Annotated in this window: 54 protein-coding genes and 3 pseudogenes; 23 read left to right on the top strand and 34 right to left on the bottom strand. The window is 71.2% G+C overall.

Translation table 11 applies throughout. The features are described 5' to 3' along the window. Both ACWEVN_RS12270 and ACWEVN_RS12265 read left to right on the top strand, forming a co-directional pair. Positions 1–275: VanZ family protein (locus tag ACWEVN_RS12270; protein WP_452051258.1), on the top strand; the 275-nt coding region annotated here is incomplete at its 5' end. 176 nt (positions 276–451) lie between these two features. Beyond that, entirely contained in the window at positions 452–1192 is a 741-nt protein-coding gene (locus tag ACWEVN_RS12265; RefSeq protein WP_452051257.1) for a GNAT family N-acetyltransferase, read from the top strand. Here the strand turns inward: ACWEVN_RS12265 and arfB are convergent. The 6 genes from arfB to ACWEVN_RS12235 all read right to left on the bottom strand — a co-directional run bounded on the left by arfB (position 1189) and on the right by ACWEVN_RS12235 (position 6067). Continuing rightward, positions 1189–1605, bottom strand: a complete 417-nt coding sequence (arfB, locus tag ACWEVN_RS12260) for an alternative ribosome rescue aminoacyl-tRNA hydrolase ArfB (RefSeq protein WP_449681964.1) — start codon at positions 1603–1605, stop codon at positions 1189–1191. The genes ACWEVN_RS12265 and arfB overlap by 4 nt on opposite strands. A 48-nt stretch (positions 1606–1653) precedes the next feature. Beyond that, positions 1654–2724 (bottom strand): phosphoribosylformylglycinamidine cyclo-ligase, encoded by a 1071-nt coding sequence (gene purM, locus ACWEVN_RS12255; RefSeq protein WP_310969461.1) that lies wholly within the window; start codon positions 2722–2724, stop codon positions 1654–1656. Between the two features lie 28 nt (positions 2725–2752). Next, complete coding sequence (purF, locus tag ACWEVN_RS12250; protein WP_310969462.1) at positions 2753–4279, bottom strand: amidophosphoribosyltransferase; 1527 nt, start codon at positions 4277–4279, stop codon at positions 2753–2755. 118 nt (positions 4280–4397) lie between these two features. After that, on the bottom strand, positions 4398–4703 hold the full coding sequence (locus tag ACWEVN_RS12245; protein ID WP_310969463.1) for a hypothetical protein: 306 nt from the start codon (positions 4701–4703) through the stop codon (positions 4398–4400). After that, the gene (locus ACWEVN_RS12240; RefSeq protein WP_310969464.1) at positions 4690–4929 is read right to left on the bottom strand and encodes a DUF397 domain-containing protein; all 240 of its coding nucleotides are present in this window, start codon (positions 4927–4929) and stop codon (positions 4690–4692) included. The genes ACWEVN_RS12245 and ACWEVN_RS12240 overlap by 14 nt, the downstream gene beginning before the upstream one ends. Before the next feature lie 259 nt (positions 4930–5188). Next, complete coding sequence (locus tag ACWEVN_RS12235) at positions 5189–6067, bottom strand: helix-turn-helix domain-containing protein (RefSeq protein WP_449681841.1); 879 nt, start codon at positions 6065–6067, stop codon at positions 5189–5191. 200 nt (positions 6068–6267) lie between these two features. Between ACWEVN_RS12235 and ACWEVN_RS12230 the strand changes: the two genes are divergently transcribed. Further along, positions 6268–7065, top strand: coding sequence for an SAM-dependent methyltransferase (locus ACWEVN_RS12230; protein ID WP_452051256.1), 798 nt, complete (start codon positions 6268–6270; stop codon positions 7063–7065). A 25-nt stretch (positions 7066–7090) separates the two neighbouring features. On the opposite strand, the gene ACWEVN_RS12225 is transcribed toward ACWEVN_RS12230, so the two are convergent. After that, positions 7091–7471 carry a sterol carrier family protein gene (locus ACWEVN_RS12225; RefSeq protein ID WP_449681840.1) on the bottom strand — a complete coding sequence of 127 codons (381 nt, stop codon included), beginning with the start codon at positions 7469–7471 and terminating at the stop codon, positions 7091–7093. A 56-nt stretch (positions 7472–7527) separates the two neighbouring features. Here ACWEVN_RS12225 and ACWEVN_RS12220 point away from each other — a divergent pair, with 56 nt between their 5' ends. The 8 genes from ACWEVN_RS12220 (at position 7528) to ACWEVN_RS12185 (ending at position 14634) form a co-directional block, all read left to right on the top strand. Then, positions 7528–8232 carry a type VII secretion system-associated protein gene (locus ACWEVN_RS12220; protein WP_449678208.1) on the top strand — a complete coding sequence of 235 codons (705 nt, stop codon included), beginning with the start codon at positions 7528–7530 and terminating at the stop codon, positions 8230–8232. 104 nt (positions 8233–8336) lie between these two features. Then, positions 8337–9137, top strand: a complete 801-nt coding sequence (locus tag ACWEVN_RS12215) for a lysozyme (protein ID WP_449681839.1) — start codon at positions 8337–8339, stop codon at positions 9135–9137. A gap of 193 nt (positions 9138–9330) precedes the next feature. Continuing rightward, positions 9331–10200 carry a lysozyme gene (locus ACWEVN_RS12210; protein ID WP_449681838.1) on the top strand — a complete coding sequence of 290 codons (870 nt, stop codon included), beginning with the start codon at positions 9331–9333 and terminating at the stop codon, positions 10198–10200. Between the two features lie 177 nt (positions 10201–10377). After that, positions 10378–11289 (top strand): hypothetical protein, encoded by a 912-nt coding sequence (locus ACWEVN_RS12205; RefSeq protein ID WP_449681837.1) that lies wholly within the window; start codon positions 10378–10380, stop codon positions 11287–11289. A 3-nt stretch (positions 11290–11292) separates the two neighbouring features. After that, positions 11293–12360: a pentapeptide repeat-containing protein gene (locus tag ACWEVN_RS12200; RefSeq protein ID WP_452051255.1), complete on the top strand. Its 1068-nt coding sequence runs from the start codon at positions 11293–11295 to the stop codon at positions 12358–12360. 143 nt (positions 12361–12503) lie between these two features. Beyond that, on the top strand, positions 12504–12932 hold the full coding sequence (locus tag ACWEVN_RS12195) for a hypothetical protein (protein WP_449678188.1): 429 nt from the start codon (positions 12504–12506) through the stop codon (positions 12930–12932). A gap of 26 nt (positions 12933–12958) precedes the next feature. Continuing rightward, complete coding sequence (locus ACWEVN_RS12190) at positions 12959–14029, top strand: sensor histidine kinase (protein WP_452051254.1); 1071 nt, start codon at positions 12959–12961, stop codon at positions 14027–14029. Next, positions 14026–14634: a response regulator gene (locus ACWEVN_RS12185; protein WP_449681834.1), complete on the top strand. Its 609-nt coding sequence runs from the start codon at positions 14026–14028 to the stop codon at positions 14632–14634. The genes ACWEVN_RS12190 and ACWEVN_RS12185 overlap by 4 nt, the downstream gene beginning before the upstream one ends. A gap of 34 nt (positions 14635–14668) precedes the next feature. Here ACWEVN_RS12185 and purL read toward each other — a convergent pair whose 3' ends face one another. Next, the gene (gene purL / locus ACWEVN_RS12180) at positions 14669–16975 is read right to left on the bottom strand and encodes a phosphoribosylformylglycinamidine synthase subunit PurL (protein WP_396136884.1); all 2307 of its coding nucleotides are present in this window, start codon (positions 16973–16975) and stop codon (positions 14669–14671) included. Between the two features lie 303 nt (positions 16976–17278). Here purL and ACWEVN_RS12175 point away from each other — a divergent pair, with 303 nt between their 5' ends. Both ACWEVN_RS12175 and ACWEVN_RS12170 read left to right on the top strand, forming a co-directional pair. Further along, on the top strand, positions 17279–18913 hold the full coding sequence (locus ACWEVN_RS12175) for an ABC transporter ATP-binding protein (protein ID WP_452051253.1): 1635 nt from the start codon (positions 17279–17281) through the stop codon (positions 18911–18913). After that, a complete protein-coding gene (locus ACWEVN_RS12170) occupies positions 18910–20652 on the top strand; it encodes an ABC transporter ATP-binding protein (RefSeq protein WP_452051252.1) in 1743 nt (580 codons plus the stop codon). Before ACWEVN_RS12175 ends, ACWEVN_RS12170 begins: the two co-directional genes overlap by 4 nt. Before the next feature lie 151 nt (positions 20653–20803). Here the strand turns inward: ACWEVN_RS12170 and purQ are convergent, their stop codons facing one another. Beyond that, positions 20804–21481: a phosphoribosylformylglycinamidine synthase subunit PurQ gene (purQ, locus tag ACWEVN_RS12165; protein WP_449681830.1), complete on the bottom strand. Its 678-nt coding sequence runs from the start codon at positions 21479–21481 to the stop codon at positions 20804–20806. Next, positions 21478–21717, bottom strand: coding sequence for a phosphoribosylformylglycinamidine synthase subunit PurS (purS, locus tag ACWEVN_RS12160; RefSeq protein WP_013230759.1), 240 nt, complete (start codon positions 21715–21717; stop codon positions 21478–21480). The genes purQ and purS overlap by 4 nt, the downstream gene beginning before the upstream one ends. A gap of 155 nt (positions 21718–21872) precedes the next feature. On the opposite strand from purS, the gene ACWEVN_RS12155 reads away from it, so the two are divergent. Further along, complete coding sequence (locus ACWEVN_RS12155; protein WP_452051251.1) at positions 21873–23438, top strand: GMC family oxidoreductase; 1566 nt, start codon at positions 21873–21875, stop codon at positions 23436–23438. Positions 23439–23551: 113 nt separating this feature from the next. Here ACWEVN_RS12155 and ACWEVN_RS12150 read toward each other — a convergent pair whose 3' ends face one another. Together ACWEVN_RS12150 and ACWEVN_RS12145 are read right to left on the bottom strand one after the other, a co-directional pair. After that, positions 23552–25048 carry an aldehyde dehydrogenase family protein gene (locus ACWEVN_RS12150; RefSeq protein ID WP_449678193.1) on the bottom strand — a complete coding sequence of 499 codons (1497 nt, stop codon included), beginning with the start codon at positions 25046–25048 and terminating at the stop codon, positions 23552–23554. A 33-nt stretch (positions 25049–25081) separates the two neighbouring features. Then, the gene (locus ACWEVN_RS12145) at positions 25082–26227 is read right to left on the bottom strand and encodes an MFS transporter (protein ID WP_452051250.1); all 1146 of its coding nucleotides are present in this window, start codon (positions 26225–26227) and stop codon (positions 25082–25084) included. A 61-nt stretch (positions 26228–26288) separates the two neighbouring features. Here ACWEVN_RS12145 and ACWEVN_RS12140 point away from each other — a divergent pair, with 61 nt between their 5' ends. Next, positions 26289–27221: a DUF5937 family protein gene (locus ACWEVN_RS12140; protein WP_449681827.1), complete on the top strand. Its 933-nt coding sequence runs from the start codon at positions 26289–26291 to the stop codon at positions 27219–27221. 45 nt (positions 27222–27266) lie between these two features. Continuing rightward, positions 27267–27902: an MBL fold metallo-hydrolase gene (locus ACWEVN_RS12135; RefSeq protein ID WP_452051249.1), complete on the top strand. Its 636-nt coding sequence runs from the start codon at positions 27267–27269 to the stop codon at positions 27900–27902. 115 nt (positions 27903–28017) lie between these two features. Here ACWEVN_RS12135 and ACWEVN_RS12130 read toward each other — a convergent pair whose 3' ends face one another. The 3 genes from ACWEVN_RS12130 to ACWEVN_RS12120 all read right to left on the bottom strand — a co-directional run bounded on the left by ACWEVN_RS12130 (position 28018) and on the right by ACWEVN_RS12120 (position 30178). Further along, positions 28018–28722: a DUF2334 domain-containing protein gene (locus ACWEVN_RS12130; protein ID WP_452051248.1), complete on the bottom strand. Its 705-nt coding sequence runs from the start codon at positions 28720–28722 to the stop codon at positions 28018–28020. A gap of 66 nt (positions 28723–28788) precedes the next feature. Beyond that, the gene (locus ACWEVN_RS12125; protein WP_452051247.1) at positions 28789–29253 is read right to left on the bottom strand and encodes an NADPH-dependent FMN reductase; all 465 of its coding nucleotides are present in this window, start codon (positions 29251–29253) and stop codon (positions 28789–28791) included. Next, entirely contained in the window at positions 29174–30178 is a 1005-nt protein-coding gene (locus tag ACWEVN_RS12120; protein WP_452051246.1) for a phosphoribosylaminoimidazolesuccinocarboxamide synthase, read from the bottom strand. The genes ACWEVN_RS12125 and ACWEVN_RS12120 overlap by 80 nt, the downstream gene beginning before the upstream one ends. 47 nt (positions 30179–30225) lie before the next feature. On the opposite strand from ACWEVN_RS12120, the gene ACWEVN_RS12115 reads away from it, so the two are divergent. Beyond that, a complete protein-coding gene (locus tag ACWEVN_RS12115) occupies positions 30226–31032 on the top strand; it encodes an SAM hydrolase/SAM-dependent halogenase family protein (protein ID WP_449681822.1) in 807 nt (268 codons plus the stop codon). On the opposite strand, the gene ACWEVN_RS12110 is transcribed toward ACWEVN_RS12115, so the two are convergent. The 9 genes from ACWEVN_RS12110 to ACWEVN_RS12070 all read right to left on the bottom strand — a co-directional run bounded on the left by ACWEVN_RS12110 (position 30915) and on the right by ACWEVN_RS12070 (position 39185). Then, a complete protein-coding gene (locus ACWEVN_RS12110; protein WP_449681821.1) occupies positions 30915–31796 on the bottom strand; it encodes an MOSC domain-containing protein in 882 nt (293 codons plus the stop codon). The two genes, ACWEVN_RS12115 and ACWEVN_RS12110, sit on opposite strands and share 118 nt — an antisense overlap. Before the next feature lie 42 nt (positions 31797–31838). Further along, positions 31839–32579, bottom strand: coding sequence for an amino acid ABC transporter ATP-binding protein (locus tag ACWEVN_RS12105; protein ID WP_449681963.1), 741 nt, complete (start codon positions 32577–32579; stop codon positions 31839–31841). After that, positions 32576–33343, bottom strand: coding sequence for an amino acid ABC transporter permease (locus ACWEVN_RS12100; protein ID WP_449681820.1), 768 nt, complete (start codon positions 33341–33343; stop codon positions 32576–32578). The genes ACWEVN_RS12105 and ACWEVN_RS12100 overlap by 4 nt, the downstream gene beginning before the upstream one ends. 6 nt (positions 33344–33349) lie before the next feature. Beyond that, positions 33350–34129, bottom strand: coding sequence for an ABC transporter substrate-binding protein (locus ACWEVN_RS12095; RefSeq protein ID WP_449681819.1), 780 nt, complete (start codon positions 34127–34129; stop codon positions 33350–33352). Between the two features lie 7 nt (positions 34130–34136). Continuing rightward, entirely contained in the window at positions 34137–34901 is a 765-nt protein-coding gene (locus ACWEVN_RS12090; protein WP_449681818.1) for an ABC transporter substrate-binding protein, read from the bottom strand. A 1-nt stretch (position 34902) separates the two neighbouring features. Continuing rightward, positions 34903–35721 carry an ABC transporter substrate-binding protein gene (locus ACWEVN_RS12085; protein ID WP_452051245.1) on the bottom strand — a complete coding sequence of 273 codons (819 nt, stop codon included), beginning with the start codon at positions 35719–35721 and terminating at the stop codon, positions 34903–34905. Between the two features lie 151 nt (positions 35722–35872). Continuing rightward, the gene (gene purB / locus ACWEVN_RS12080) at positions 35873–37300 is read right to left on the bottom strand and encodes an adenylosuccinate lyase (protein WP_452051244.1); all 1428 of its coding nucleotides are present in this window, start codon (positions 37298–37300) and stop codon (positions 35873–35875) included. 46 nt (positions 37301–37346) lie between these two features. Beyond that, entirely contained in the window at positions 37347–38492 is a 1146-nt protein-coding gene (gene dgoD, locus ACWEVN_RS12075) for a galactonate dehydratase (protein ID WP_452051243.1), read from the bottom strand. A 15-nt stretch (positions 38493–38507) separates the two neighbouring features. Then, positions 38508–39185, bottom strand: a complete 678-nt coding sequence (locus ACWEVN_RS12070) for an SDR family NAD(P)-dependent oxidoreductase (protein WP_452051242.1) — start codon at positions 39183–39185, stop codon at positions 38508–38510. Positions 39186–39252: 67 nt separating this feature from the next. On the opposite strand from ACWEVN_RS12070, the gene ACWEVN_RS12065 reads away from it, so the two are divergent. Genes ACWEVN_RS12065 through ACWEVN_RS12055 form a run of 3 tightly spaced genes read left to right on the top strand, consistent with a single transcriptional unit; the run spans position 39253 to position 41621 of the window. After that, positions 39253–39870 (top strand): bifunctional 4-hydroxy-2-oxoglutarate aldolase/2-dehydro-3-deoxy-phosphogluconate aldolase, encoded by a 618-nt coding sequence (locus ACWEVN_RS12065; RefSeq protein WP_452051241.1) that lies wholly within the window; start codon positions 39253–39255, stop codon positions 39868–39870. Next, on the top strand, positions 39863–40867 hold the full coding sequence (locus ACWEVN_RS12060; protein WP_449681812.1) for a lactonase family protein: 1005 nt from the start codon (positions 39863–39865) through the stop codon (positions 40865–40867). Before ACWEVN_RS12065 ends, ACWEVN_RS12060 begins: the two co-directional genes overlap by 8 nt. Before the next feature lie 49 nt (positions 40868–40916). After that, complete coding sequence (locus ACWEVN_RS12055) at positions 40917–41621, top strand: FadR/GntR family transcriptional regulator (RefSeq protein WP_449681811.1); 705 nt, start codon at positions 40917–40919, stop codon at positions 41619–41621. Positions 41622–41678: 57 nt separating this feature from the next. Here the strand turns inward: ACWEVN_RS12055 and ACWEVN_RS12050 are convergent, their stop codons facing one another. From ACWEVN_RS12050 to ACWEVN_RS12040, 3 genes are read right to left on the bottom strand one after another with little or no spacing between them, the layout of a single operon-like run. Next, positions 41679–42272: a TetR/AcrR family transcriptional regulator gene (locus tag ACWEVN_RS12050; RefSeq protein WP_310969499.1), complete on the bottom strand. Its 594-nt coding sequence runs from the start codon at positions 42270–42272 to the stop codon at positions 41679–41681. Positions 42273–42306: 34 nt separating this feature from the next. Beyond that, positions 42307–43020: a hypothetical protein gene (locus tag ACWEVN_RS12045; protein WP_452051240.1), complete on the bottom strand. Its 714-nt coding sequence runs from the start codon at positions 43018–43020 to the stop codon at positions 42307–42309. Beyond that, positions 43013–43522 (bottom strand): SigE family RNA polymerase sigma factor, encoded by a 510-nt coding sequence (locus ACWEVN_RS12040; protein ID WP_452051239.1) that lies wholly within the window; start codon positions 43520–43522, stop codon positions 43013–43015. The genes ACWEVN_RS12045 and ACWEVN_RS12040 overlap by 8 nt, the downstream gene beginning before the upstream one ends. A 136-nt stretch (positions 43523–43658) precedes the next feature. Here ACWEVN_RS12040 and ACWEVN_RS12035 point away from each other — a divergent pair, with 136 nt between their 5' ends. The 3 genes from ACWEVN_RS12035 (at position 43659) to ACWEVN_RS12025 (ending at position 46181) form a co-directional block, all read left to right on the top strand. Next, a complete protein-coding gene (locus ACWEVN_RS12035; protein WP_452051238.1) occupies positions 43659–44681 on the top strand; it encodes a threonine aldolase family protein in 1023 nt (340 codons plus the stop codon). Between the two features lie 19 nt (positions 44682–44700). Then, positions 44701–45279: an HAD family hydrolase gene (locus ACWEVN_RS12030; RefSeq protein WP_452051237.1), complete on the top strand. Its 579-nt coding sequence runs from the start codon at positions 44701–44703 to the stop codon at positions 45277–45279. Positions 45280–45365: 86 nt separating this feature from the next. Next, positions 45366–46181: an SAM-dependent methyltransferase gene (locus ACWEVN_RS12025; protein ID WP_449681806.1), complete on the top strand. Its 816-nt coding sequence runs from the start codon at positions 45366–45368 to the stop codon at positions 46179–46181. Here the strand turns inward: ACWEVN_RS12025 and ACWEVN_RS12020 are convergent. The 7 genes and pseudogenes from ACWEVN_RS12020 to ACWEVN_RS11990 form a co-directional block, all read right to left on the bottom strand. Next, complete coding sequence (locus ACWEVN_RS12020) at positions 46178–46369, bottom strand: hypothetical protein (RefSeq protein ID WP_003096028.1); 192 nt, start codon at positions 46367–46369, stop codon at positions 46178–46180. The two genes, ACWEVN_RS12025 and ACWEVN_RS12020, sit on opposite strands and share 4 nt — an antisense overlap. A gap of 97 nt (positions 46370–46466) precedes the next feature. Next, positions 46467–47648: a pyridoxal phosphate-dependent aminotransferase gene (locus ACWEVN_RS12015; RefSeq protein ID WP_452051236.1), complete on the bottom strand. Its 1182-nt coding sequence runs from the start codon at positions 47646–47648 to the stop codon at positions 46467–46469. Positions 47649–47657: 9 nt separating this feature from the next. Next, positions 47658–47873: pseudogene (locus tag ACWEVN_RS12010) on the bottom strand (transglycosylase SLT domain-containing protein); the annotation flags it as partial. Between the two features lie 1095 nt (positions 47874–48968). Next, positions 48969–49889: pseudogene (locus ACWEVN_RS12005) on the bottom strand (WXG100 family type VII secretion target); the annotation flags it as partial. 16 nt (positions 49890–49905) lie between these two features. Continuing rightward, positions 49906–50217, bottom strand: coding sequence for a hypothetical protein (locus ACWEVN_RS12000; protein ID WP_449688171.1), 312 nt, complete (start codon positions 50215–50217; stop codon positions 49906–49908). Between the two features lie 134 nt (positions 50218–50351). Beyond that, positions 50352–51110, bottom strand: coding sequence for an ESX secretion-associated protein EspG (locus ACWEVN_RS11995; RefSeq protein WP_452051235.1), 759 nt, complete (start codon positions 51108–51110; stop codon positions 50352–50354). A 2-nt stretch (positions 51111–51112) separates the two neighbouring features. After that, positions 51113–51694 (bottom strand): annotated as a pseudogene (locus tag ACWEVN_RS11990) (hypothetical protein); the annotation flags it as partial.

The raw sequence follows: 51694 nt of genomic DNA, 5'->3' as shown, positions 1-51694 counted from the left end.
TGATCGCGTCCGTGCTGGTGGAAGGTACGCAATATCTGATCCACACCGGGCGGGTGACCTCGGCCGACGACGTCCTCCTCAACACGGCGGGCGCGACGCTCGGGGCGGCGCTGAGCCGCCGCGGCTGGCGGGCGCTGGACGCGGCCCCGCCGGCGCCGGTGGCGATCCCGCTGCCACGCCGCACGATCTGCCCGGCTCCGACGCTCACGCTGCGGGTGCCGAGATCGGTGTGGGACACCCGCTACGCCGCCATCGCGCACCCGGAACGTCAGTAAAACCGGTTGCCGGCCGTGCGATCATGGCCGGGAAGAGCCCCTTCGACTTCAAGGAATGACTGCCTATGCCTGGCGCCGTCTCCGGCGTCGGCCCCCGCTAGGCCCGACGCCCAGCGACCAGCCCGCAGGCCCGTGATGAGGGCTGCGGTTCCTTGACGTGCTTTCGAAAGGCTCCCATGATCGAGGCTTATGTCCGCGCGACCGCGCCCCGCGGCCGCGAAACCGAGCAGGTCGGCCCGTTCCTCGCCACCTACTCGCCGGGCACCCCGCACCCGATGCTCAACTACGCGATCCCGGACGACGGCGCGCAGCCGACGGCGGCCGAGATCGACGCGCTGACCGCGGCCTACCGGCGGCGGGACCTGCTCCCGCGGCTGGAGTACTTCACCGACGTCGCTCCCGACCTGGAGAAACTGCTGGTCGGAGCGGGGTACGAGCTCGAACGGCGGGTGCCGTTGATGACGTGCGCGCCGGCCGAGCGGGTCGACCAGCCGGCTCCGGCGGGGATCCGGCTGCGCGTGCCGGAGTCCGATGAGGACCTCCGGCGGATGCGGGCCGCGCAGAACACCGCGTTCGGCGAACCCGCGGAGATCGGTGACGAAGAGGTCGAACAGCTGAAGACCGGCCTCGGAGCCGGCGTGCGGCACCTGCTCGCGGAAGACGACGGCGTGGTCGTCGGCGGCGGGCTGGCGCTCGAAATCGTCGACGGCACCACCGAGATCGCCGGGATCGCCGTGCTCGAGCCGTACCGCGGCCGCGGGATCGCGGCGGCGCTCACCGCGCACCTCACCCGCGAGGTGCACGAGGCCGGCGCCCACACGGCGTTCCTCACCCCCGGTGACCTGGGGATCGGCAACGTCTACGCCCGCGTCGGCTACCAGCCGGCGGGCGAGTGCGTGCACCTGTCACTGAGTTAGTCGTCGAAGCGGCCGGAGCGGCCTTTCTTCACGTCGCTCCGGCGCTTCTTCGACGCCAGGCGGCGTTCCTTCGAACCGCGGGACGGCTTCGTGGGGCGCCGCTTGGCGGGCGGCGGGGCCGACGCGTCCATCAGCAGGTTCGCCAGCCGGCCCCGCGCGGCTTCGCGGTTCTGCAGCTGGGAGCGGTGTTCGCTGGCGGCGATCGTCAGGACGCCGTCGACCAGTCGCGAGCCGAGGCCGGTCAGGACCCGGTCACGCAGGTGCTCCGGGATCGACGGCGACGAAGCGACGTCGAAGGACAGCTCGACCCGTGAGTCCGTGGTGTTGACGCCCTGCCCGCCCGGGCCGGACGACCGCGAAAAGCGCTCGCTCAACTCGGCTCCCGGGATCGTGAACCGGGAGCCGACCACCACGTCTTCGGCTGCCACCCCTCAAGTGTGACAGCCGCGAGCAACAGCGTTTCAGAACCGCGGGTGGTCACCCGAGAGGACCGCGCGCGGGCCGTCGACGTCGTCGGCGGGCTGGACGTCGCCGAGCACCCACGCCGGGACATGCCGCGCGGTCAGCATGGCCAGCGCCCGGTCGACGTCCTCGGCGCCGACGATCGCGACCATGCCGACACCCATGTTGAACGTCTTCTCCAGTTCGGCCCGCTCGACCTTGCCGCGCTGGCCGATCAGCGCGAACACCGGCGCCGGATTCCAGGTGCCGCGGTCGAGCCGGGCGACCAGGCCGCGCGGCATGACGCGGGCGAGGTTGGCCTCCAGGCCGCCGCCGGTGATGTGCGCGAACGTCCGGACCTCGGTTTCGGCGGCGAGCGCCAGGCAGTCCTTCGCGTAGATCCGCGTCGGCTCGAGCATCTCCTCGCCGAGGGTGCGGCCGAACTCCTCGACGTGCCCGTCGAGCGGCATCCGGGCGATGTCCAGCAGGACGTGCCGGGCCAGCGAGTAGCCGTTGGAGTGCAGGCCCGACGAGCCGAGGGCCAGCACGACGTCACCGGGGCGGACCTTCTCCGGCGACAGCAGCTGGGACGCCTCGACCACGCCGACGCCGGTGGCCGACATGTCGTAGTCGTGCTCGCCCATCAGGCCCGGGTGCTCGGCCGTCTCGCCGCCGAGCAGCGCGCAGCCGGCCCGGACGCAGCCCTCGGCGATCCCGCCGACCAGCGCGGCGATCTTCTCCGGGTGCACCTTGCCGACGGCGATGTAGTCCTGCAGGAACAGCGGCTCGGCACCGGTCACGACCAGGTCGTCGACCACCATGGCGACCAGGTCGATGCCGACCGTGTCGTGCTTGTCGAGCGCCTGCGCGACCGCGATCTTCGTGCCGACGCCGTCGGTCGAGGACGCGAGCACCGGCTCCTTCCACTTGTCGAGCTTCAGGGAGAAGAGCCCGGCGAAGCCGCCGACGCCGCCCATGACCTCGGGCCGCGTCGCGCGCTCGGCGTGCGGCTTGAGCAGCTCGACGGCTTCGTCGCCGGCCTCGATGCTGACGCCGGCGGCGGCGTACGTGGCGCTCGTGGACTCGCTCACGGTGGACGGACTCCCTACTGGAAGGAACTCAGGGACGCCGGACGGCGTCTTCGGCACCGTACCCGGCGGGACTGACGGGGGTCGCCGCGCCATTGACCGCGTCCAGGCTTTCAAGCAGGTGCTTTCCGATCAGCGCGTCCTCCGGCAGCGGGATCGGGTACTCGCCCGAGAAGCACGCCGTGCACAGCCGCGACTTCGGCTGTTCCGCCGCCGCGACCAGGCCGTCCAGGGAAATGTAGCCCAGGGAGTCGGCCCCGATCGAGCGCCGGATGCCGTCGAGGTCGACGCCGTTCGCGACCAATTCGGCCCGCGACGCGAAGTCGATGCCGTAGAAGCACGGCCAGCGCACGGGCGGTGACGCGATCCGGACGTGCACCTCGAGCGCGCCGGCCTCCCGCAGCATGCGGACGAGCGCGCGCTGGGTGTTGCCGCGGACGATCGAGTCGTCCACCACGACCAGGCGCTTGCCGCGGATGACGTCCCGCAGCGGGTTCAGCTTGAGCCGGATGCCCAGCTGGCGGATGGTCTGCGACGGCTGGATGAACGTGCGCCCGACGTAGGCGTTCTTCACCAGGCCGGTGCCGTAGGGGATGCCCGAGCCCTGCGCGTAGCCGATCGCGGCCGGGGTGCCGGACTCCGGCACCGGCATCACGAGGTCGGCTTCGACCGGCTGCTCGCTGGCCAGCCGGCGGCCGATCTCGACGCGGGTGGCGTGCACGCCGCGGCCGGCGATCGTGGTGTCGGGGCGGGCGAGGTAGACGTACTCGAAGACGCAGCCCTTGGGGTCCGGGTTCGCGAACCGCGACGAGCGCAGGCCCGCGGCGTCGATCGCGATCAGCTCGCCGGGCTCGACCTCGCGGACGAAGGACGCGCCGACGATGTCGAGGCCCGCCGTCTCGCTCGAGACGACCCAGCCGCGTTCGAGCCGGCCGAGCACCAGCGGGTGCACGCCGTGCGGGTCACGCGCCGCGTAGAGCGTGTTCTCGTCGGAGAACACCAGGCAGAAGGCGCCCTTGAGGGTGGGCAGCAGCTCCATGGCCGCGGCCTCGATGCCCTTGTCGGCGGCGTTCGCGGCGAGCAGGCCGCAGATCAGGTCCGAGTCGCTCGACGAGCCGGTCAGGCCCGCGTGCGGCTTGAGACCCGCTTCGATGGTGCGTTCGCGCAGCTCGGCCGTGTTGACCAGGTTGCCGTTGTGCGCGAAGGAGAGGCCGCTGCCGGTCTCGGTGGTGCGGAAGATCGGCTGGGCGTTCTCCCAGATGGTCGCGCCGGTGGTCGAGTACCGGCAGTGCCCGACGGCGATGTGGCCCTGCAGCGACTGCAGGATCTGCTCGTCGAACACCTGGCTGACCAGGCCGAGGTCCTTGAAGACCACGATCTGCGAGCCGTCGGAGACGGAGATGCCGGCGGCCTCCTGGCCCCGGTGCTGCAGGGCGTAGAGGCCGTAGTAGGTCAGCTTCGCGACTTCTTCCCCGGGAGCCCAGACGCCGAAGACGCCACACTCCTCACGGGGTTCCGGTTCGGGCTGGTCGGACACGAGCTGCGGGTCGGAAACCACCGAGGAGCTCCTGGGAAGACGTGGTCAGGCCGGTTTCAGTGTAGACGGTGCCGACATGCGTCAGGCCCCGCCCGACGTGGTTCTGACCACTTCGGACGGGGCCCGCAAGCCTGCACCGCTAGCACGCATCCGGCAGCGAAAGGATCTCCGTCAGCACCTGCGCACCTTCTCCGCGGCGGCGCCACAGCCACCGCTCCGGCTCGAAGATGTTCTCTTCCGAGCCGGGCATCCTGGTCGCCACGACGTCGTCCTCGGCGTTGAGCCGGACCACGTCCACCACGTCGTCGTGCACCCGCACGCCGACGACGGCGAGGACCTCGCCGAGCTCGTCGGCGGGGTGGACGAACTGGTAGCCGCGGGCCACCAGCTCCTGCAGTCCGGTCTCGATGTCGAAGACGGTGGCGACGGCCTCAGCCGAGGACATCGTCGAATTCACCGTCCTTCGCACCCGCGAGGAACGCCGCCATCTCGGCCCGCGTGTAGACGAGCGCCGGGCCGGTGGGGAACCGCGAGTTGCGCATCGCGATCTCCCCGTTGGACAGCGGCGCGACCTCCACGCAGTTGCCGTAGGCACCGCTGTAGCTCGCCTTGCGCCACTGGGCACCGGACAGCCGATCGGCCGGGATGCCGTTCTCGAATCGCTCAGCCATGTTCCCACCTCTCGATGCGGAAAACTCTGGGGGCAATGCAGATGCATGTGCATTTGCCCGCGTATCGGAGGCTAGCACGTGTGCCTGCAACGGTAAATGCACGTGCAGAATTTCTTGCAAAGTTCTCGGACGGTAAAGAACGGCGCGACCCCGGTTAACCTATCGGGTGATAGATACCTTCCCGAACGGCCTAATAACTACCGGCAGTCACCGATCACTGGGACATGGCGGCGGCCCGGATCGAGGTCGGGCCAGGTTTCTAGATCTCCTGCCGGCGCTTGCCCAGCATCGACCGGCTCCGCTCCGGCGTCTCCGCGTCGACCGCCAGCATGTCCAGCGCGCGGCTGTACTTTTCGATCTCTTCGCGCTTCTCGATGTAGTGCGCGCCGGTCATGTACTCGACGTAGGCGATGTTCGGCAATTCCGGTTCACCGAAGCGCAGCAGCGAAAACGCGTGTTCCGCGGACAGGCCGCTGCGCGAGTACGGCAGGATCTGGATCGAAACGTGCGGCAGCGCGCTCATCTCGAGCAGGTATTCGAGCTGCTGCTTGAGGACCTTCATCCCGCCGATCGGGCGATGGAGCACGGACTCGTCGAGCACCATCCACACGCGCGGGGCGTCCGGCCTGCTGAACATCTTCTGCCGCCGCATCCGGAGCGCGACCAGCTGGTCGACCCGCTCGTCGGCCATCTCCGAACGGCCGTGGCTGAAGATCGCCCGCGCGTACGGCTCGATCTGGAGCAGGCCCGACACGTAGAGCGGCTCCCAGATCTGGATTCGCGCCGCGGCTTCTTCGAGGCCGACGAGGTCGGTGAACCAGTTCGGCATGGTGTCGCCGAAGCGCCGCCACCAGCCCGGCTCGTTCGACTGCTTGACCATGTCGAGGAACGCCCGGCGTTCGTTCGGGTCCTCGACGCCGTACATCGTCAGCAGGTCGGTGACGTCGCGTTCCTTGAACCCGACCCGGCCCAGCTCGAGCCGGCTGATCTTCGACTCGGACCCGCGGATGTTGTAACCGGCCTGCTGACGGGTGATGCCGGCCTCTTCACGGAGCCGGCGCAACTGCGACCCGAGGATCATGCGGCGTGCCGTCGGGCCGATGTTCTGTTCACCTGCGGACGCGTTCACCGCGTTCATTCCCGGCCCTTCCGCGCTCACGTCACCAGGGGGTCCTAGCCCGACTACCGAAAGTACACGTTGGGCCGTCCTGCGCAAAGAGGTGACCCGGTTTACCGCATGCGTGTGGAGTCCTACTCTACGTAGAGTACGAGACTTTCGACACAGAACTTGCGAGGTTCAACATGCCCGACGCCGCGACCCGGACCGAACGAGTTCCCGTGGGGGTCGACCCGACCCGAGCGAGCATCGCGCGCGTGTACGACGCCTTCCTGCTCGGGAAGGACAACTACGAGATCGACCGGGAGGTCCTGCACAAGGTGCAGAAGGCCGCTCCCGAGGCGCAGGACCTCGCGTTCGAAAACCGGGGCTTCCTGATCCGCGCCTGCCGCTTCCTCGCCAGCCAGACCGGCATCACCCAGTTCCTCGACTGCGGCTCCGGCCTGCCGACCGCCGAGAACACCCACCAGGTGGTCCAGCGGATCAACCCGGAGATCAAGGTCGTCTACGTCGACAACGACCCGGTCGTGCTGGCCCACGGCCGCGCCCTGCTCGAAGAGAACGAGAACACCCACTTCGTCGCCGAGGACATTTTCGAGCCGCAGCGGATCCTCGAGCACGAGGTCGTCCGGCAGCACATCGACTTCTCGCAGCCGGTCGCGTTCCTCCAGCTGGGCACGCTGCACCACTTCAACGGCCCCGCGGAACGGCCGGCGGAGATCATGAAGGAGTACGTCGACGCGCTGCCGTCGGGCTCGTTCGTCGCGCTCTCGCACTTCTTCGACCCCGAGGACGACGACTCCGCGACCGCCCGCCGGATGGAGGACTTCTTCCTGCACAGCCCGATGGGCTCGGGCACCTTCCGGAAGCAGAAGGAGATCGAGGACCTGTTCCCGGGCCTCGAAATGGTGCCCCCGGGCGTGGTCCGCTGCGCCGACTGGTGGCCGGACGGCCCGCGGCTCAAGGACCTCAACGTGGCCCAGCGGACCATCGCCGGCGGCGTCGGCCGCAAGCCGTAGGACAGCCTCCGGTCCCCACCGGTTGTCAGACGCGCAGCAGCGGGAGCCAGTGCGACAGATCGGCCCGGGTGCCCGACGCGGACACCCGGCCGCCGGCCACGGCCGTGGTCCAGTCCAGTCGCCCGGTGGCCAGCTCGAGCCACGTGCGCGGGTCCGTCTCGATCACGTTCGGCGGGGTGCCGCGGGTGTGCCGCGGTCCTTCCACGCACTGCACCGCGGCGAACGGCGGCACCCGCACCTCGACCGTCCGGCCCGGTGCGTCGGCCGCCAGCGCCCGCAGGGACAGGCGTACCGCCGCGGCCAGCTCCGGACGCGCCGGATCGGGCGCATCGCCCTGCAGCCACGGGGAAATCGCCAGCACCGCCGCACGTAACTGTCCGGGGTCGACCGAACGCGAAGAGGCCATGGGCAAACAGTAGAGTGGCGCACCAAGACTTGGCAGGCACACCCGAGAACGTGGGGATGACGATGGCGCAGCGGGACGAGGCGGATCGGATGGTTTCGCAGCAGCCCACCGGAAGCGGAGCCGATCGCCCCGGCAGGCACGGCAAGCACAACCGGGCCGCCCGGCGCGAGGGCCAGCAGGCGCGGCGCACCGGCAAGCACGGCACGCCCGAGATCACCGCGGAGATGCGCTCGAACGCCCGCGCCAATCCCAACAGCTGGCTCTACGTCATCGACGAGGCCTTCGACCCGAACGGCCCGGTGCCGTCGTGGGCGGTCGTCGGCGCGTACCCGGTGAACGGCGCCGGCGACGTCGTCGCCGACTTCCACCCCAACGACCGCTACCGGCCCTCGCCCAAGGCGCTCGGCTTCCCGGACCCGGCCAACGACCTCGAGCACCTGCTGCAGCTCGTCCGCACCGAGCACCGCCCGCCGTCGGACCTGCCGAAGGTCGTCCTCGACGCGACGTTGTTCGTCTACGCGATGTCGCCGGTGCAGCGGACCGTCATCGGCTTCCACAACGCCGACGGCCGGGTGATGGTGCCGGCCTACACCCGCAAGTCGCTGGTGCCGCGCGAGTGGCCGCACGCGCGGGCCGTGGTCGGCCGCGACATCGTCGACCTGCTCGGCGGGCACCCGGTCGCGATCAACCCGCACGACCTCATCACGGCCGTCGTGCCGGCCGAGCACCTGCTGAAGGCCATCGCGGACGAGCGGCGCTGACCTGCGGGTTTAACCCCATCGAGTGATCATCGACTCGCCGATCGGGCGGCGCCGGTGCATCGTGAGACTGAAGAAGTCTGACGAGATCGGTGGGGAGCAAGAGGGTGAAAAGACGTTCGCTGCCCTTCGCCGCCGCCCTCGCGTCCGTCCTGCTCGTGGCCGGGCAGGCGCCGGCGAAGGCGGCCGACCCGTACGCCGGCGCCGAGGAGCACTACGCGGGTTCGCAGATCGCCGCGGTCGAGGGCGTCGGTGAAGGGCCCGACGTGTTGTACGACGGGGAAGACCAGGTGCTCGGGCACGACGTCAGCGGGCACCAGGGGCCGGTCGACTGGCCCGGCGCGGCGGGGTCGGGCGCCAAGTTCGTCTACGTCAAGGCGACCGAGGGCACCGGGTTCGTGAACCCGCAGTTCGCGCAGCAGTACAACGGCTCCTACCAAGCGGGCCTGATCCGCGGGGCCTACCACTTCGCGCGGCCGGACATCTCCGACGGCGCGTCGCAAGCGCGGTACTTCCTGGCCCACGGCGGCGGCTGGTCGAAGGACGGCAAGACGCTGCCCGGCGCGCTCGACGCGGAGTACAACCCGTACGGCGAAACGTGTTACGGCAAGGACGCCGCGGGCATGGTCGCCTGGATCCGGGCCTTCTCGGACACCTACCTGGCGGCGACCGGCCGCCACCCGACGATCTACACGTCGACGAGCTGGTGGAAGCGGTGCACCGCGAACAACGGCGGGTTCGGCGCCAACCCGCTCTGGATCGCGCGCTACAACAGCTTCATCGGCGAACTGCCGTCCGGCTGGAGCATCCACACGATCTGGCAGTTCGCCGACCGCGGCACCCTGCCCGGCGACCAGAACTGGTTCAACGGCTCGGCGGACCGCCTGCTGGCCCTGGCGCTGGGCTGAACGGCGCAACTGTCCAATAATAGGTGTTAACTCGTCACCAATTAACGATCTTCTTCCCAGGAAAATCACCCACACGTATACCCAATTTCACGGAAGTGAGTGACAAACGCCACTTCGTCCCTAACAATCGTGCTCGGGCGGCTACCTGCAAGTAAGCCGCCCATCGCGAGGGTTTCCGTGAAGGGATTCAACGATGTCCACCTCCCGAAGAGGGCGGCTGTTCGCTGCCCTGGCCGTCCCGGCCGCGCTGCTCCTGCTCGGCAGCACGGCGCAGGCGACGACCTTTTCCCCCGAAGTCGACCCCGTGGCCGCGATCAACGCGGACATCGCGCAGAACAACCACGCTCTGGGGTCGCAGATCCGGCGCGTCGAAGGCGACTCCTCGACCCCGGACTCGCAGAAGGCGGCTCAGCAGCCGCAACCCGGTCAGGCCATCCCCGGCCAGGTGCTGGCCACCGTGGCCGGCATGGACGTCGCCAGCTACCAGGGCAACGTCGACTGGGCGAACTGGTGGAACCAGGGCAAGCGGTTCGTCTGGACCAAGGCCACGGAGAGCACCAGCTACACCAACCCGTACTTCGCCCAGCAGTACAACGGCTCCTACAACCAGGGCTTCATCCGCGGCGCCTACCACTTCGCCACGCCGAACACCTCGAGCGGCGCGGCACAGGCCCGGTACTTCGTCGCCCACGGCGGCGGCTGGTCCAAGGACGGCAAGACGCTCCCCGGCGCACTGGACATGGAGTACAACCCGTACGGCGCGACCTGCTACGGGCTGAGCAAGGCGGGGATGACGTCGTGGATCCTCGACTTCCACGACACCTACCACTCGCTGACCGGCCGGTACCCGGTGATCTACACGTCGCAGAGCTGGTGGAGCAGCTGCGTGAGCGGTGACTTCTCCAGCACGGCCCCGCTGTGGGTCGCGCGGTACGCGTCGTCGGTCGGCACCCTGCCCTACAACTGGGGCTTCTACACCGTCTGGCAGTACACCTCGAGCCCGCTCGACCAGGACACCTTCAACGGTGCCTACGACCGGCTCCAGGCACTGGCCAACGGCTGATCCACCCCCACCCGGCTCCCGGATCGTGACAGGTTCGCGCTGTCGTGATCCGGGAGCCGGTTCCATGCCGTACCGTCCGAGCTTGCAGAACGCCGCAGCCACGTCCCCGGGGGAACCGCACGCCTCCACCGGACGTCGGAAGCGCACGAACACCCAGCGCCCGGAAGGCATGGACAGATGACCTACCCGCCTCAGCCGGGCCAGCCCGGCCAGCCCGACCCGTACGGCCAGCCGAACCCCTACGGCCAGCAGCCCCCGTCCGGCGGCTTCCCGCAGCAGGGCGGGTGGGACCCCAACCAGCAGCAACAGCCGTACCCGACGCAGCAGTACCCGCAGGGCTGGGACCCGAACCAGCAGCAGGGCTACCCCTCGGGCGGCTTCCCGGCCAACCCGCAGCCGGCCTGGGGTGACCCGTACGCGCAGCAGCAGGGGCAGCAGTCGGCGTGGGCGGACCCGAACGCGCAGCAGTACGGCCAGCAGGCCTGGGACCCGAACGCGGCCGGCCAGGTGTCCGGCTGGGACCCGGCGACCGGCGGCTACACGCAGGGCTTCGGCGGGCCGCCCGCGCCGCCGAAGAAGAGCAAGACCGGGATGTGGATCGCCATCGGCTCCGCCGTGGTCGTCATCCTCGCCCTGGTCGGCATCACCGGCTTCGTCGCACCCGGCTTCTTCCTCTCGAAGGACGACACGAACACGGCCGCGGCCCCGTCGTCGAGCACGTCGGCCAAGCCGTCCACACCGAAGCCGACGTCCAAGAAGCCGACCACCTCGAAGACCCCGTCCGGCAGCGAAGGGGGCGGCGCGGACGCCAAGGTCGTGCTGCAGGGCTTCATCGACAAGCTGAACGCGGGCGACAACGCCGGCGCCGTCGCGCTGGGCTGCGCCGACTCGAAGCAGCTGCTCAGCTCGTGGCTCGAGACGTTCCTCAAGCCGCCGCTGCAGCTGCAGCTCGGCGACGTGCCCGCCGACAAGTACCTGGTCGAGGGCGAGGTCACCGGGACGTCCGCCGGCAAGCCGGTCAAGGGCACGCTGAGCGCGACGAACTTCGACAAAAAGGGCTTCTGCGTCAGCACGATGCTGGTGTCCTGAGGCGTGAAGCTGTGGCGATCGCCGCTGGCGTGGACGTTCCTCGCGTCGGTGGTGCTGCTGCTCGGGGTCGGCGGCTGGCTGCTGACCGACCCCGCCACCAGCCGCAGTGACGCGCTGAAGACCGGCGGCCTGGCGGGCGGCGCGATCGTGGCGCTGTACGCGCTGTGGCTCAACGACCGCCGCCGCCGGGTCGAGGAGCGGCGGCAGGACATCGAGCGGCAGCGGCACGAACTCGAGGCGCAGCGGGCGGAGCAGGACCGCGAACGCGTCGCGGACGAGCGGTTCGCGAAGGCGGTCGAGCTGCTCGGGCACGCGGCCGACCAGGTGCGGGTGGGGGCGCTGCACGCGCTGGCGGGGCTGGCGCGGAGCCGGCCGGGCTACACGCAGACGGTGCTGGACGTGCTGTGCTCGTACCTGCGGCGGCCGTTCACCTACACCCGTTCCGACCCAGCCGATCCGGAGGAAGAGCGCGAGCTGACGGTCCGGCTCACGGCCCAGCGGCTGGTCTCCGACCTGCTCCCGGCACGCGACGACGACGCCCCGGCGTACGACCTCGACCTGACCGGTGCCCGGCTGGAGTACCTGGACCTGTCGGGCAAGCTGATCGGTGGGCTGCTGCTGCGGTACGCGTCGCTGCACAACAGCACGAACTTCAGCGGCTGCCGCTTCAAGGGGCGGGTCTACCTCACCGCCGCGGGCACCGTGACCGGTCGCCAGGTGGGCTACTTCCGTTGCCGTGGCGCGGTTTTCGAACGCCACGCGTGGTTCAGCGGGACGGAGTTCGCCGAGGACGTGGACTTCACCGGCACGACCTTCGCCGGCCCGGCGAACTTCAAGGACGCGAAGTTCGCGAAGGACGCGGGGTTCTCCGGGGTCGTCGTCTCGGACTCGCTGGACCTGCGGCGGACTTCGTTCGACGGACAGACCGACCTGCGGTTCGCTTCGCTGCCTGATGCGGTTTCGCTGTACAACACGCTGGTGCGAGCCGAGAAGGACGTGCAGCTGCCCGACGCGTGGACGCAGGAGGAACTGCGCGACGGGGATGCGCGGATCGTCGCCAAGGTGGGCTGAGCAGCCCCCGGTTTCCACGCTAGCGGAGGGGGCCGACAGTTTTCGGGCCCGCGGGCCGGATGTCCGGCTTCTGACAGATGTCACGACGAGCCTGTGGACAACGTCGCTACCAGCGGAAACGCCGATCGGCCAGCATTTCGAGCATGACGAAGCAGACCAGCCCGACCGTGACCGTGACCGACTCCGACGCCCGCGAGAAGCTGCACATCGCCAAGGTGCTGCTCGGCGGCTACGCGGCCGTGAGCCTCCTGACCTTCCTGGCGATCGTGGTGTTCAGCGGCGACCCCGACGTCGTCACCGACGCCGTTTGGGTGCGTGGCTCGATCCTCGCCGTCGCCGCGCCGATCACCTTCGCGCTCGGCGTTTCCATGGCCAAAGGCTCCCGCGGCAACTACCGCCGGGTGCGGATCATCACCGTGGCCCAGGTGGTGGCCATCCTGGTGATCGAGGCCATCCCCGGCTCCTTCCCCGTCTGGTTCAAGATCGCCAACGGGGTGTGCCTCGCGCTGCTGATCATCGTCGCCCTGCTCACTGTCGCCCGGGCCGTGCGCGCCACGTTCGCCGCCGAGTGAACACCGGCGGCGGTACCGTCACCGGCGTGGACGACCTGCGGGGCCTGGACGAGCGGCGCCGGCTGCTGCTCTCCCTGGGCATGCTCTGCTACCCCTTCCTGGCGGCCGCGGGCCTCACCCAGTACACGCGCGGCGCCGGCCTGGTCGCCGGCTACCTGCTGCTGGCCGGCATCTCCGCCTGCTACCTGGCCATCGTGGTCGCCGCGATGCGCTCGGCGTGGCGGGTCTACTGGTGGCTGCTGGCGGCGATGACGGTGCTGGCCGTGCTGGTCGCGCCGCTGGCCCACGAATACACGCTGATCCTCGTCGCGGTGATCGTGCCGTCGGCCGCGACGCGCGTCGACGTCCGGAAGGCGTCGGCGCTGGTGGTCCTGGGGGCCGCGGCGTGCGTGGTGGTGCCGCTGGTCGTGCCCGGCTGGAACACCGGGCCGAGCTGGTACTACGCGGTGGCCGTCGTGTTCACCACGCTGCTGGTCCACGCCTTCAGCCGCACCGCCACGGCGAACCAGCAGCTGCGCGAGGCCCGGGCCGAGGTGGCCCGGCTGGCGTCCGAGGCCGAGCGCAACCGGATCGCCCGCGACCTGCACGACCTGCTCGGCCACTCGCTCACCGCCATCACCGTGAAGAGCACCCTGGCCCGGCGGCTGGCCGTCGGCGCCCCGCCCGCGGCCCTGGCCGAGATGGAATCGGTGGAGCAGCTGTCCCGGCAGGCGCTGGCCGACGTGCGAGCGGCGGTGTCCGGGTACCGGGACGTCACACTCGCGGGTGAACTCGCCCGGGGCCGGGAGCTGCTGCGGGCGGCGGGGGTGGTCGCCGACCTGCCCACCGCGCACGACGACGTGCCGCAGGAGCGGCAGGAACTGTTCGGCTGGGTCGTCCGGGAAGGGTTGACGAACGTGGTGCGACACGCACGGGCGGGCCGGTGCACGGTCGAGCTGACCGCGTCCTCGGTGGAGGTGCGCGACGACGGGACCGGCGGCCCGGCCGGCTCCGGCTCCGGGCTGGACGGCCTGCGCGCCCGGGTCGCCGCGGCCGGTGGCGTGCTGACCGCCGGGCCGGCGCAGCCGCACGGCTGGTCCCTGCGGGTGGAGGCATGACGATCCGGTTGCTGCTCGCCGACGACCAGGAGCTGATCCGGCAGGCCCTGCGCGCGCTGCTCGACCTGGAACCGGACTTCGAGGTGGTGGCCTCGGTCGGCCGCGGCGACGAGGTGACGGCCGCGGCGCTGGAGCACCGCCCGGACGTGGCGCTGCTGGACATCGACATGCCCGGGCTGGACGGTCTCGCGGCGGCCGCCGTGCTCACCGCGCAGGTGCCCGGGTGCCGCGTGGTCATCCTGACCACCTTCGGCCGCACCGGCTACCTGCGCCGGGCCATGGAGGCGGGCGCCGTCGGGTTCGTCGTGAAGGACGTCCCGGCCGACACGCTCGCCGACGCCGTCCGGCGGGTGGTGGCGGGCGAGCGGGTGGTGGACCCGGCGCTGGCCGCGGCCACGCTGGCGGCGGGCGAATCGCCGCTCACCGCCCGCGAACGCGACGTATTGATCGCAGCCCGCTCCGGCGCGACCGTGGCCGAGATCGCGGCCCGGCTCTACCTCGCCGAGGGCACCGTGCGGAACTACCTGTCCGGGGCCACGACGAAAACCGGTACCCGCAACCGGATGGAGGCGCTGCGGGTGGCCGACGAGCGCGGCTGGCTGTAGCCCCGGCCCGGCGTGACCGGGCCGGGGCCCGGCGTCAGTCGAACAGGGCCGGGAGCGTGCGCTCCCAGGCCTCACGCAGCTCGTCGAGCGTGAACTCCGTGATGCCCTGCAGCTCCAGCGTGCCCGACTCGGGGTCGACCACGCCGGTCTTGCGCCACGGGAGGCCGCGCGCGGTGCACATCTCGGTGAAGCGGAGCTCCTCCGTGCGCGGGACCGCCACCAGGACGCGGCCCGCCGACTCGGAGAACAGCTGCACGAACGGGTCCTGGCCGTCGTCGAGGAACACCCGGGCGCCGCACTGTCCGATGAGGACGGTCTCGACCAGGGTCTGGATCAGACCGCCGTCCGAGAGGTCGTGCGCCGCCGAGATCATGCCGTCGCGGGAGCCCGCGACCAGGATCTCGCCCAGCAGCTTCTCGCGGGCCAGGTCGACCTTCGGCGGGACACCGCCGAGGTGGCCGTGCAGCTCGCGGGCCCACGCCGAGCCGTCCAGCTCGTCGTGCGTTTCGCCCAGCAGCAGCAGGGTTTCGCCCGCCTCCGCGCCGATGCCGGTCGGGATGCGGCGGGTGACGTCGTCGATCACGCCGAGGACGCCGATCACCGGCGTCGGCAGGATCGCCGTCGACCCGGTCTGGTTGAAGAAGCTGACGTTGCCGCCGGTGACCGGGATGCCGAGCTCGACGCAGCCGTCCGCGAGACCGTGCACGGCCTGCTCGAACTGCCACATCACGCCCGGGTCGGTGGGGGCACCGAAGTTCAGGCAGTCCGACACCGCGACCGGCGTCGCGCCGCCGGTGGCGACGTTGCGGTACGCCTCCGCCAGCGCCAGCTGCGCGCCGCGGTACGGGTCGAGGTAGACGAACTTGCTGTTGCAGTCGGTCGCCACCGAGACACCGCGGCCGGTCGACTCGTCGATCCGGATCATGCCGGAGTCCGACGGCTGGGCCAGGACGCTGTTGCCGCGCACGTACCGGTCGTACTGCGACGTCACCCATTCCTTCGACGCCTGGTTCGGCGCGGAGATGAGCTTGAGGACGTCCGCACGCAGTTCGTCCGGAGTGGACGGACGCGGCAGCTTGGCGGAGGTGTCCGCGATCAGGGCGTCCTGAGTGGACGGTCGCTCGATCGGCCGGTCGTACACCGGGCCCTGGTGCGCCACCGTGTGCGCGGGGACGTCGACGACGACCTCGTCGTGCCAGGTGATGACCAGGTGCTCGCCGTCGGTGACCTCGCCGATGTCGGTGGCGATAACGTCCCACTTGCGGCAGACCGCCATGAACGCCTCGACGTTCTCCGGCGAGACGACCGCGCACATGCGCTCCTGCGACTCGCTGGAGAGCACCTCGGCGGGCGTCATCCCCTTGGCGCGCAACGGAACGCGGTCGAGGTAGATGTGCATGCCGCCGTCGCCGGCCGCGGCGAGCTCCGACGTCGCGCAGGACAGCCCGGCGCCGCCGAGGTCCTGGATGCCGACGACGAGCTTCTGGGCGAACAGCTCGAGGCAGCACTCGATGAGCACCTTCTCGGTGAACGGGTCACCGACCTGGACGCTCGGCAGCTTCTTGCGGCCCGACGCCGACTCGTCACCCGAAAAGGTGTCACTCGCCAGGACGGAAACGCCGCCGATGCCGTCGAGGCCGGTGCGCGCGCCGAACAGGATGATCTTGTTGCCGGTGCCGGACGCGAAGGCGAGGTGCAGGTCCTCGACGCGCATCGCGCCGACGCAGAGGGCGTTCACCAGCGGGTTGCCCGAGTAGGACGGGTCGAAGACCAGTTCGCCGCCGATGTTCGGCAGGCCGAGGCAGTTGCCGTAGCCGCCGACGCCGGCGACCACGCCGGGCAGCACGCGCTTGGTGTCCGGGGCGTCGGCCGGGCCGAAGCGCAGCGCGTCGGCGACCGCGAGGGGCCGCGCGCCCATGGCCATGATGTCCCGCACGATGCCGCCGACGCCGGTCGCGGCGCCCTGGTACGGCTCCACATAGGACGGGTGGTTGTGGCTCTCCACCTTGAAGGTGACGGCCCAGCCTTCGCCGATGTCGACGACGCCGGCGTTTTCGCCGATGCCGGCCAGCATCTTGGCCTTCATCTCGTCGGTGGCGGTCTCCCCGAAGTAGCGGAGGTGCTTCTTGGAGGACTTGTAGGAGCAGTGCTCGCTCCACATGACCGAGTACATCGCCAGCTCCGCATCGGTGGGCCGGCGGCCGAGGATCTCCCGGATCCGGGCGTACTCGTCATCGGCGAGGCCCAGTTCGCGGTAGGGCTGGGTGTGCTCCGGAGTCGCCCCGGCGCGCTCGGTGGTGTCAACGGTGCTGGTCACGGTGTCCGTGTCAGGGTTCGCCACGGCCGTCAGGATACGGGTCGCTCCCGGCCACCCCGGACGGTGGGCCGCCGAACCCGGCCACCCTCCGGCGGGTGTGACCGGGGCGACATCGGCGGCTCCGGGTGGGGTGGCGTGTGTTGTGGACAACTCGGCTGCGGCCGGGGTGCGCGGCCCGGAATTGTCGGTGGCCGCGAGTAACGTTGAAACCGGGGGTCCCCCGAGCGGCGCGGGTGCTCGGCTGCCCGAACGGGCACCCGGCAGTGGCAGCCGGAGCGCGCGAAAATCGGTCGCCTTTCCCCTGGGGGCGGCTTACCGTCGGAAATCGTGCTTTCCGCCACGTATCCCCTTCCGCCGCTGCGGCTGCCCGTGCGGCCGACCGCGAGCCGGTTCCTGCTCGCCGTCTTCCGGGCTCGGCTCGGGACGGTGGTGGGGGCCGCCGCGATCGGGGTTGTCTGGGCGCTTCCCGGTGCGCTGCTGCCGCTGGTCGTCGGCCAGGGCATCGGGGCCATCGGTGCGCACGACGGCGCCGCCGTTGCGCGGTGGGCGCTGGCCGCCGCCGCGCTCGGGGTCGTGCAGACGATCTTCGGGACCTGGATGCACTTCCTCAACTACGGCCTGTGGCTGCACGGCGCCGGCTCGACCCAGCGGCTCGTCTCGGCGCACACCACGCGCGTCGGCGCCGGGCTGCGCGAGCAGACCACCACCGGCAACCTCGTCGCCGTCTCCACCACGGACATCAACCACATCGGCAACACCGTCGAGATGACCGGCCGCGCGTTCGGCTCGCTGCTGGCCTTCGTCGTGGTCGCGGTGTGGCTGATCTCGACGTCGCCGCTGCTCGGCGTGGTCGCGCTGGTCGGGGTGCCCGTTGCCGTGCTCGGCATCGGGCCGCTGCTCGCCCCGTTGCAGAAGCGCAAGGCGAAGCAGCGCGAGCAGCGCGGGGACGTCAACGCGCTCGGCGCGGACATCGTGTCCGGCCTGCGGATCCTGCGCGGCATCGGCGGCGAGCGGCGGTTCTTCGCCCGCTTCCGCGAGACGAGCCAGCGGGTGCGGCGGGCCGGCGTCGAGGTCGGCAAGGCCGAGGCGTGGCTGGCCGCAGCCGAGATCGCGCTGCCCGGCCTGGTCACCGTGGTGATCACCTGGCTCGGCGCGCGGCTGGCCGTGGCCGGCTCGATCGACGTCGGGCAGCTGGTCGCGTTCTACGGCGTCTCGGCCTTCCTGATCTGGCCGGTCAACGCCGCGACGGAGGCCGTCGGCTCGATCACCTCGGGCCTGGTCGCGTCGCGGAAGGTGGTGGCGCTGCTGGCGATCCGCCCGAAGCTGGCGGACCCGGAAACGCCGGTGCCGCTGCCCGGCGGCCCGCTGGAGCTGGTGGACACCGAGTCCGGGGTCCGGGTCGCGCCCGGCCGCCTGACGGTCGTCGACTTCGGGGCCGGCGGCGAAGCGGTGGCCGACAGGCTGGCCCGGTTCGCCGATCCGGCCGAGGGCGAAGAGGTGCTGGTCGGCGGGGTCCGGGCGGACCACGTCGCGCTCGCGGAGCTGCGCCGCCGGATCGTCTACGCGCACAACCAGGACATCTGGTTCTCGGGCGTGCTGCGCGAGCAGCTGGCGCCGGCGCGATCGGGCGGCGTCAGCGTCACCGAAGCGCTGTACGCGGCCGATGCCGAGGACATCGTCGAGGCGCTGCCCGACGGCGTCGACGAGGTGATCGGCGAGCGCGGCCGCGAGGTGTCCGGCGGCCAGCGGCAGCGGCTGAACCTGGCCCGCGCGCTGGCCACCGACGCCGACGTCCTGGTGCTCGACGAGCCGACGTCGGCGGTGGACGCGCACACGGAGGCCCGCATCACCGAGCGCGTCGCCGAGCTGCGGCGCGGCCGGACGACGGTGGTGTTCAGTCAAAGTCCATTGTGGACACATGTGGCAGACGAAGTCTTCACCGCGAAGGGGGTGACGGTGTGAAGCGGCTTCCCACGGCGGCCCGGCGCGACGTCCGCCGCTGGGCCGTGCACACGGCGATGCTCCACAAACGCGAGTTCGGCCTGCTGCTGGGCTCGCTCGCCGTGGCCACGCTCATCGGCCTGGCCGGACCGCAGCTGCTCGGCTCGCTGGTCGACGACGTCGCGGCCGGCACCACGACCGGGCACGTCGACGTGCTGGCGGTGGCGTTCGTCGGCATCCTGCTGCTGCAGGCGGTGGCGCGGAAGATCGCCCGCATGCGCGGCGCGGTGTTCGGCGAGCTGGTGCTGGCCGAGACGCGCGAGGAGTTCGTCGGGACGGCGTTGCAGCTGCCGCTCGGCACCGTCGAGGCGGCCGGCACCGGCGACCTGCTCAGCCGGGCCACCACCGACCTCGGCCGGATCGACCACGCGGCGCGGTTCGCGGCGCCGGAGATCCTGGTCGCGGCGGTGACCGTGGTGTTCACCATCGTCGCGATGGTCGTGACGTCGCCGTTGCTGTCGCTGGGCCTGCTGGTCGCGCTGCCGCTGCTGGTGCCGGTGAACGTCTGGTACCAGCGGCGGATCCCGTCGGTCATGCAGTGGATGCTCGACCGGTGGGCCGACCTGACCACCAGCGTCCACGAGACCGCCGAAGGCGCGCGCACGACCGAAGCGCTCGGGCTGACCGAGCGGCGGATCGGCGCCGCGCACGACGCGCTGGACCAGAGCATCTACGGCGAGCGCCGGATGCGGGCGCTGCAGCTGCGGTGGCTGCCGTCGCTGGAGATCAGTTACGTGCTGCCGCTGGCGGTGATGCTGCTGCTCGGCCTGCTCGCGTACGCGCAGGGCTGGGCCGGGCTCGGCGAGATCACCACGATGCTGCTGTACGTGCAGGGCATGGCGGCGCCGCTGAACGAGGCCCTGTTCTGGCTGGAGGACCTGCAGGTCGCGGCGGCCGCGGCGCGCCGGATCCTCGGCGTCCGGTCGGTGGCCGTCGAGTCCGCGGGCGTGGACGAGGTGCCGCGCGGGCGCGACATCGACGTCCGCGACGTGCGGTTCAGCTACACCGCCGACCGCGAGGTGCTGCACGGCATCGACCTGCGGGTCCCGCGCGGCGAGCGGCTGGCGATCGTCGGGCCGTCGGGCGCGGGCAAGTCGACGCTCGGCCGGCTGCTGGCCGGCATCGCGGCGCCGTCGGCGGGCTCGGTGCGCATCGGCGGCCAGGACGTCTCGGCGCTGGCCGACGACGTGCTGCGCGGCGAGGTGCTGCTGCTGACCCAGGAGCACCACGTGTTCTCCGGGACGCTGCGGCAGAACCTGGCCCTGCCGGCCCGCCGCGCGGGTGGCGACTGGACGGACGAGGAGCTGACGGCGGCGCTGGCGTCGGCGGGAGCGTCTGACTGGGTCGCGACGCTGCCGTCCGGGCTGGCCACGAAGCTGGGCCCGGGCGAGCATCCGGTGCCGGCGGCGATCGCACAGCAGCTGGCGCTGGCCCGCGTGGTGCTGGCGGACCCGCACACGCTGGTGCTCGACGAGGCGACATCGCTGCTGGACACGGGCTCGGCCCGCGACCTGGAGAGGTCGCTGAACAGCGTGCTGGCGGGCCGGACGGTGATCGCAATCGCCCACCGCCTGCACACGGCCGCGGCGGCCGACCGCGTAGCAGTGGTCGAGGGCGGCCGGATCACAGAGCTGGGCCCCCACGAGGAACTGCTCTCAGCGGGCGGCTCGTACGCCCGCCTGGTGGCGGCGGCGAGTTAGCCCGAGCAACGGAGAGACGCTCCCCAGGTAGGAAATCTTCCACCTGGGGGGCGCTCGCCAAGCCGCACAGACCCGCCCTACACCTCCCCGCCCCTCGTCCCGGCCGCAGTCAGCACCGGGGAGCGGGGAACCACTCAGGCCGAACCTGACCTCAGGCCTTCACCAACGCATCCACCGCACTGAAGAACATCCCGAGCCCATCATCCGACGGCCCGGTCAGCGCGTCGATCGCGTGCTCCGGGTGCGGCATCAGCCCGACGACCCGGCCGTTCGCGCTGCGGATCCCGGCGATGTCGTTGCGCGACCCGTTCGGGTTGCCGCCGACGTACCGGAACACCACGCGGCCCTCGCCCTCCAGCTCGTCCAAAGTGGACTGCTCGGCCACGTAGCACCCGTCGATGTTCTTCATCGGGATGAGGATCTCGGCGCCTTCGTCGTAGCGCGTGGTCCACGCCGTGGACGTGTTCTCCACCCGCAGCCACTGGTCGCGGCAGATGAAGTGCAGGCCCTGGTTGCGGATCATCGCGCCGGGCAGCAGGCCGGCCTCGCAGAGGATCTGGAACCCGTTGCAGATGCCGAGCACCGGCATGCCCGCGCGCGCCGCCTCGATCACCGGCGTCATGACCGGCGCGAACCGGGCGATCACGCCCGCGCGCAGGTAGTCGCCGTAGGAGAAGCCGCCCGGGACGACGACGGCGTCGACGTCACGCAGGTCCTCGTCGGCGTGCCACAGCGGCACCGCCTCGCCGCCGGCGTAGCGGACCGCGCGGGCCGCGTCGCCGTCGTCCAGCGTGCCCGGGAAGGTGATGACGCCGATGCGCGCGCTCACGCGTCCACCCGCGTGATCGTCCACTGCTCGATGACCGGGTTCGCGAGGAAGCCTTCGGCGATCTTCTCCAGCGTCGCGTCGTCGACCGTGTCGTCGACCTCGATCTCGAAGTGCTTGCCCTGGCGGATCTCGGTGATCCCGGTGAACCCCAGGCGGCCGGCGGCGCCGAGCGCGGCCTGTCCCTGCGGGTCGAGGATTTCGGGCTTCGGCATGACGTCGACGACGACTCGGGCCACGGCAGGCTGCTCCTTATTTCTGCAGGTCGTGGGTACCTCGTCAGCATAGTTCACCCGCTCGCCCACCCTGCGGGGCCCGTCGGGAAACCTAGACTGGCCGACGGCGCGGCGCTGCGCCATGATGAGTCGTTGACATCTCGCCAACAGGAGGCACCGTGGCCGTCCAGGAGTCCTACGACTACGTCATCGTCGGTGCCGGCAGCGCGGGGTGCGTCCTCGCCAACCGCCTGACCGAGGACCCGTCCGCCCAGGTCCTGCTGCTCGAAGCGGGCGCGGAGGACACGGCGGACGAAATCCACATCCCGGCCGCGTTCCCGTCGCTGTTCAAGACCAAGTGGGACTGGAACTACGAGACCGTCGAGCAGAAGCACACGGGCAAGTCGGCGTACTGGCCGCGCGGCAAGATGCTCGGCGGCTGCTCGTCGATCAACGCGATGATCTACATCCGCGGCAACCGCGCCGACTACGATGGCTGGCGCGATTCCCACGGCGCTTCGGGGTGGGGCTGGGACGACGTCCTGCCGTACTTCAAGCGCGCCGAGGGCAACCAGCGGCTCGGCGGCCCGCTGCACGGAACGGACGGCCCGCTGCACGTCGAAGACCGCCGGTTCACCCACGAGCTGTCGAACGCGTGGATCGACTCGGCCGTCGCGTGGGGCCTCAAGCGCACCGACGACTTCAACGGCGAGAGCCAGGAGGGCGCCGGCGTCTACCAGGTGACGTGCAAGAAGGGCCGCCGCTGGTCCACGGCGGACGCCTACCTGCGCCCGGCGCTTTCGCGGCCGAACCTGACGGTGAAGACGTGCGCGCCGGCCACCCGTGTCGTCTTCGAGGGCACTCGCGCGGTCGGTGTGTCCTATTTGGACAACGGCGTGGAGCAGACCGCGCGCGCTTCGGCTGAGGTCATTCTTTCGGGTGGTGCGATCAATTCGCCGCAGCTACTCATGGTGTCGGGGGTGGGTCCGGCCGAGCACCTGCGCGAGCACGGCATCGACGTCGTCGCCGCGCTGCCGGGCGTCGGCGAGAACCTGCACGACCACCCGGCGTGCGGAATCATCTGGTCCACTCGCGACACCACCGATCTGGTCGAGGCCGCCACGGTTTTCGGCCTGGCCCGGTACCAGTTGACGCGGCGCGGCCCGTTGACGTCGAACATCGGTGAAGCGGGCGCGTTCTACCCGACCACGGACGGCTTGCCGGCACCGGACATGCAGATCCACGTGGCGCCAACGTTGTTCTACGACAACGGGATGCGCGAGCCGACGGTGTCGGGATTCACCTCGGCGGCGACCTTGGTGGACGTCGCGAGCCGGGGACGGCTGCGGTTGAAGTCGGCGAACCCGTTGTGGAAGCCGGAAATCGATCCGGCCTATTACGCTGATCCGCGCGATATGGAGACGATGATCGCGGGGCTGCGGTCGTTGATCGAGATCAGCCAGGTGGGGCCGCTGCGGCGGTTCCTGGACAAGCCGTTCCTGCCGGTGCGGCACGACTTGAGCGATTCCGAGCTGGCCGAGCACATCCGGGAGAACACGCAGACGCTTTATCACCCGGTCGGGACTTGCTCGATCGGGTCGGTGGTCGACCCGGAGTTGCGGGTTCAGGGGGTGGAGGGGCTGCGGGTGGTGGACGCGTCCGTGATGCCGGTGGTGCCGCGGGGGAACACGAATGCACCGACGATCATGGTGGCGGAGAAGGCCGCGGACCTGATCCGGGGGTGAGCGATTCAGCGTGTGCGGCCCTCGGCCCCCCGGTAACCAGTTTACCGGGGGGCGCCGACAGTTTCGGTGCTGCTTCGGGTTGTTGACCCGGTCGGTCCACAACCCCGGATCGGTCAGCGCTTGCCGTGGAGGATGGTCACCAGTTTGGCCACCAGTGCGTCCGTTGATTCCTTGCGGGTGAACGACGTCAGCGTCAGCGGGGCCGTGAACCGCTGGCGGGCGATCGCCTTCGTGCGGGCGAACTCGCGCAGCCCCTCCGGGCCGTGGATGCGGCCGAAGCCCGAATCGCCCACGCCGCCGAACGGCAACGACGCGATGCCCGCGAAGGACAGCGGCGCGTTGATCGCCGTCATGCCCGTGCGCAGCTTCTCCGCCAGCTCCACACCCCGGGACTTCGAGAACACCGTCGAACCCAAGCCGTACTTCGTGCTGTTCGCGCGCTCGACCGCTTCGTCCATGTCGCGGACCTTGGCGATCGTCACCGTCGGGCCGAACGTTTCCTCCGTCACCGCCTCGGAGTCCTCCGGGACGTCCACCAGGACCGTCGGCTGGGCGTAGCGGTCGCCCACCGCTTCTTCTCCCCCGAGCACCGCCTTGCCTCCGCGGGCCAGGGCGTCCTGGATGTGCCTCTTGATCACGCCCAGCTGGGAAGGCATCGTCACCGGGCCGTACTGGGCCGCCTCGTCCGAGCCCGCCCGCACGTCCTTCGACTTCTCGACCACCTTGGCCACGAACTCGTCGTGGACCTTCTCGTGGACGTAGACCCGCTCCACGCCGATGCACGTCTGGCCCGAGTTCGAGAACGCGCCCCACACCGTGGCGTCCGCCGCCGCGTCCAGGTCCGCGTCCGCGTCGACCAGGACCGGGTCCTTGCCGCCCGCCTCGATGACCACCGGGGTCAGGGTCTCGGCCGCCGCCGCCATGATGCGCTTGCCCGTGGCCGTCGAGCCGGTGAACGCGATCTTGTCGACGCCGGCGCCGACCAGGGCCGCGCCCGTCTCGCCGAAGCCCGTGATCAGCTGCAGGACCGGCTGCTCCGGGACGATCTCGGCGAACGCGTCGACCAGCCACTTGCCGACGCCCGGCGTGTACTCGCTCGGCTTGAACACCACCGCGTTGCCCGCCGCCAGCGCGTACGCGACCGAGCCGAGCGGGGTGAACACCGGGTAGTTCCACGGGCCGATCACGCCGACCACACCCAGCGGCTGGTACTCGACCGTCGCCGCCTGGTTGGACATCAGCAGCCCCGCGGACCGCTTCTGCTTCCCGAGCACCTTCTTCGCGTGCTTGCCCGCCCACGCGATGTGCTCGATGGCCAGGACGCTCTCCAACTGCGCGTCGGCGATCGGCTTGCCGGTCTCGTCGCGGACCACCTGGCACAGCTGCGGCAGCCGGCGCGTCAGCACGCCCTTCCAGGCCTTCAGCCGCTCGGCGCGCCCGGCGAAACCGAGGCCCGCCCACCACTCCGCCGCGACGCGCGCCCGCTCGACGGCCGCCTTGACGTCCTCCGCGGTGTGGATCGGGTAGGTTCCGACCACCTCGTCGGTCGCCGGGCTGAGCGAGTCGAAGGTCTCGCCGACCGTCGTCGGCTTCGGCTGGACGGCAGTCATCGGCGTCTCCCGTGGGTCGAGGGTCAGCCCAGGTTACGACGTTACTGACACCGTGCCAATAGCTCGTGCGGGCTTCCCCATCAGCATTCCACCGGCGATCGCCGCGGCAAAGACACCGAACAACGGCGGCAGCCACAGCGGCAGCACTCCGACGGCCAGCGAACCAAGCCCGAAGCCGCACGACTGCACGGTGAAGCTCAAGGAGAACCCGGCGGACCTGCGGTTTCTCGGCAACAGGCGCTGGAGGTTGACCGAGGTCGTGGCGACCAGCGGCCCACCGCAGGCGCCGATCACCGCCAGCGACGCGAGCAAGCCCGCCCAGCCGAGATCCGCGGCGAGCACGATCCCGCCGACGACGAACCCGCCGAGGAACAGCCGCGGGTCGCCGGTCTTGCCCCGCCACGCGTAGACCGCGCCGCCGACGAGGCTCGCCCCCGTCAGCACAGCGATCACCAGCGGCGCAGCCGCGTCGGGTGCGCCGACGCGTTGGACCAGCGGCAGGGGCGCGACCTCGATCGTCGACGTCAGCAGCCCGACGGTGAAGGCGCAGGAAAGCCACGGCAGGTAGGCGACCGGCGGCGCGGACGGAAGGTCCTCCACGGATTCCACCCGATCGTGGGAGGCAGCGCGACGCGGGACGAGCAGGGCCGCGGCCACGCAAGAGGCGGCCATCGCGGCCAACGGCACGAGCGGGCCGGCCAGGTCGAGCAGCGTGACCAGCGCCGGGCCGCCGACGAGCACACCTTCGAGGATCATCCCGTCGACGGAGATCGCCCGGGGAAGCAGCCCGTCGTCGACCGTCTCCGCGAGCAGTGTCCGGAACCCGCCCGACAACGCTCCGCCCGTGATGCCGGGCAGCACGACGAAGACCAGCAACACGGTACCCGGAGCGCCGTTCGCGGCGGCCACGGTCAGGACGACGAACCCCGCCGCGGTCAGGAGCAGCAACATCGGCAGCCCGCGCCCCGGGCCGACGCGGTCGAGCAGCCGCCCGACCGGGACCGCGCAGACCATTTCCGCGGCGACGTAGACCGCCATCAGGACGCCGCCCAGCCGGTACGACCCGGTCGTGGCGGTGGTCAGCACGGTGAACGCGAGCGGCGCCATGAACGCCGGGAGCCGGGCGAACTGGACGCCCGCCGACCAGCGCCAGTACGCGCGATGGGTGAACAACGACATGGCGTCACGCTCTCGTGGCGCGCTCGCGCGGCATACTGATTCGGGTGAGAGCGAATCAGCCGTGATCGAACTGGCCCTGACCGCGGCCGGAAGCCAGCGCGTCCGCTTCGCGATCTCGCCGTTGGAGGAGGTGCTGGGCGCGGTCCAGACGCTGCTCGGCATCCGGCGGCACCCCGCGCCCCTGCCGTGGCTGTCCGACCTCCCCGACGTGCCCGAATTGACCGCGGTGCTGAGCGCGCGGCACTACATCACCGAGTTCCTGAGCCCGCCGCCCGACGGCCCCGAGACGACCGCCGAAGCCCAGCTCGAGGTGGTCCGCGCGACGCCACCGGAGCAGGTGGCGCTGGAGCTGGGCATGGTCGACGCGGACCTGTCCGGGCTGCCGGCCGGCCCGGCGGCCGCGCGCGACCTGCTCGCCGGCCAACTGGAGACGGTCTGGCAGGCGGTGCTGGCACCGCAGTGGCCACGTCTGCGCGAGCTGCTCGCGGCGGACATCGCGCACCGGACGCGCCGGCTGGGCTCCGGCGGCGTCGCGGCGATGCTGGCGGAGCTGCACCCGCGCGTCCGCATGTCCGGCACGTCGGTATTGGTCGACGTCCGCGCCCGGGAACGGCTGTCGATCGACTCGCGCGGGCTGTTGCTGATCCCGGCGGTGTTCGCGTGGCCGAACGTCGGGGTGGTGACGGTGCCGCCGTGGCAGATTTCGCTGCTGTACCCGGCTCGGGGCGTGGCTTCGCTGTGGAGTTCGTCCGTCACCCCGCCGGAACCGCTGGCGGAGGTGCTCGGCCGGACCCGCGCGGTGTTGCTGACGACGCTCGACCGCCCGGCGGCGACGACCGAACTGGCCCGGCGCCACGGCCTGGCGCCCGCGACGGTGTCGGCGCACTTGACGGCGTTGCGCGGAGCGGGGTTGCTGGCCTCGGAGCGGCGCGGGCACCGGGTGCTGTACCGGCGGACCGAGCTGGGTGACGCGTTGCTCACCGGGAAGCTCTGAACGGGACTAGGCTGGAAAACGACCACCCGTGAAGGAGAACCAACGATGCGTATCGTCCATTTCGGACACGCCTGTCTGTTGCTGGAGACCGGTTCCGAGCGGATCCTGCTCGATCCCGGCGTCTTCTCCACCGGCTTCGAGGGTGAGCGGGAGCTGTCCGCCGTGCTGGTCACCCACCAGCACTTCGACCACCTCGACGTCGACCGGCTGCCGAAGGTCCTCGAAGCCAACCCGGGCGCGAAGCTGATCGTCGACCCGGGGTCCGCTCCCGAAGTCGAGAAGCTCGGCCTGGAGTTCGACGTCGCCAACGTCGGGGACGCTTTCGCCGTCGGGGACACCTCGATCAAGGCCGTCGGCGGGGAGCACGCCGTCATCCACTCCGACATCCCCGTCATCCCGAACATCGGCTACGTCTTCGACGACGGCGCGTTCTTCCACCCCGGCGACTCGTTCTTCGTGCCGGAGCAGAAGATCGACGTCCTGGGGCTGCCCACCGGCGCTCCGTGGCTGAAGGCCGGGGAAGCCGTCGACTACCTGCGAGCCGTCGCGCCGCGGGTGGCCGTGCCGATCCACGAAGCCGTGCTCGCCAACCCGGCCATGCACTACGGCCTGTTCGGCAACCTCGCGCCCGAAGGCACCGAGGTCAAGGTGCTGGAACGGGCCGAGCCGGCGAAGTTCTAGCCACCCACGCCTCGACGCCGAGTTCCGCCGGCCGCCCGTCCGGTTCGCAGGCCGGGCGCCGGTGGGTGTCAGGCACCTTTGCGCTTGGCGCGGCCGGTATCGGCCTCTGGCTCGGTCAGGCCGCGACCGCGCGCAGCGAACCGTAGGTTGCGCCGAAGGCGCGGTTCTCGAGGGCGACGTCGACCGCGTCGAGCAGGGCCTGGCGGAGGCCGGGGCGGGTCAGCTCCGAGGCTTCGGCCCCCAGCCGGACCAGCCCGCCCCGGCGGGCCGAACGGGCCGCCGCCAGCACCAGTGCGAAGCAGCGCACCGTCTCGGTGCGGTGCGACTGGCTCGTGAATTCACTCACTCGCGCGCGGCGCACCTCGCCGGTGACGAGGTCGCGCACCGCGCCGAGGTCGGCGCACAGCCGGAAACCGTGCTCGGCCAGGGCCTGCAGCGTGCCCTGGGACGCGATCCAGCGCGGCGGCGCAAAGCCGTCCACCGCCAGCCCCGCGTTGTCCAGCGCGGCCTTCGCGGCGATCAGCCGCAGGCGGGCTTCGTGCGCCGGCAGCGTCGCGAACTCCGCCCGCTTGCCCAGGTACACCGTGCGGTGCGTGGGTGTGACGGTGTGGTCGTAACCGTGCAGCAGCACGGAATCACCGCCGCAGGCGCGGGTGCGCACCCACTCCGTCACCGGGCCGTCGCCGGTGCGGGCGGCGTACAGCAGCGAGAGCGGCACCTTGCGGCGGTCGAGCTCGGCCGCGAGATCGGCGCACCGGTGCAGCGTGCGCGGGGTGATTCCCGACAGCGAAACCAGCAAGCGAGCGTCCACGACCACCATTGGCGCGCACGCGTCTGAAACTCCCGTGAACTGCGCAGAACGGGCGGGCGACCGTTGCCGGAAGGGTCAGACACCCTCGCGCAGGCGCTTCACGGCCACCGCGATCCGGCCGCGCAGATCGGGGTCGGCGACCTGGCCGTCGGCGACGTCCGCCCGCGAGACCGGGATCCGCGCACACGCGTCTTCGACGATCTTCACGCCCGCGTACGTCAGGACTTTGCGCAGCGAGTCGTGCGCGTCCCGGCCGCCGGTGGGTGCCGCGATCGAGGACGCGTTGATCCACGCCACCGGCTTGCCGTACATCTCGCCGCCGCCGACCGTCCAGTCGAGGAGGTTCTTGAACGAGCCCGGTAGCCCGCCCGCGTACTCCGGCGTGCAGATCAGGACCGCGTCGGCTTCCTTGAGCGCGGCGCGCAGCGAGGCGACCTCGGGGTGCAGGGGATCGCGGTCGTCATCGGGGTTGAAGTGCGGCAGATCGGCGAGGCCGGTGTACGTCTTGGTCGCGGTGAGGGTCGCGACGGTCCCCAGCACCGCCGCATTGCCCGAGCCGGCTCGCAGGCTGCCGCAGATCAGCAGGATCACGAGGCCAGTCTGCCAGCGAAAGCCCGGTGATGCGCCGGTACGCCTCGAGGTACCGGTCGCGCGTGGCCGTCACCACTTCGGGGGGCAACGGCGGCAGCGGGGACACGCAGTCCCAGCCGGACGCCGGGTCGACCAGCCAGTCGCGCACGTGCTGCTTGTCGAACGACGGCTGCGGGACGCCGGGCTGGTGACCGTCGGCGAGCCAGTAGCGCGCGGAATCCGGCGTCAGCAGCTCGTCCGCGAGCACCAGACCGCCGTCACGCCCGATGCCGAATTCGAACTTCGTGTCGGCCAGCAGCAGGCCCTGTTCCGCCGCACGCGCGGCGCCCCGGCGGTACAGCTCGAGCGAGGCCTCCCGGACCTCCTCGGCGAGCGCGCGGCCGAGCACCGACACGCACGTGTCGAAGTCGATGTTCTCGTCCTTCTCCCCGCGCCGCGCCTTGGTGGACGGCGTGAAGATCGGCTCGGGCAGCCGCGCCGACTCGGCCAGGCCCGGCGGCAGCGCCAGCCCGCACACCTCCCCGGACCGGCGGTAGTCGGCGTACCCGCGGCCGGTGAGGTAGCCGCGGACGACCGCCTCCACGGGCAGCATCTCGAGCCGCTCGACCAGCAGCGCGCGGCCGCGGACGGACTCGGGGATGAGCGGCCCGTCGCAGGTCACGAGGTGGTTCGGGAGGACGTCGGCGAGCTCGCGGAACCAGAACACGCTCATCGCGGTGAGCACGCGGCCCTTGCCGGGGACCGAGGTGGGGAAGACTTGCTCGAAGGCGGAAATGCGGTCGGAGGCGACGATCAGCAGGTGGTCGTCGCCCGCTTCGTACAGGTCGCGGACCTTGCCGGAGGCGAGCCTCCGGCGTGTGGGGAGGGGTGTCACGCACCGAACCCTAACGGGCACCCTCTGCCACCATGGATGATGCTGGCATGGCGTACGACTGGATCTCGGTGACCACCGACTACGGCCTGCGCGACGGCTTCGTGGCGGCCTGCCACGGCGTGATCGCGCGGCTGGCGCCCGCCGTGCGGGTGATCGACGTGACCCACGAAGTGCCACCCCAAGACATCCGGCACGGCGCGATGGCGCTGGCCCAGACCGTCCCCTACCTGCCGGAGTCGGTGCACGTCGCAGTGGTCGACCCGGGTGTCGGCACCGACCGGCTCGGCGTGGTCGTCGTCGCGGAGGACGGGCTGCTGGTCGGGCCGGACAACGGCCTGCTGCTGCCGGCCGCGCAGGCCCTGGGCGGCGTCCGGGTGGCGTACGAGCTCGCCGAGCCGTCGCTGCGGCTGCCCGCGACGTCGGCGACCTTCCACGGCCGGGACGTCTTCGCGCCCGCAGCCGCACACCTCGCGCTGGGCGTGTCGCCGGCCGACTTCGGCGACCCGGTGGACGGCCTGGTCGCGATGGCGGAGCCGTTCGTGGCGGCGTTCCCGGGGAAGCTCGTGTCGGAGGTGCTGACGGTCGACCACTTCGGCAACGTCCAGCTCGCCGCGACCCCGGCGGACCTGGAGCTTTCGGGCCTGTCCGGCGCGGTTTCCGTGCACAGCGAGCGCGTGGCGGTGACCACCGTGCTCGGGCGGACGTTCGCCGACGTCCCCGCCGGCGCGTCGGTGCTCTACACGGACTCGGCGGGCCGGCTCGCGGTCGCCGTCAACGGCGGCTCGGCGGCGGCGGTGCTCGGGCTCGGGCCGGCCCAGGAGTGCACGATCACCTCGTCGCCGACCGCGACCTGACCCGGCCGCAGCACGGCGGCTTTCGCGCCGAAGACGACACCGCCCTGCGGGTCACGCCGGTAGCTCGCGAGGGTGCGAATCGGCTCGGGACCGGCCTTCGCGCCGGTTTCCTGGTCGACCATCGGGACCGCGCACCGGACGCACCTCTCGGCGTACCCGATCCGCGCGGTGCCGACGGTCAGTTCGCGAGCCTCGTCTTCGCGGTGGGGTTCGACCCAGCCGGCGAGCACGATGTTGGGCCGGAAGCGGTCCATCGGCACCGGTTCGCCCTGTCCGGCGGCGATCCGCTCGTTGAGGTTGTCCAAAGAGGACTCGGAAGCGAGCAGCAGGGCGTGCGCGTCACCGAAGGCGGCGAGGCCGGGGAACACCCCGCCGCTGACGCGGTGGTGGTCCGGCGTGACGCCGATCAGCGCGGCCGGGCGGCCGAGCAGGTCCGAGAACCACTCGTCGGCCCGGGGATCCTGCCGGACGCCCTCGCCGTGCCAGCTGAGCATCGACACCGGGCGCCGCGGGCCGTCGCGCCGGATGTCCACGACGACGTCCTCGCGGCCGGGTGCCGACAGCGCGAGCCTGTCGCCGAGCACCCGCGGCCGGACGACCGCCATGACCGGGTGCGGCCGCTGGGTGAGGACGTCGCCGTCCGGCGAGATGACCTGGAAGACCCGGTCGCCCGCGAGCCCGGTGCTGGTCACCTCGGCGGACGGCACGTCGATGCCCGCGCAGGACTTGACCGGGTAGTACGTCAGCCGAGCGATTCTCGCCATCTTCGCAGGCTACCCGGGCGGCCGCCGCCGAAGCGTCTCCTTTCAGAGGACCTGGGAGAGGAACCGCTGCAGGCGCGGGCTTCGGGGCTCGTCGAACATCTCCGCCGGCGGCCCCTGCTCGACGATGCGGCCCGCGTCCATGAAGGCCACCTCGTCCGCGACGCTGCGGGCGAAGCCCATCTCGTGCGTCACCACGATCAGCGTCAGGCCGCGCGAGGCCAGGCCCGCCATCAGGTTCAGCACACCTTTGACCAGCTCCGGGTCCAGCGCGCTGGTCGCCTCGTCGAAGAGCATCACCTCGGGGTCCATCGCCAGCGCCCGGGCGATCGCCACCCGCTGCTGCTGGCCACCGGACAGCGCGCTCGGGCGGTACGGTGCCTTGTCCGCCAGGCCGACGTCCGCCAGGCGGGCGCGGGCGATCGCCGCCGCCTCCTCCTTGCTCAGCTTCTTCACGCTGCGCAGCGGGAGCACGATGTTGTCCAGCACGCTCCGGTGGCCGAAGAGGTTGAAGTGCTGGAACACCATGCCGACGCGCTGGCGCAACGCGTCCGGATCGGCCTTGATCACCGACTCGCCGTCGAGCAGCAAATCGCCGGAATCGGGCTCCTGCAGGCGGTTCACGCAGCGCAGGAGCGTCGACTTGCCGGAGCCGGACGGGCCGATGACGCACGTCGTCTTGCCGCTCTCCACGCGGAGGTCGACCCCGCGCAGGACTTCGAGCGTGCCGAAGCTGACGTGGATGTCCTTCAGCTCCACACTGGACGAACGGACCGCCGTCGTCACCACGTGCTCACCCTCCCCCCGGGACCGATCTCGACCGGTTCGCCGTCGTCCGGCTCGTCGGCGCGCACCTTGCGGCCGGTCCGGAGCTTCTTGTCGATGTAGTTGACCAGGTGCGTCAGCGGCACGGTGATCACCAGGAAGAACACACCGGCGGCGACCAGCGGGGACAGGTTGCCGGTGTTCGCCGCCAGGTCCTGGCCGATCCGGAACAGCTCGCGCTGGCCGGACAACAGGCCGAGCACGTAGACCAGGCTGGAGTCCTTGACCAGCGCGATGAACTGGTTCACCAGCGCCGGCAGCACCCGCCGGACGCCCTGCGGGATGATCACCAGCAGCATCGACTTGGTGTAGCTCATCCCGAGCGCCCGGCTGGCCTCCATCTGGCCCTTGTCCACGCTCTGGATGCCGGACCGGAAGATCTCGCCGATGTAGGCGGCGGCGATCAGCGACAGCGCCAGGATGCCCATCGGGTACGGGTTCGTGCCGACGACGTCCCGCGCGAGCGTGCCGAGGCCCTGGCCGATCAGCAGGATCGTCAGGATGGCCGGCAGCCCGCGGAAGATGTCGGTGTACACCCGCGCGGGCCAGCGCAGCCACCACTTGGTGGACAGGCCCATCACCGCCAGGACCATGCCGAGCACGGTGCCGATCAGCGCCGAGGACACCGACAGGATCAGCGTGTTCAGCAGCCCGGTCTTCAACAGGTCGGGCAAGACCTGGGAAATGTAGTCCCAGTTCAGGAACGTGTTGACAAAATCGTCCATTGTGGACTACTGCCCCGCCTTGAACTCGGCGGGCACCGGAGCGGTGGGCTCGAACTGGTCGTGCACCTTGACCCAGGTGCCGTCCGCGATGACCTTCTTCAGACCGTCGTTGATCTTGTCGATCAGCTCGGTGTTGCCCTTCTTGAAAGCGAACCCGTGCGGGATGGTCGTGGTGATCGCCTTGGTCACCTTGAGCTTCGCGTCCGGGTTGTTCTTCGCGTAGTCCTCGGCGGTCGCCTGGTCGAACACCGCGCCGTCGATCGCGCCGGTCTTGAGGGCGTTGAGGGCCGCGGCGTCGTTCGGGAACCGGACGGCCTGCGCGGTCGGCGCGTTCGTGCCGAGCCAGGTGTCCGACACCGTGCCCTGGACGACGCCGACCCGCTTGCCCGCCAACGAGTTCTCGTCGGTGATGCCCGCGGTTTCCTTGGCTTCGATGCCGAGCGCCTGGTAGTTGTACGGCGCCGAGAAGTCGACGGTCTTCTTGCGGGCGTCGGTCTGCGAGATCGCCGAGCTGCCGATGTCGAAGGTGCCGTTCGCGACCTGGCCGAGCAGCGCCGAGAACTCGGTCGCCGCGAACTCCAGTTTCAGGCCTTCCTTGGCCGCGATGGCCTTCAGCAGCTCGTTGTCGAAGCCGGTGTAGTTGCCGTTCTCCTGGTAGGCGTTCGGCTTCGAGTCGCTCAGCGTGCCGACGCGCAGGGTCTTCTCGCCGCCGCTGTCCGAGCCGCCGCAGGCCGTGAGGGCGGCCAGCAGGGTCGCGGTCAGCGCTGTGACCAGTGTCTTCCTCATGCTTCTCCTAACCCTGGAACCCGGCCGGCACCGGAGCGGTCGGCAGGAACTGCTGGTGCAGCTTAAGCCAGGTGCCGTCGGAGATCACCTGCTTGAGCCCGTCGTCGATCTTGCGCAGCAGTTCGGCGTTGCCCTTCTTCACCGCGAAGCCGTGCGGCACGTCCGTGACGAAGCTCTTCACGACGACCAGCTTGGCGTCCGGGTTGTCGGTGACGTTCTTCTCGGCAATGGACTGGTCCAGGATGTACGCGTCGACCGCGCCGCTCTTCAACGCGGTCAGCGCGGCGGCGTAGTCCGGGAAGCGCACGGCCTGGGCGCTCGGCACGGTGCTGGTCAGCCAGTGGTCGCCGACGGTCGCTTGGATCACGGCGACGCGCTTGCCGGCCAGGCCCTTCTCGTCGGTGACCGGCGTGCCCTGCTTGGCCTGGATGCTCATCGTCTCGAAGTCGTACGCCGCGGAGAAGTCGACCGTCTTCTTGCGCTCGTCGGTCTGCGCGATCGCCGAGCTGGCGATGTCGTACCGCCCCGAGGCGACCTGCCCGAGCAGCGCGGAGAAGTCGGTCGCGGCGAACTCCAGCTTCAGGTTCTGCTTGGCCGCGATGGCCTTGAGCAGCTCGTTGTCGAAGCCGGTGTAGTTGCCGTCCTTCAGGTAGATGTTCGGCGGCGCGTCGCTCAGCGTGCCCACGCGCAGCGTCGAGGAAGCGCTGTCGGAGCCGCCGCAGGCGGTCAGCGTGAGGACGGCGGCCAGCACGGTGACGATCAGCTTCTTCATGTCACGCCCCCAGGTTCTTCACGGGCAGGCCGGGACCGCCCTGCTGGAGTTCCTTCGACAGCGGGGTGTTCTTGTAGAACTGCCCGTAGATCCGGGCCACCGTGCCGTCCGCAACGGCCTTCGCCAGGCCGTCGTTCAGCTTGTTCAGCAGGTCGGAGTTCTTCTTGGCCACCGCGAACGCCGACGGCGTGTCCTTGTCTTCGACCGTGTACCCGAGTTCCAGCGGGACATTCGGGTTCTGGTCCAGGTACTTCTGCCCGATGTCCTGCGGGACGACCCAGCCGTCGAGCGTGCCGTTCTTCAGCTGCGCGAAGCCCGCGTTGTAGTCCGGGAAGCGGACGACCTGGGCGCCGGCGACCTTGCCCGCGAACTCGTCCTGCACCGAGCCCTGGACCACGCCGAGCCGCTTGCCGCCCAGCGCGCCGACCTCCTTCAGGTTCGCGCCCTTGGCGGTGACGATCGTGGTGAAGCCGGTGTTGTAGCCGTTGGAGAAGGCGACCGTCTTCTTGCGCGCCTCGGTGCTGGAGATCGTCGAGCTGCCGATGTCGAACTTGCCGCCCGCGACCCCGGCGAGCAGGCTGGAGAACTCGGTGCCGACGAACTCGACCTCGAAGCCCTCCCGCTTGGCGATGTCGCGCAGCAGCTCGTTGTCGTAGCCGGTGAACCGGCCGTTCTCCAGGTAGATCGACGGCGGGGCGTCGCTCAGCGTCCCGACGCGCAGCGTGGTGGCCCCCGCATCGGAACCACCGCAGGCGGCCAAGGTCAGCGTCAGCGCGCCCGCGGTGGCGGCCGCGGCGATTTTCGACAGCGTGGATCTCATCGCTTCTTCCAGAGGTAGGCGCGCCCAGGGCGCGAGGAAAGCACGTCAGGTCACTGGGTAAACGCCCTGACGCTCCGGTTTCGTGCGATCGAGATTAGGGATTTCGCCCGTTCGTGTGGATTCGTTCCAGTCCGTGGACTCGTGCGTCAGCTCACAGGATCGGCTGCGGGACGTACCCCGCGGCCTCGGGGAACCGCTCGAGGACCTCGGCGACGCGCTCGGCCACCTGCGTGACCTGACGGCCGGCCGTGCCGGTGAACGAGATCCGGTCGGCGAGGAGTTTGTCCAGCTCACCGCGGTCGAGCGGGATGCGCTCGTCGGCGGCGAACCGGTCGAGGAGGTCGTTCTCCGCGCGGCCTTCGCGCATCTCGAGCGCGACGGCGACCGCGTGCTCCTTGATCGCTTCGTGGGCCGTCTCACGCCCGATGCCGGCGCGGACCGACGCCATGAGCACCTTCGTCGTGGTGAGGAACGGCAGATAGCGATCGAGCTCACGCTTGATGACCGCCGGGAAGGCGCCGAACTCGGCGAGCACGGTGAGGAACGTCTCCAGCAGGCCGTCGAGCGCGAAGAAGGCGTCCGGCAGCGCGACCCGGCGGACGACCGAGTCGGAGACGTCGCCCTCGTTCCACTGGTCGCCGGCCAGCTCGCCGATCATCGAGAGGTAGCCGCGCAGCACGACGGCGAGGCCGTTCACGCGCTCGCACGAGCGGGTGTTCATCTTGTGCGGCATGGCGGACGAGCCCACCTGGCCGGGCTTGAAGCCCTCGGTGACCAGCTCATGGCCGGCCATCAGCCGGATCGTCTTGGCCAGGCTGGACGGCGCCGCGGCGAGCTGGACCACAGTGGACAGCACGTCGAAGTCGAGCGAACGCGGGTACACCTGGCCGACGCTGACGAACCGCCGGTTGAAGCCGAGGTGCTGCATCACGCGGTCCTCGAGCTGGTCCAAAGTGGACTCATCGCCGAGCAGGTCGAGCATGTCCTGCGCGGTGCCGACCGGGCCCTTGATGCCGCGCAGCGGGTACCGCTCGATGAGGTTCTCGAGGCGCTCGAAGGCGACCAGCAGCTCGTCGGCCGCGGTGGCGAACCGCTTGCCGAGGGTGGTGGCCTGCGCGGCGACGTTGTGGGAACGCCCGGCCATGACGGTGTCGGCGTGCTCGACGGCGAGGGCGGCCAGCCGCGCCAGCACGGCGGCGACGCGGGTGCGCACCAGCTCCAGGGAGCGGAGCAGCTGGAGCTGCTCGACGTTCTCGGTGAGGTCGCGCGAGGTCATGCCCTTGTGGATGTGCTCCTGGCCGGCGAGGTCGCTGAACTCCTCGATCCGCGCCTTGACGTCGTGGCGGGTGACGCGCTCGCGCTCGGCGATCGAGTCCAGCCGCACGTCCTCGAGCACCCGCTCGTAGGCCTCGACGACGCCATCCGGCACTTCCACGCCGAGGTCCCGCTGGGCCTTGAGGACGGCCAGCCAGAGCTGCCGCTCCAGGACGACCTTCTGCTCCGGGGACCAGAGCGAGACCAGCTCCGCGGAGGCGTAGCGGGCGGCGAGTACGTTCGGAATGCGGGGCTTGTCCGTCACGCCCTCACGATACCTGCGCAGGTCAGCGCGGTGACGGCCCGGGGTTTCACCATTCCGCGAAGCCGCCGTCGTCGTGGCGCCACACCGGTGAGCGCCAGGCGTGCCCGGTCTCGTCCGCCCGGCGCACGGCCTCTTCGTCGACCTCGATGCCGAGACCGGGGCCGAGCGGCCGGGCCGCGTAGCCGTCCTGGAACGCGAAGATCGACGGGTCCACGAGGTACCCGGGCTCACGGCCCTCGTGGTAGTGCATGCCCACACTTTGTTCCTGGATCAGGAAGTTCGGTGTCGCGAAGGCGACCTGCAGCGACGCGGCCAGCGAAATCGGGCCGAGCGGGCAGTGCGGAGCCAGCGAAGCGCCGTACACCTCGGCCAGCGCGCCGATCCGCCGCAGCTCCGAGATGCCGCCGGCGTGCGACGGGTCGGGCTGGACGACCGCGACCCCGGCGTCGAGCACCGGCTTGAACTCCCAGCGCGAATAGAGCCGCTCGCCGAGCGCGATCGGCACCGTGGACGCCTCGACGACCGAGCGCAGTGCGTCGCCTTGGGTCTCCGGCAGGATCGGCTCCTCGACGAACAGCGGCTGGACGTCCTCCAGCAGCCGCACCAGCCGGCGCGCCATCGCGGGCGAGACCCGGCCGTGGAAGTCGATCGCGAGGTCGCGGTGCGGGCCGAGCGCCTCCCGCGCTTCCCAGGCCCGCGCCACCGCGGCGGCCGCCTCGGCCGGGGACGCGATCGCCGTCATCGGCCCGGCGACGTTCATCTTCACCGCGGTGAACCCGGCCTCGACCTGCGCGGCCACCGCTTCGCGGATGCCGGCCGGGCGGTCGCCGCCGACCCAGCTGTAGACCCGGACGCGGTCGCGGACCGGCCCGCCGAGCAGCTCGTGCACCGGCGCGTTGCGGACCTTGCCGGCGATGTCCCACAGCGCGTGGTCGAACCCGGCGAGGGCGCTGGAGAGCACCGGGCCGCCGCGGTAGAAACCGCCGCGCCGCAACACCTGCCAGTGGTCCTCGATGCGCAGCGGGTCCTGGCCGATGAGCAGGTCGGACAGCTCGTGCACGGCCGCGCGCACGGTTTCCGCACGGCCCTCGACCACGGGCTCGCCCCAGCCGCTGACCCCTTCGTCCGTGCTGACCTTGAGGAACAGCCAGCGCGGTGCGACCAGGAACGTCTCGATGGCGGTGATCTTCACCCGGGTGCCCCGTTTCTACGCGGAATCCTTGGCGGCCGACCAGCCGCCGTCGACGGTCAGTTCGGCCCCGGTGACGAACGAGGCGGCGGCCGAGAGCAGGAACGCGATCACGTCCGCGACCTCCTCCGGCCGGCCCAGGCGGCCGGCCGGGGTCGCCCGCGCGCTGCGTTCGCGGTCCTCGGGCGAAATGCGGGCCCAGGCCTCGGTGAGCACCGGCCCCGGCAGCACGGAGTTGACCCGCACCTCGGGGGCGTACTCGACGGCCAGCTGCCGGGCGAGCGCGACGAGCGCGCCCTTGCTGGCCGCGTACGCGGGGTGGCCCGGCAGGCCGAAGTGCGCGTGCACCGACGAGACCAGCACGATCGCGCCACGCCGGGCTCGCAACGACGGCAGGCACGCCTGCACGGCCAGGTAGGCGCCGGTCAGGTTGACGTCGAGCTGGCGCTGCCACTCGGCGCGGCCGATCTCGTGCAGCGGCCCGGTGCTGGGCACGTAGGCGTTGCTGACCAGCGCGTCCACCTCGCCGATGTTCGCCCAGGTCGCTTCCTCGGTCACCGAACCCCGGATCGGCGTGACGCCGTCTGGGAGCTCGGCGATGTCCACGCCCAGCACGCGGTAGCCGTCCTCGATGAGCTTCCGCGCGGTCGCCGCCCCGATTCCGGACGCCGCTCCGGTCACCACCGCTGTCGGCATCGTCCCTCCGTCTCTTGAAGTACGAGAATAAATCCTAATTTAAGATTTCACAAGGTAGGCTGCACTCATGAAATACCGGTGGGAAATCATGGCCGACGCACTGCGCCAGGGAGTCGTCGGAATCGTGCGCACGCGCGACGCGGAGTCCGCGGTGGAGGCGGCCCGCGCGGCCCTCGGCGCCGGGCTGCGCTCGATCGAGCTGCCGCTGACGAACCCCGGCGCGCTGGACGCGATCTCCGGGCTCGCGGCCGCCTACCCGGACGCGACGATCGGCGCCGGCACGGTGCTCGACGAGACGTCCGCGGTGCTGGCGATCCGCGCGGGGGCGCGGTTCCTGGTGTCCCCGTCGGTGGACACCGCGGTGATCCGGACCGCGCACCGGTACGGCGTGGCAGCCCTGCCGGGCGCCGGCTCGGTGACCGAAATCGTGCGGGCCCTGGAGGAAGGCGCCGACGCGGTGAAGGTGTTCCCGGCGTCGGCGCTCGGGCCGTCGTGGGTGGCGGACGTGCGGGCGGCGCTGCCGCAGGCCCCGCTGGTACCCACCGGCGGCATCGGGCCGGAAGACGTGCCAGGCTGGCTCTCGGCGGGCGCGGTCGCCTGCGGGATCGGCTCGGCGCTGACCCGCGGCACCGCCGCGGAGGTCGCCACCCGGGTCGAGACGCTGTTGAGGAGCGCGCATGGCTGAGCTGGTCTTCGTCGGGTGCTACACCGGCGATGCGGGGAACGGCACCGGGGTCACGACGCTCTCGCGGTCGCCGTCCGGCTCGTTGCGCGAAGTGGCTTCGCTGCCGCTGGAGTCGCCGTCGTGGCTGGTGCGCCACCCGTCGTTGCCGGTGCTGTACGCGGCCAACGAGACCGCGGACGGCGGCGTGACGGCGTTGGCCATCGCCCCGTCCGGTGAGCTGTCGGTCCTGGGCACGGCGGAGACCGGCGGGGCGCACCCGTGCCACCTCGCGGTGACCCCCGACGGCCGGTTCCTGTTGTGCGCCAACTACACCGGCGGCAGCGTGGCGGTCTTCTCGCTGTCCTCCTCCGGCGCGCTGATCGCCCGGACGGCCCTGGTCCAGCACAGCGGCAGCGGGCCGGTGACCGACCGCCAGGAAGCGGCGCACGTCCACATGGCCGTCCCGTCGCCCGACGGGTCCATCGTGAGCGCGGTCGACCTGGGGACGGACGAGATCCGCAGCTACACGCTGACGTCGTCGGGCGCCCTCGAGCCGCTGGCGGTGTCCTCGCTGCCGCCGGGCACGGGACCGCGTCAGCTGGTGCGCCGGCCGGGCACGGACCTGGCGTACGTCGTCGGCGAGCTGGCCGGGACGCTGGTGACGGTCCGCGAGAAGGCACCGGGCGCGTTCGAGGTGGTGGCCTCGACGCCGTCGACGCTGTCGTCGGTGAAGCCCAACCTGGTGGCCCACCTGGAACTGGCCGACTCGCGCCTGTACGTGTCGAACCGCGGCCCGGACTGCGTGACGGAGTTCGCGCTGGACGACGCGGCCGCGGTGGCCGACCAGCCCTGCGGCGCGAACCCGCGGCACTTCGCGCTGGTGGACGGCACTTGTTACGTGGCGGCGCAGTCGGAGGACGCGATCACGGCGTTCACGCTGACCGCGTCCGGCGAAGCGGAACTGCGGTACCACCCGACGGGGTCACCGACGTTCGTGCTGCCGGTGTCCCTGCCTTGACCAGGCATCCATAATGCGGTCAACACCTGCCGGCTGAGAGGGCCCTCCATTGACCGAACACCGGCCCCGCGGGTTGCACGGCCAGACCGTGGAGGCACTGGCCAGCCGGATCCTCTCCGACGAGTGGGGCGAAGGCACCGTCCTGGACCTGCCCGCGCTGCGCGAAGAGCTCGACATCAGCCTCACCGCGCTGCGCGAAGCGCTCAAAGTGCTGGCCGCCAAGGGGATGATCGACGCCCGGCAGAAGCGCGGCACCTTCGTGCAGCCGCGCGAGAAGTGGAACATGCTCGACGCCGACGTCATGCGCTGGCAGACCGCGGCCGCCGACGATCCCGGGCTGCTCGACGAGCTCACCGAGGTCCGGGCCGTCGTCGAGCCCGCCGCCGCCCGGATCGCCGCCGGGCGGGCCTCCGAGGAAGACCTCGAGGCGCTGCGGGACGCGCTCGCCGACATGGCCGCCGCGGGCGACGACCCGGAAGCGAGCGTCCAGGCCGACCTCGCCTTCCACCGGCGGCTGATGGCCGCCACGCACAACAACTTCCTGGTGCGGATGGAACGGATCATCGCGATCGGGCTGGCCGAGCGGGACAAGCTCGTGCACGGCTCCCCGGCGGCGGAGGATCCGGTGCCGAACCACCGGAAGGTGTTCGACGCGATCGTCGCGGGTGACCCGGCCGCGGCCGAGCAGGCGATGCTCGCGCTGGTCACCAAGGCCCAGGACGACCTGGCGAAGGCTCAGCGCACGCGCTCGTGAGTGGTAAGGCGGGTTCTAACCCGCGTTACCACTCACGACCGGGTGCGGCAGGCTGCGCTATTCGGCGAGGGCGGCCTGGAGCATCCGGGCGGCGGCCGCGCGGGGCTCGGGGTCGACCTCGACCAGGGCGTTGACGACCGCGCCGTCGACCAGGGCGACCAGCCGCTCCAGCTCGGTCGCCGAGACGGGGGTGCCGGAGCGGGCGAAGATCTCCGTCAGCAGCTCGTTGAGCTGGGCCGACAACGTCCGCATCAGCGGCCGCAGGTACGGGCGGCGGCCGGTCGCGACCAGCCGCTCGTAGCGCAGGAGGACGGCTTCGGCGTCGGCCGCCTGGTCGCCGCTCTCCGGGCCGAGCAGCAGGTCCAGCACCAGGTCGACGGTCGCCTGCACGCCGCGGTTGCGGGTCGCGAGCTCCTCCAGCCGGCGGCGGCCGGTCGCCAGCTCGGCGTTCGAGTGGTGCTCGACGGCCGCCGTGACCAGGTCTTCCAGCGAGTCGAAGTAGTACGTCGTCGACGCGAGCGGCAGGCCCGCCCGCTCGGCCACCGCCCGGTGCCGCACCGCGTCGAACCCGCCCTCGACGAGCAGTTTCGCGGCGGCCTCGACGAGCGCGGCGCGCCGTCGCTCCCCCTTGGGGGTGGTCGCAGCGGTCATGGCCGGTCATTCTGCCAACCGGGCGGCCCCGGCCTCAGAACCGGGGCGCGAGATCGCGGGCGAACCCGTCCACCTGGCCCGCGTACGGCGCCGCCGCCCCCGCGGACGGCACGCTGACCAGCACCAGCACCCCGCCGGACGCGGTACCCACCCGCGCGGTGACCGTGCCGGCCGGCTGGGACTTGAAGACCTCCGGGATGCCCTTCGGGTACACCGCCGCGGCGACTTCGCCGCCCGGGACCGGGAACCCCGCGGACCGCGCCACCGTCGAACAGGCGCCGCCCGGGACGGCCTGGGTGGCGGAGACGTGGCCGGGGAGCTCGCCAGCGAGGGCAGTGGCGAGCTCCCCGTCCACCTGTTCGCACCCGGAGGCGCCTTCGGCCAGTTGGCCGGTCTTCCCGTCCCCGGCACCCCCCTGCTGAGGTGGCTGGGACGAGAAGTTCGGTGACTCCCCACCGACTTCAGGACGCATCGAGCCGTCCCCGGGTTGCGCGACGCCCGGCCCGGAATGCGCGGGAGCGGCGTTGTCCGTCGCGATCAGCGCCTCGGGGGTACCCCCGGCGAGCACTCCGTACGCGCCGAAGCCGACGACGACCAGCGCGGCGGCGCTCACGCCGGCGGTGATCCGGTTCCGGCGGCGCAGGGTCTGGCGGCGGGATTCGCGGACGACGTCGTCGCGGCTGAACGTCGGCGACGGCGCGTCCGGCGGCGCGGCGGAGAACAACGAGCGCAGTTCCTGCTCATCCATTGGTCTCCACCTCCCGTTCGAGGACCTGCCTCAGGTTCGCCAGCCCGCGGGCGGTCTGGCTCTTCACGTTGCCTTCGCTGCAGCCCAGCGCCTGCGCCGCGCCGGTCACGTCGAGTCCTTCGAAGAACCGCATGACCAGCACCGCCCGCTGCTTGGGCGGCACTTCCTTCAGCGCCGCGAGCAGGTCTTCCCTGGTCGCGACGAGGTCGTCGAGGCCGGGCGTGTCGTCCGGCGGCTCCGGCAGCGTCTCGGTCTGCCACTCGCGCCGCCACGGACGCCGCGATTCGTCGATCGACGCCCGGACGAGCGTCTTGCGGACGTACGCGTCGGTCGCCGCGCGATCCCTGATCTTCGTCCACCTCCGGTGTAGTGCCACGAACGCCGTCTGCGCGAGGTCGTCCGCCCGGTGCCAGTCACCGCAGAGCATGTACGCGGTCCGGCGCACGGCGTCCCGCCTGGCGGCGAAGTACTCCGCGAACTCCTGCTCGTCGCGCTGGTCCACGCGCAGTCGTGCTCCGCTCTGTTGTCGTTCGCCCGGGAGGACGGAATCAGGGGCGTCCACGGTTGCACGGACGGACTGGGTTCGACCACTCAAGGGCTGATTGATCCCCACGACGTGGGTGTGATGTGATCGCAACGTGACCTTCGCCCCGCCCGTCCTGGATTTCCGCTCCGACACCGTCACCCGCCCGGATGACACGATGCGGGCGGCGATGGCCTCCGCCGAGGTCGGGGACAACGTCCTCGAGCGCGACCCCACGATCGCCGTGCTCGAAGAGCGGGCGGCGCACGTCCTCGGCATGCCGGCCGCGCTCTGGGTACCGAGCGGGACCATGGCCAACCTGATCGCGCTGAGCCTGCACCTGCAGCGCGGCGACCGGTTCCTCGCCACCCGGGGCGCGCACGTGCTGGTCAACGAGCTGGGCTCGGCGGCGTGGCTGGCCGGCGGCATGCCGGACATCCTCGAGCACGACGGCGGCCCGGGCCGTCCATCGCCCGACGCCCTCGCGGCCGCGATCGGACAACCCGGGCCGTACTTCACATTACGGACATCGCTGCTCTGTCTCGAAAACACCCACAACGCGGCCGGTGGCGCGGTGACGCCGCCGGACGAGCACGCCCAGCTGCTGTCGGTCGCCAAGGAAGCGGGCCTGACCGTGCACCTCGACGGCGCCCGGCTCTGGCAGGCCGCGGTCGCGCTCGAAGTGCCGCCGGCCGCGCTGACCGTCGGCGTCGACACCGTGTCGGCCTGCTTCAGCAAGGGCCTCGGCGCACCGGTCGGCTCGGTCGTCGCGGGCAGCACGGCGTTCGTCGAGCGGGCACGCCGGATGCGGCAGATGCTCGGCGGCGGCGTCCGGCAGGGCGGCGTGCTGGCCGCGGCCTGCCTGGTCGCCCTGGACCGCATCCCCGACCTGGCCGAGTCGCACGAGAACGCCCAGCGGCTCGCCGACGGCCTGCGCGAATACGGCTGGCCGACCAACACACCCGACACCAACATCGTGGTCGCCGAAGTCCCCGACATCCCGACGGCGCTGGCCTGGCTCGACACGCTCGGCATCCGCGCGGTGCCGATGGCGGGCAAGGTCCGGTTCGTCACCCACCGGGACCTGAGCGCGACCGACGTCGAAGAAGCCCTGCGCCGGATCAAGACCGGCGCCTGACGAAGTCCCGGGGGACCGCGTGAACTGGATCGTGTTCGACTACGGCGACGTGCTCAGCAAGCCGAGCGCCGCCCTGCCCGGCCTGGCCGCGGCGATGGGCGCGCCGCTGCCGCAGTTCCTGGAGGCGTACTGGGAGTACCGGCTGCCCTACGACGCCGGCAGCACCCCGCTCGAGTACTGGCAGGCGGTCGGCGACGCCGTGGGCGCGCCGGTCGACGAGGCGCTGTCGGCCGAGCTGACCCGCATCGACGTCGAGGGCTGGGGGCACCTGGAACCGTCGTCGAAGGCCCTGCTCGAAGCGCTCTCCGAAGCCGGCGCGAACCTGGCGCTGCTCTCGAACGCGCCGATCGCGTTCGGCGAGTGGGTCCGCGCGCAGGACTGGGCGCGGCTGTTCCGCGTGACGCTGTTCTCCGGCGACGTCCGGTGCGTCAAGCCGGACGCGAAGATCTTCCGCCTGCTGCTCGACGAGCTCGGCGCCGAGCCGGCCGACTGCCTGTTCTTCGACGACCGGGAGTCCAATGTGGAGGGAGCGCGGGCGGTCGGGCTCCGGGCCCACGTCTGGAACGGCGCCGACGCGGCCCGCGCGTGGCTGGACTGAGGGCTCACGCGCACCGCACGGCCGCCTACCCGCCGTGATCTCCGTGTCCTAGGCTGGGCGTCCCCCACACTCCCCGGTAGGTGCGCATGGCGACGAGCGAACGACCATCGGCCCACGTCGACTTCGAACGGCCGAGCATCGCTCGCGTCACCGACGCGCTGCTGGGCGGGCAGAACCACTACGAGCCCGATCGCGCCGCCCTGCGGCAGCTGACGGCGATCGCGCCGGAAGCCCCGGCGATGGCCCGGGAAGCGCGGCAGTGGCTGGTGCGCGCCGTCCGCTACCTGACCGAGCGGCTGGCCGTCGACCAGTTCCTCGACCTCGCGTCGGGGTTCCCGACGGCGGAGAACACCCACCAGGTGGCGCAGAAGTACAACCCGGAAGCGCACGTCGTCTACGTCGGCGACGACCCGGTGGTGGAGGCGCACGGCCGGGCGCTGCTCGTCGACAACGACTTCACGCACATCTGCGGCACCGACCCGCTGAACCCCGGCGAGACGCTCGCCGGGGTCGCGCGGTTCATCGACTTCGACCGGCCCGCCGGGCTCGTGCTGTGCGGGGTCGTCGACCACATCGCCGACCTCCACCAGGCGCAGCAGGTGGTCAAGTCCTACGTCGGCGCGCTGGCGCCGGGCTCGTACTTGCTCCTGTTGCACCAGCACAACCCGGCCGACGGCTCCGACGCGGCCGCCGTCGCGACCTCCCTGCAGGACCGCTTCGGCCGCATCGGGCTCGACACGCTCTACCGCACGCGGGCCGAGATCACGTCGTTCTTCGACGGCCTCGACCTGCTCGAACCCGGGCTGACCGCGCCGCACCAGTGGTGGCCGGACGGGCCGCGCCTGGCGCAGCTCACGCCGGTCAACTGGACGGCGCTGGCCGGCGTGGCGCGGGTCCCCTAGTAGCGGTTGATGCGCCGCGGGTCCTTCTTGCCGCCGGTGATCGCCTTGTAGCCGGCGGCGCCGAGGAAGGCGATGCCGCCGATGATGGCGATCCACAGGACGGCCTTGAACACGAAGCCGATCACGGCGCCCAGCACCATGAACGCCACCCAGGCGACGATCAGGCCGCCGACGATCTTCCAGAACATGGTTCCTCCGATGTCTCCCCGTGGCCCCACCGGCCCGATGCCTCCACACTGCCACCTGGCGCGGTGAAACTCCCCTCGGACGGCCAACGTTCGGGGTTTATTCAGGGTTCCCCCTGGCCAGCCAGGCCCCCAGGCGCCGGACCCCTTCGTCGATGTCCTCGGCGCTGCCGGCGAAGGAGAACCGGACGTACTTGCCGCCGTCGACCGGGTCGAAGTCGACGCCGGGAGTGATGGCGAGCCCGGTGTCGGCGAGCAGCCGCTGGCACCAGCTCAGGCTGTCGTGCGTGTACGCGCTGACGTCGGCGTACGCGTAGAAGGCGCCATCGGCCGGGGCGAGCTTGTCAAGGCCGATGCGCTGCAGCCCGGCAAAGAGGGAATCCCGGTTCGCGCGGTACCGCTCGACGTGCGCGTCGGCCTCCGCGTACGCCTCCGGTGTGAAGGCGGCGAGGGCCGCGTACTGCGAAACGGCGGGCGGGCAGATGGTGAAGTTGCCGGTCAGAACGTCGATCGCGCGGTGGAGGCGCTGCGGGGCGAGCATCCAGCCGAGCCGCCAGCCGGTCATCGCGAAGTACTTCGAGAAGCTGCCGAGCACGAGCGGCTCCCGGCCGTACTGCCACGCGCAGTCGAGCTCGGCGCCGTAGGAGATGCCGTGGTAGATCTCGTCGCTGATCAGCTGGACGCCGTGCGACGAGCACCAGCCGGTGATCGCGGCGAGCTCCCCGGGCGGCAGCACGGTCCCGGTGGGATTGCTGGGGCTGGCGACGATCAGGCCGTCGATCGGCCCGAGCTCGTCGAGGAGTCCGACGGTCGGCTGGAAGTTCGTCTCGGCGGTGGTGGCGAACTCGACGACCTCGCAGCCGAGGACGGACAGCAGGTTCCGGTAGGCGGGGTAGCCGGGCCGCGCCATGGCGACCTTGGCGCCGGGGTCGAAGGCGCTGAGGAAGGCGAGCAGGAAACCCCCGGACGACCCGGTGGTCAGGACGACGTCGTGCGCTTGGACGTCGACGTCGTACCGCGTCCGGTAGTGCCCGGCGACGGCCTCGCGCAGCTCGGGGATGCCGAGCTGTTCGGTGTAGCCGAGCGTGCTCTTCCGCAGCGCTTCCTGGGCGGCCTCGAGCACGGGCTTCGGCGCCGGAGCGGACGGCTGCCCGGCCGCGAGCGACACGAGATCACCGTGGCTGCGCTGCCGCGCCCCGGCCGCGGAGAGGACGTCCATGACGTGGAAGGGCGGCACGCCGGCCCGCAGCGCGGGCCCGGCGAAAGCTCCGAGGTCGGCCATGGGGCCAGGCTAGTAGCCGCGGTAGGCACCCCCGTGGGCCATGGCCTTGATGCCGGGCACGTTGTCGAGGCTGCCGTACCGGTCGAAGGAGTACCGGACACCGGCGATGATGTTGTCGACCGGGTTGTAGATGTTGTCGTGCCCGGGCAGTTTGTGGGCGTTGAACGTGGAGTCGATGCACTGCATGAGGCCCTTGGACGGGTGCCCCGCGGCCGCGTTGGAATTGCCGGTCAGGAAGAGGTGGTCACCTTCCTGGGCCGTCCAGGTGCCCAGTTCCGTGGTCACACACCAGACGTCACCCCGCCCGGCGGCTTCCTTCTCGAGGAAAGCCCCGGTGATGATCGGGTTGTTCAGGTGCACGGAGAATTCCGGACGCCAGGTCTCGGGCTGGTTCTTCCGCGCCACGGGGAGCACCCGGGGCCGGGCTCCGGACAGGTAACCGGCCAGCGCGATCGCGTCGAGGACGGTACCGGCCGCCTGGTAGAGGACGACCTGCGGCCGTGAGTACCCGGGCCGCAGGTATCGGGTGCCTTCGGCGTCGGTGATGGCCTCGAGCCACGCCTCGCGCTGCTCGGAGGACATCGCCAGCACCTGGGCGACCGCGTCGGCGCGGGGATGCCCGGCGCGCGCCAGCAGGTCCCGGGCGTAGTCGTGGTCCAGCCGGAACTGGTGCCGGGGCCCGCACCCGCCGCGGTTGTCGACGTACAGCGCGTGCGGCACGCCGTCGAGGAGCTTGCGGAGCTTCGCCACCATTTCGGGCTTCGACTGCGCGATGGACATGGTCGGGCGGTGCCGGCGGGACTCGACGTGACCGTCGCCGGCGATCCACCCGAGGATCGCCGCTTCAGAGACACTGATGTCCAGCGAGGATTCCGTGGCGGCGGGCGCCGCCAAGAGGATCCGATCGCGCGACCGGACGTCCTCGGTGGTGACGAAACCGGCTTCGGTCGCGTAGCGGTGCTCCTGCTTCGGTGAAACGAAGCCGTGCTTCTTGCGCCGGTGCACCGCGACGCCGTTGGCCGGCTGCCGCGCCGTCCGCGGCTCCCACCCGCATTCCGGGCAGACCACCGGCAGATCGGTGCGGCTGACACTGACCCTCGGGAGGGTGAGCCAGCGGTGGTTGGGCGTCGTGGTCGCCTGCCACCGCGAGTTGACCATCCGGACGAGTTCGGCGTCTTCGTGGTGGACCACTCGGGTGATCCGCGTCCACTCGCTGCGCCCGGTGGCCGGGTTGTAGCCGATCGTCTCGTCGCCGGCTTCGACCGCGTCGTGCTTCAGCAGCCCGCGCCTGGTCACGATCTGCGTGTCCAGCGGCACGCAGTCCCAGTTGTTGATGGCGTTGGGATTTCCGCCGGATTCGTGCTGGATGATCGCCCAGATCTTCGGGATGTCCGCGTCCGTCACCGGAATGCCCGCGGCCTGCAGCGCCTTCATCGCTTCCTGGATCCACTGCTGGACGTTCCCCGGCGGCGGCGAAGAAGGCGGGCCGCCGCTCGGGCCGAGGCCGCCACCACCACCGCCTCCGCCGCCTCCACCGCCGCCTCCGCCACCGTGGGAGGAGCCGTTGCTGTGGATGCCGCCCGTGCTCTTGGGGGCCGCGGCCGAGCTGCTCGGCAGGGGGACCTGGTCGTAGCCGCCCTCGATCTGCTGGGACATCAGTTTCTGCGAGGCCTTGATCGCCGTGTCGGCCTGGGTCTGCAGGCCGGTGACGTCGCCGTCGAAGCCGGCCGTGATGGTGTGGATGTCCGTTTTCGCGGTGGCCAGGATCTGGTCGGCGCTGGGGCTGGGCCCCGGCTTGCCTTCGTCGTGGGCCTTCTTCGCCGCGGCCAAGGCGTTGTTGATGTCGGTTTCGGCCTTGGCGTTGCGCTCGTTGACGGCCTTCTCGGCGGCGAGCTGCTTGTCCCCGACGTTCTTCTTGATCTGGTCGAGGGTCCGCGCGAGGTCGTCGAGGTCCTTGGCGACGTCCTCGAGGTGGGTCTGCACCTTGGTGCCGGCGTCGCGGACCTGGCGGACGTACTGGAAGAACTGGTCCGCCGCCGGGCCGGCCCACACGCTGCCGTTGAGCGCGTCGGTCGAATTCTTCAGGGAAGCGTTGTGGTCACCGGCGTTCTTCCCGGCGTCGCGGAACTGCGTCGCCGCCGCGGTGATCTTTCCCAAATCGACCTTTTCGACCTGGTCGACCTTCTTCATGAAGGCGTCCCAGTTGTCCGGCGTTCCGGCGCCGCCCCCGTTCAAACCCACTGTGGTGCCCCCAGAATCACTTGTCGACGTGCAATTTCAGATCGCTCGCGCCGACCTGGTCGGTTTCGGCGATCAGGCCCGCGGCCTTGCGCATGGCGAACCCCAGCGCCTCCATGTGCTTGCCCGCGGCGTCGAACTGGCTGTGCACGCCGTCCTTGAACTTGCCGACCGCTCCGTGCGCGTCGCCCGTTTCGTCCATCCCGCCGAAGGGGCTTTCCTTCTCGTGGTCCAGGCCGGTGACCTTCTGCTTGGACTTTTCGAACTCGTCCTTCAGCTTCTCCACCTGACTGGCCGCGATGGCCATCGAGTCCGGGTCGTAGACAGGCACGGTTCGTCATCCCCTTCGGAAACTTGTCTCCGCCCGATCGGACGTCGTCCCGACCAGGACGGTTCCCGCGCTTACTTTATGACTTCACCCGGGACGCGGGTACGGATCTCCGCCAACTTCCACCCCAGCGGGGATCAGGCCTCCGCCACCAGTTCGCGGATCCGCGTGGCGAGCAGGGCGTTGTCCGCCGGGGTGACGGTGGCCCACTCGCGGCCGTCGCCGTCGCGGCCCACCTGGAACAGGTAGCGGCCCGCGTCGGTGTCGAAGAACGCCACCACCCGGCCCGCCCGGTGGACCACGCCGTCGCGCGACGTGCGTTCCGCGCCGAACTGGCCGCGGGCCTCCTGGCCGAGCAGCATGCCCGAGAGCTCCTGGGCCTGGAACAGCGGTATCCCGCGGTCTTCCAGGGCCGTGACCAGCGCCTTCGCGTCACCCTTCGCCGCCGCGTCGGCGGACGTCACGACGTCGTAGGGCAGGCTGACCGTCTGGCCGATGCCCGGGCCCAGGTCGCCCGCCACCGAGACCGCCGCCTCCGCGAGGCCGTCCTCGGTCGCCGGGATCAGCCAGACCTCGCCGTGGTCCACCACCGCCAGCACCGCCTGACCGCGCAGGCTGACCGCGCGGCCGCGGATCTCGCGTTCCGCCCACACCCACACGTCGATCCCGAGCTGCGGGCGCGCCAGCAGGTGCAGCAGGTCGGCCAGCTCGCCGGACACCCGCCGGTTGCGGGCCAGCCGCCGCTCGCTCAGCGACCCCCACACCGAGTCGACCAGCTCGCGCCGCTCGGTCATGGTGGTTCCGTCGCTCGGCACGTCCAGCGCGACGTGCCGCCGGGGCAGATCGAAGGATTCCCAGAGCACGTCGAACTCGAGGGCCGACAGGACGAGCGACACGGTCAGCGCCCGTCCCCGCCGTGGTCGCCGAGCACGTCACGGGAAACCATCCGCTGGTCGGCGAACAGGTCCTGGTCGTCGACGCCGTAGCGGCGGACGTGCTCGGCGTCCTCCTCCTGCGGGGCCGCCTCGGACAGGAACTTCGCCTCGCCGGGCTTCTGCTTCGGGCTGATCTGCTCGGACTTCCGCAGCGCGACGGCCTCTTCTTCGGGCAGCTCGCCGACCGGCAGCGGCCGCACCGGGCCCGTCGGCCGGCCCTTGTCGCGCGGCTGACGATCCTTGTCGCCGCTCAACGCGCCGCCGGCGACGCCCGCGCCGATCGCCGCCGCGCCGGCGCCGATGTCGCCGGGGGTCGCACCGGGCTTGCCGACGAAGCCGCGTTCACCGGTGTACTGGCCGGGTTGCAGCGGGGCCTGCGGCATGGCGCCGACCGTGCGGCCCTTGGCCAGCAGGCCGTCCGGGCCGCGGCCGGTGGAGCTGTCGATGCCGGTGGCGCCACCGGGCGTCCCGCCGCCACCGCCGCCGAGCGACTTGATCGGCGCCGTCGCGGGGCTCGAGCCGGGCGGCTGCGCGCCGGGCGCACC

This window comes from Amycolatopsis sp. NPDC003861, assembly GCF_053605405.1.
Note: the sequence above shows the minus strand (reverse complement) of the source record. Positions and strands in the feature narration are given on the sequence as shown.

Excerpts from the sequence above, each read along its gene's own strand:
- ACWEVN_RS12020 (WP_003096028.1), bottom strand. The coding sequence starts at position 46,369 with ATGTTCTGGAAGATCGTCGGCGGCCTGATCGTCGCCTGGGTGGCGTTC.
- ACWEVN_RS12065 (WP_452051241.1), top strand. The coding sequence starts at position 39,253 with ATGAAATACCGGTGGGAAATCATGGCCGACGCACTGCGCCAGGGAGTC.
- ACWEVN_RS12195 (WP_449678188.1), top strand. The coding sequence starts at position 12,504 with ATGACGAAGCAGACCAGCCCGACCGTGACCGTGACCGACTCCGACGCC.
- ACWEVN_RS12100 (WP_449681820.1), bottom strand. The coding sequence starts at position 33,343 with ATGGACGATTTTGTCAACACGTTCCTGAACTGGGACTACATTTCCCAG.
- ACWEVN_RS12225 (WP_449681840.1), bottom strand. The coding sequence starts at position 7,471 with ATGGCCTCTTCGCGTTCGGTCGACCCCGGACAGTTACGTGCGGCGGTG.
- ACWEVN_RS12085 (WP_452051245.1), bottom strand. The coding sequence starts at position 35,721 with ATGAGATCCACGCTGTCGAAAATCGCCGCGGCCGCCACCGCGGGCGCG.
- ACWEVN_RS12235 (WP_449681841.1), bottom strand. The coding sequence starts at position 6,067 with ATGAACGCGGTGAACGCGTCCGCAGGTGAACAGAACATCGGCCCGACG.
- ACWEVN_RS12205 (WP_449681837.1), top strand. The coding sequence starts at position 10,378 with ATGACCTACCCGCCTCAGCCGGGCCAGCCCGGCCAGCCCGACCCGTAC.
- ACWEVN_RS12110 (WP_449681821.1), bottom strand. The coding sequence starts at position 31,796 with ATGGCGAGAATCGCTCGGCTGACGTACTACCCGGTCAAGTCCTGCGCG.
- ACWEVN_RS12130 (WP_452051248.1), bottom strand. The coding sequence starts at position 28,722 with ATGGTGGTCGTGGACGCTCGCTTGCTGGTTTCGCTGTCGGGAATCACC.
- ACWEVN_RS12145 (WP_452051250.1), bottom strand. The coding sequence starts at position 26,227 with ATGTCGTTGTTCACCCATCGCGCGTACTGGCGCTGGTCGGCGGGCGTC.
- ACWEVN_RS12095 (WP_449681819.1), bottom strand. The coding sequence starts at position 34,129 with ATGAGGAAGACACTGGTCACAGCGCTGACCGCGACCCTGCTGGCCGCC.
- ACWEVN_RS12185 (WP_449681834.1), top strand. The coding sequence starts at position 14,026 with ATGACGATCCGGTTGCTGCTCGCCGACGACCAGGAGCTGATCCGGCAG.
- ACWEVN_RS12025 (WP_449681806.1), top strand. The coding sequence starts at position 45,366 with ATGGCGACGAGCGAACGACCATCGGCCCACGTCGACTTCGAACGGCCG.
- ACWEVN_RS12240 (WP_310969464.1), bottom strand. The coding sequence starts at position 4,929 with ATGGCTGAGCGATTCGAGAACGGCATCCCGGCCGATCGGCTGTCCGGT.
- ACWEVN_RS12150 (WP_449678193.1), bottom strand. The coding sequence starts at position 25,048 with ATGACTGCCGTCCAGCCGAAGCCGACGACGGTCGGCGAGACCTTCGAC.
- ACWEVN_RS12135 (WP_452051249.1), top strand. The coding sequence starts at position 27,267 with ATGCGTATCGTCCATTTCGGACACGCCTGTCTGTTGCTGGAGACCGGT.
- ACWEVN_RS12045 (WP_452051240.1), bottom strand. The coding sequence starts at position 43,020 with ATGGATGAGCAGGAACTGCGCTCGTTGTTCTCCGCCGCGCCGCCGGAC.
- ACWEVN_RS12220 (WP_449678208.1), top strand. The coding sequence starts at position 7,528 with ATGACGATGGCGCAGCGGGACGAGGCGGATCGGATGGTTTCGCAGCAG.
- ACWEVN_RS12210 (WP_449681838.1), top strand. The coding sequence starts at position 9,331 with ATGTCCACCTCCCGAAGAGGGCGGCTGTTCGCTGCCCTGGCCGTCCCG.
- ACWEVN_RS12060 (WP_449681812.1), top strand. The coding sequence starts at position 39,863 with ATGGCTGAGCTGGTCTTCGTCGGGTGCTACACCGGCGATGCGGGGAAC.
- ACWEVN_RS12090 (WP_449681818.1), bottom strand. The coding sequence starts at position 34,901 with ATGAAGAAGCTGATCGTCACCGTGCTGGCCGCCGTCCTCACGCTGACC.
- ACWEVN_RS12050 (WP_310969499.1), bottom strand. The coding sequence starts at position 42,272 with ATGACCGCTGCGACCACCCCCAAGGGGGAGCGACGGCGCGCCGCGCTC.
- ACWEVN_RS12245 (WP_310969463.1), bottom strand. The coding sequence starts at position 4,703 with ATGTCCTCGGCTGAGGCCGTCGCCACCGTCTTCGACATCGAGACCGGA.
- ACWEVN_RS12015 (WP_452051236.1), bottom strand. The coding sequence starts at position 47,648 with ATGGCCGACCTCGGAGCTTTCGCCGGGCCCGCGCTGCGGGCCGGCGTG.
- ACWEVN_RS12265 (WP_452051257.1), top strand. The coding sequence starts at position 452 with ATGATCGAGGCTTATGTCCGCGCGACCGCGCCCCGCGGCCGCGAAACC.
- ACWEVN_RS12070 (WP_452051242.1), bottom strand. The coding sequence starts at position 39,185 with ATGCCGACAGCGGTGGTGACCGGAGCGGCGTCCGGAATCGGGGCGGCG.
- ACWEVN_RS12115 (WP_449681822.1), top strand. The coding sequence starts at position 30,226 with ATGGCGTACGACTGGATCTCGGTGACCACCGACTACGGCCTGCGCGAC.